At 45.6% G+C, this 57671-nt stretch carries 49 protein-coding genes, 1 tRNA gene, 1 other RNA gene, 1 pseudogene and 1 riboswitch (2 of these 53 running past the window's edge); of the genes and pseudogenes, 24 read left to right on the top strand and 28 right to left on the bottom strand.

Annotation, left to right across the window (positions count from 1 at the left end; all coding sequences use genetic code 11):
* The 5 genes from H3S94_RS08910 to ssrA all read right to left on the bottom strand — a co-directional run.
* Positions 1 to 348: the 5' end (the start) of a serine/threonine protein kinase gene (locus tag H3S94_RS08910; RefSeq protein ID WP_198240825.1), read on the bottom strand. 759 nt of this gene lie to the left of the window's left edge; 348 of the gene's 1107 nt are visible here — the first part of the coding sequence; it begins with the start codon at positions 346 to 348; its stop codon lies off the left edge, out of view.
* 287 nt (positions 349 to 635) lie between these two features.
* Entirely contained in the window at positions 636 to 902 is a 267-nt protein-coding gene (locus H3S94_RS08905) for a ribbon-helix-helix domain-containing protein (RefSeq protein ID WP_198240824.1), read from the bottom strand.
* Entirely contained in the window at positions 892 to 1083 is a 192-nt protein-coding gene (locus H3S94_RS08900) for a DUF4169 family protein (protein WP_198240823.1), read from the bottom strand. The genes H3S94_RS08905 and H3S94_RS08900 overlap by 11 nt, the downstream gene beginning before the upstream one ends.
* Before the next feature lie 10 nt (positions 1084 to 1093).
* Positions 1094 to 1675 carry an SspB family protein gene (locus tag H3S94_RS08895; RefSeq protein ID WP_198231297.1) on the bottom strand — a complete coding sequence of 194 codons (582 nt, stop codon included), beginning with the start codon at positions 1673 to 1675 and terminating at the stop codon, positions 1094 to 1096.
* A 245-nt stretch (positions 1676 to 1920) separates the two neighbouring features.
* Positions 1921 to 2291, bottom strand: a transfer-messenger RNA (tmRNA) gene (ssrA, locus tag H3S94_RS08890).
* A 189-nt stretch (positions 2292 to 2480) separates the two neighbouring features.
* Between ssrA and H3S94_RS08885 the strand changes: the two genes are divergently transcribed.
* Positions 2481 to 2786: a DUF2853 family protein gene (locus tag H3S94_RS08885; protein WP_198240822.1), complete on the top strand. Its 306-nt coding sequence runs from the start codon at positions 2481 to 2483 to the stop codon at positions 2784 to 2786.
* Positions 2787 to 3171: 385 nt separating this feature from the next.
* On the opposite strand, the gene H3S94_RS08880 is transcribed toward H3S94_RS08885, so the two are convergent.
* Both H3S94_RS08880 and H3S94_RS08875 read right to left on the bottom strand, forming a co-directional pair.
* On the bottom strand, positions 3172 to 4515 hold the full coding sequence (locus tag H3S94_RS08880) for a dicarboxylate/amino acid:cation symporter (RefSeq protein WP_077992715.1): 1344 nt from the start codon (positions 4513 to 4515) through the stop codon (positions 3172 to 3174).
* Positions 4516 to 5618: 1103 nt separating this feature from the next.
* Positions 5619 to 6017, bottom strand: a complete 399-nt coding sequence (locus H3S94_RS08875; protein ID WP_198240821.1) for an STAS/SEC14 domain-containing protein — start codon at positions 6015 to 6017, stop codon at positions 5619 to 5621.
* Positions 6018 to 6122: 105 nt separating this feature from the next.
* Here H3S94_RS08875 and H3S94_RS08870 point away from each other — a divergent pair, with 105 nt between their 5' ends.
* From H3S94_RS08870 to ilvC, 4 genes are all read left to right on the top strand, one after another.
* Positions 6123 to 6860, top strand: a complete 738-nt coding sequence (locus tag H3S94_RS08870) for a pyridoxine 5'-phosphate synthase (RefSeq protein WP_198240820.1) — start codon at positions 6123 to 6125, stop codon at positions 6858 to 6860.
* Between the two features lie 101 nt (positions 6861 to 6961).
* Positions 6962 to 8887 (top strand): potassium transporter Kup, encoded by a 1926-nt coding sequence (locus H3S94_RS08865; RefSeq protein ID WP_077992710.1) that lies wholly within the window; start codon positions 6962 to 6964, stop codon positions 8885 to 8887.
* A 378-nt stretch (positions 8888 to 9265) separates the two neighbouring features.
* Complete coding sequence (locus H3S94_RS08860; RefSeq protein WP_077994586.1) at positions 9266 to 9937, top strand: TetR/AcrR family transcriptional regulator; 672 nt, start codon at positions 9266 to 9268, stop codon at positions 9935 to 9937.
* A gap of 11 nt (positions 9938 to 9948) precedes the next feature.
* Positions 9949 to 10968: a ketol-acid reductoisomerase gene (gene ilvC, locus H3S94_RS08855; protein WP_077992708.1), complete on the top strand. Its 1020-nt coding sequence runs from the start codon at positions 9949 to 9951 to the stop codon at positions 10966 to 10968.
* Positions 10969 to 11484: 516 nt separating this feature from the next.
* Here the strand turns inward: ilvC and H3S94_RS12110 are convergent.
* The gene (locus tag H3S94_RS12110; protein ID WP_077994585.1) at positions 11485 to 11826 is read right to left on the bottom strand and encodes a BA14K family protein; all 342 of its coding nucleotides are present in this window, start codon (positions 11824 to 11826) and stop codon (positions 11485 to 11487) included.
* Between the two features lie 174 nt (positions 11827 to 12000).
* Between H3S94_RS12110 and H3S94_RS08845 the strand changes: the two genes are divergently transcribed.
* From H3S94_RS08845 to H3S94_RS08835, 3 genes are all read left to right on the top strand, one after another.
* Complete coding sequence (locus tag H3S94_RS08845) at positions 12001 to 12495, top strand: DUF992 domain-containing protein (protein ID WP_077992705.1); 495 nt, start codon at positions 12001 to 12003, stop codon at positions 12493 to 12495.
* Between the two features lie 212 nt (positions 12496 to 12707).
* Positions 12708 to 13622 (top strand): PhzF family phenazine biosynthesis protein, encoded by a 915-nt coding sequence (locus H3S94_RS08840; protein ID WP_198240819.1) that lies wholly within the window; start codon positions 12708 to 12710, stop codon positions 13620 to 13622.
* A 271-nt stretch (positions 13623 to 13893) separates the two neighbouring features.
* Entirely contained in the window at positions 13894 to 14196 is a 303-nt protein-coding gene (locus H3S94_RS08835) for a hypothetical protein (RefSeq protein ID WP_198240818.1), read from the top strand.
* Here H3S94_RS08835 and metE read toward each other — a convergent pair.
* Both metE and H3S94_RS08825 read right to left on the bottom strand, forming a co-directional pair.
* On the bottom strand, positions 14193 to 16532 hold the full coding sequence (gene metE, locus H3S94_RS08830) for a 5-methyltetrahydropteroyltriglutamate--homocysteine S-methyltransferase (protein WP_198240817.1): 2340 nt from the start codon (positions 16530 to 16532) through the stop codon (positions 14193 to 14195). The two genes, H3S94_RS08835 and metE, sit on opposite strands and share 4 nt — an antisense overlap.
* A gap of 89 nt (positions 16533 to 16621) precedes the next feature.
* Positions 16622 to 16825: riboswitch (cobalamin riboswitch) on the bottom strand.
* Between the two features lie 320 nt (positions 16826 to 17145).
* Entirely contained in the window at positions 17146 to 17586 is a 441-nt protein-coding gene (locus tag H3S94_RS08825) for a MarR family winged helix-turn-helix transcriptional regulator (RefSeq protein WP_246786469.1), read from the bottom strand.
* 105 nt (positions 17587 to 17691) lie between these two features.
* Here H3S94_RS08825 and H3S94_RS08820 point away from each other — a divergent pair, with 105 nt between their 5' ends.
* The 6 genes from H3S94_RS08820 (at position 17692) to H3S94_RS08795 (ending at position 27447) form a co-directional block, all read left to right on the top strand.
* Entirely contained in the window at positions 17692 to 18504 is an 813-nt protein-coding gene (locus tag H3S94_RS08820; RefSeq protein ID WP_077992684.1) for a p-hydroxycinnamoyl CoA hydratase/lyase, read from the top strand.
* 104 nt (positions 18505 to 18608) lie between these two features.
* A complete protein-coding gene (locus H3S94_RS08815) occupies positions 18609 to 20744 on the top strand; it encodes an acetate--CoA ligase family protein (RefSeq protein ID WP_198240815.1) in 2136 nt (711 codons plus the stop codon).
* Between the two features lies 1 nt (position 20745).
* Entirely contained in the window at positions 20746 to 22470 is a 1725-nt protein-coding gene (locus H3S94_RS08810; protein ID WP_198240814.1) for an acyl-CoA dehydrogenase family protein, read from the top strand.
* Between the two features lie 245 nt (positions 22471 to 22715).
* Entirely contained in the window at positions 22716 to 24413 is a 1698-nt protein-coding gene (gene mdlC / locus H3S94_RS08805) for a benzoylformate decarboxylase (protein ID WP_198240813.1), read from the top strand.
* 64 nt (positions 24414 to 24477) lie between these two features.
* Complete coding sequence (locus H3S94_RS08800; RefSeq protein ID WP_198240812.1) at positions 24478 to 25929, top strand: aldehyde dehydrogenase; 1452 nt, start codon at positions 24478 to 24480, stop codon at positions 25927 to 25929.
* 171 nt (positions 25930 to 26100) lie between these two features.
* Complete coding sequence (locus tag H3S94_RS08795) at positions 26101 to 27447, top strand: MFS transporter (protein ID WP_198240811.1); 1347 nt, start codon at positions 26101 to 26103, stop codon at positions 27445 to 27447.
* 726 nt (positions 27448 to 28173) lie between these two features.
* Here H3S94_RS08795 and H3S94_RS08790 read toward each other — a convergent pair.
* The 10 genes from H3S94_RS08790 to H3S94_RS08745 form a co-directional block, all read right to left on the bottom strand.
* Positions 28174 to 28764 (bottom strand): TetR/AcrR family transcriptional regulator, encoded by a 591-nt coding sequence (locus H3S94_RS08790; RefSeq protein ID WP_246786451.1) that lies wholly within the window; start codon positions 28762 to 28764, stop codon positions 28174 to 28176.
* Between the two features lie 132 nt (positions 28765 to 28896).
* Entirely contained in the window at positions 28897 to 29661 is a 765-nt protein-coding gene (locus tag H3S94_RS08785) for a Phenylacetic acid catabolic protein (RefSeq protein WP_198240809.1), read from the bottom strand.
* 12 nt (positions 29662 to 29673) lie between these two features.
* Positions 29674 to 30753, bottom strand: coding sequence for a 2Fe-2S iron-sulfur cluster-binding protein (locus H3S94_RS08780; RefSeq protein WP_198231284.1), 1080 nt, complete (start codon positions 30751 to 30753; stop codon positions 29674 to 29676).
* A gap of 24 nt (positions 30754 to 30777) precedes the next feature.
* Entirely contained in the window at positions 30778 to 31299 is a 522-nt protein-coding gene (gene paaD / locus H3S94_RS08775) for a 1,2-phenylacetyl-CoA epoxidase subunit PaaD (RefSeq protein ID WP_077992669.1), read from the bottom strand.
* Positions 31300 to 31311: 12 nt separating this feature from the next.
* Positions 31312 to 32082 (bottom strand): 1,2-phenylacetyl-CoA epoxidase subunit PaaC, encoded by a 771-nt coding sequence (gene paaC / locus H3S94_RS08770; RefSeq protein WP_198240808.1) that lies wholly within the window; start codon positions 32080 to 32082, stop codon positions 31312 to 31314.
* Complete coding sequence (gene paaB / locus H3S94_RS08765; protein ID WP_198222753.1) at positions 32082 to 32366, bottom strand: 1,2-phenylacetyl-CoA epoxidase subunit PaaB; 285 nt, start codon at positions 32364 to 32366, stop codon at positions 32082 to 32084. The genes paaC and paaB overlap by 1 nt, the downstream gene beginning before the upstream one ends.
* A 34-nt stretch (positions 32367 to 32400) precedes the next feature.
* The gene (gene paaA / locus H3S94_RS08760) at positions 32401 to 33405 is read right to left on the bottom strand and encodes a 1,2-phenylacetyl-CoA epoxidase subunit PaaA (protein WP_077992662.1); all 1005 of its coding nucleotides are present in this window, start codon (positions 33403 to 33405) and stop codon (positions 32401 to 32403) included.
* A 223-nt stretch (positions 33406 to 33628) separates the two neighbouring features.
* Positions 33629 to 34477 carry a PaaX family transcriptional regulator C-terminal domain-containing protein gene (locus H3S94_RS08755; RefSeq protein ID WP_198240807.1) on the bottom strand — a complete coding sequence of 283 codons (849 nt, stop codon included), beginning with the start codon at positions 34475 to 34477 and terminating at the stop codon, positions 33629 to 33631.
* 369 nt (positions 34478 to 34846) lie between these two features.
* A complete protein-coding gene (paaZ, locus tag H3S94_RS08750) occupies positions 34847 to 36871 on the bottom strand; it encodes a phenylacetic acid degradation bifunctional protein PaaZ (RefSeq protein ID WP_198240806.1) in 2025 nt (674 codons plus the stop codon).
* 161 nt (positions 36872 to 37032) lie between these two features.
* A complete protein-coding gene (locus H3S94_RS08745; RefSeq protein ID WP_198240805.1) occupies positions 37033 to 37308 on the bottom strand; it encodes a hypothetical protein in 276 nt (91 codons plus the stop codon).
* A 116-nt stretch (positions 37309 to 37424) separates the two neighbouring features.
* On the opposite strand from H3S94_RS08745, the gene paaG reads away from it, so the two are divergent.
* Genes paaG through paaK form a run of 3 tightly spaced genes read left to right on the top strand, consistent with a single transcriptional unit; the run spans position 37425 to position 40008 of the window.
* Positions 37425 to 38219, top strand: a complete 795-nt coding sequence (gene paaG, locus H3S94_RS08740) for a 2-(1,2-epoxy-1,2-dihydrophenyl)acetyl-CoA isomerase PaaG (RefSeq protein ID WP_198240804.1) — start codon at positions 37425 to 37427, stop codon at positions 38217 to 38219.
* Positions 38216 to 38656, top strand: coding sequence for a hydroxyphenylacetyl-CoA thioesterase PaaI (gene paaI, locus H3S94_RS08735; RefSeq protein ID WP_077992652.1), 441 nt, complete (start codon positions 38216 to 38218; stop codon positions 38654 to 38656). Before paaG ends, paaI begins: the two co-directional genes overlap by 4 nt.
* A gap of 41 nt (positions 38657 to 38697) precedes the next feature.
* Entirely contained in the window at positions 38698 to 40008 is a 1311-nt protein-coding gene (gene paaK / locus H3S94_RS08730; RefSeq protein WP_077992650.1) for a phenylacetate--CoA ligase PaaK, read from the top strand.
* A 653-nt stretch (positions 40009 to 40661) separates the two neighbouring features.
* Here the strand turns inward: paaK and H3S94_RS08725 are convergent.
* The 4 genes and pseudogenes from H3S94_RS08725 to H3S94_RS11900 all read right to left on the bottom strand — a co-directional run.
* Positions 40662 to 40826: a hypothetical protein gene (locus H3S94_RS08725; RefSeq protein ID WP_198240803.1), complete on the bottom strand. Its 165-nt coding sequence runs from the start codon at positions 40824 to 40826 to the stop codon at positions 40662 to 40664.
* Positions 40820 to 41011, bottom strand: a complete 192-nt coding sequence (locus tag H3S94_RS08720) for a hypothetical protein (protein WP_198240802.1) — start codon at positions 41009 to 41011, stop codon at positions 40820 to 40822. Before H3S94_RS08720 ends, H3S94_RS08725 begins: the two co-directional genes overlap by 7 nt.
* A gap of 161 nt (positions 41012 to 41172) precedes the next feature.
* Positions 41173 to 41814 (bottom strand): hypothetical protein, encoded by a 642-nt coding sequence (locus H3S94_RS08715; protein WP_198240801.1) that lies wholly within the window; start codon positions 41812 to 41814, stop codon positions 41173 to 41175.
* A 150-nt stretch (positions 41815 to 41964) separates the two neighbouring features.
* Positions 41965 to 42979, bottom strand: a pseudogene (locus H3S94_RS11900) (IS3 family transposase); the annotation flags it as partial.
* Between the two features lie 579 nt (positions 42980 to 43558).
* Between H3S94_RS11900 and H3S94_RS08690 the strand changes: the two are divergent.
* From H3S94_RS08690 to H3S94_RS08680, 3 genes are all read left to right on the top strand, one after another.
* Positions 43559 to 44368 (top strand): ABC transporter substrate-binding protein, encoded by an 810-nt coding sequence (locus tag H3S94_RS08690; protein ID WP_198240796.1) that lies wholly within the window; start codon positions 43559 to 43561, stop codon positions 44366 to 44368.
* A gap of 103 nt (positions 44369 to 44471) precedes the next feature.
* Positions 44472 to 45197: an amino acid ABC transporter permease gene (locus H3S94_RS08685; protein WP_198240795.1), complete on the top strand. Its 726-nt coding sequence runs from the start codon at positions 44472 to 44474 to the stop codon at positions 45195 to 45197.
* A gap of 35 nt (positions 45198 to 45232) precedes the next feature.
* Positions 45233 to 45889: an amino acid ABC transporter permease gene (locus tag H3S94_RS08680; protein WP_246786450.1), complete on the top strand. Its 657-nt coding sequence runs from the start codon at positions 45233 to 45235 to the stop codon at positions 45887 to 45889.
* A 215-nt stretch (positions 45890 to 46104) separates the two neighbouring features.
* Here the strand turns inward: H3S94_RS08680 and H3S94_RS08675 are convergent.
* Positions 46105 to 46180, bottom strand: a tRNA-Lys gene (locus H3S94_RS08675).
* A gap of 487 nt (positions 46181 to 46667) precedes the next feature.
* On the opposite strand from H3S94_RS08675, the gene H3S94_RS08670 reads away from it, so the two are divergent.
* The 3 genes from H3S94_RS08670 to H3S94_RS08660 all read left to right on the top strand — a co-directional run bounded on the left by H3S94_RS08670 (position 46668) and on the right by H3S94_RS08660 (position 49948).
* Complete coding sequence (locus H3S94_RS08670) at positions 46668 to 48230, top strand: TerC family protein (protein WP_198240793.1); 1563 nt, start codon at positions 46668 to 46670, stop codon at positions 48228 to 48230.
* A gap of 99 nt (positions 48231 to 48329) precedes the next feature.
* Positions 48330 to 48902, top strand: a complete 573-nt coding sequence (locus H3S94_RS08665; protein WP_077992630.1) for an NADPH-dependent FMN reductase — start codon at positions 48330 to 48332, stop codon at positions 48900 to 48902.
* Between the two features lie 26 nt (positions 48903 to 48928).
* Complete coding sequence (locus H3S94_RS08660; RefSeq protein WP_198240792.1) at positions 48929 to 49948, top strand: dihydroneopterin aldolase; 1020 nt, start codon at positions 48929 to 48931, stop codon at positions 49946 to 49948.
* A 43-nt stretch (positions 49949 to 49991) separates the two neighbouring features.
* Here H3S94_RS08660 and H3S94_RS08655 read toward each other — a convergent pair whose 3' ends face one another.
* From H3S94_RS08655 to secD, 3 genes are all read right to left on the bottom strand, one after another.
* A complete protein-coding gene (locus tag H3S94_RS08655; protein WP_198240791.1) occupies positions 49992 to 50957 on the bottom strand; it encodes a YbhN family protein in 966 nt (321 codons plus the stop codon).
* On the bottom strand, positions 50954 to 52726 hold the full coding sequence (gene ybaL, locus H3S94_RS08650) for a YbaL family putative K(+) efflux transporter (protein WP_198240790.1): 1773 nt from the start codon (positions 52724 to 52726) through the stop codon (positions 50954 to 50956). The genes H3S94_RS08655 and ybaL overlap by 4 nt, the downstream gene beginning before the upstream one ends.
* A gap of 204 nt (positions 52727 to 52930) precedes the next feature.
* Entirely contained in the window at positions 52931 to 55480 is a 2550-nt protein-coding gene (gene secD / locus H3S94_RS08645; RefSeq protein ID WP_198231269.1) for a protein translocase subunit SecD, read from the bottom strand.
* A gap of 701 nt (positions 55481 to 56181) precedes the next feature.
* Between secD and H3S94_RS08640 the strand changes: the two genes are divergently transcribed.
* A protein-coding gene (locus tag H3S94_RS08640) for a mechanosensitive ion channel family protein (RefSeq protein WP_246786449.1) crosses the window boundary here: on the top strand, positions 56182 to 57671 show its 5' portion. Its footprint extends 880 nt past the window's final position; the window shows 1490 of its 2370 coding nt (coding positions 1–1490); it begins with the start codon at positions 56182 to 56184; its stop codon lies off the right edge, out of view.

Raw genomic sequence — 57671 nt, 5'->3', positions numbered from 1 at the left:
TTCGGGTTTGTTCGGCCGCGCGAGATGCAATGGCGTTCCCTCGCTCCAGGAACGATAAAGCCCGTCTTTATCAACGGCAATGAGTTGCGGCACACCTTCAAGCCCGCGGACTTTTTTTAATGCCCTTATTTCTCTTCGTGCCAATATCCAGGCAAGCGGGCGTGACCATTTTGGCGCAGCGGTAACAATGCGACGGATAACGCGTTTATGCGGTTCGTCAGCAAAATAGCCGACCCGCGTTTCAGAGAAAACATCGCGTTTCAATACCATCAAGGCCACAAATTCAGTTAAAAATTGCGGGTCTTTCAAAGGCGGTAAAGCACTGTCTGAATCGGCAAAATGTTCCATAGCGTTGAGTTAGACGGTTGGCACTCTTCTATCAAGTCGGTTTGTTCAAATCGGTTAAAATATAAACGATAAAAAGCGGTAAGTAATGGTTATTGTCAAATTTTGGTAAAAAATAATACATTTTTACTTTGAAACTGAAAAACTGCACCATTTTAACGCAAACCGGCTTGAATGGTTTGAAACGCAGGTTTCAGCAAAATTCATCCGCCAGCCGGTGTTCCGATGCAGATAATAGCAAAGCTGATTGGGAACTTTTTTATAAAAAATTGCGGTCGTAAAACGGGTTCTCAAATGTCGGAATTTTGCACCAGTTTCAAAGCAAAGAGACGCAACGCCGCTGAAAGATTGATTTCCGCCGGCCTTGCTTCATCTATCAGCGTGACAATTCCGGCAAAGGAAAGTTCCCTTTTTTCCGCTTCTTGCAATAAAATATCAATATAGGCTTGTTCGAGCGATATGCTTGTTGCATGTCCATCTATGCGCACGGACAATTTTCTAGGCCGCGCCTTAAGCCAATCAATGCTGGTGATAGAGGCGGGAGCTTCATTCTTCATCTTTGTTGCGGGTAATTCTTCTTAAATCAAGAAATCCGTCTGTTTTCTGTTTTTTCCGGTCATCGAATTGGCGTTCGATTTTTGTGCGCCCGAATAGAATACGATTTTCGGTTGCCTGCTTTTCTTCCGACTGACGTTTTTTCTGTTTACGAAATTGCCGTAAATTGACCAATTCAGCCATTTAAAAAGCCTTATTTTTTCCGGAACGCGTCAAGCGAAACAACATTGGCAGACGACGGTTCCTTTTCTTTCTTAGGCGATTTATCCGTTTCGTCTGCGGCCTTTGTATGCTGCTTCAATTTGACCGGCGATTTTTTCTTATCTTTTTTGTCACCGATATGTGCAAGCTCGCCGCCTTTGGTTTCGTTTGTGACAGTCTTGACTTCGGGGCTGTCATTGTCGCTTTTCGGCTGGTCGGATGCGAGATCAAAGGCCGCTTCAAAGGCTGCTGTCGGGTCATAGAATACTTGAACGGCCGAGAAGGGGATGACCAGTCTTTCCGGCACATCGCCAAATGAGAGGCTCACTTCAAAACCACTTTCGGAAACGTTCAAATCCCAAAATTGGTGTTGCAAAACAATCGTCATTTGTTCGGGATAACGTTCTTTCAGGCGTGACGATATTTTCACACCGGGAGCGTTTGTAAGGAAGGTTATAAAAAAATGATGGTCACCTGGAAGGCCGGCCTTCGCCACTTCGGATAATACTTTGCGAATAACACTGCGCAACGCATCCTGCACGAGAATGTCATAACGGATCTGATCGTGAACCATTGAAAACCTGTTCCTTCTGCGACGTAGTTTATGCAAAATTGGCACTCAACCTTAATGCAGTGTAGCCGTTCTTAATGCAATGAGGCAATCACAATCTTCTCAATTTTTTTTCGTAAATATCAACAAAGATGCGCTTGAGACCGGATTACCGACACAATAGAGAATGGCATTTTTGAGTGAATGCGCCTTGAAGATAAATTCTTGTAAGAAAATCGCGGCAAACTTTCAAAAATGTCGAGTAAAAAAGTGAAGGCTTCTGTTGCCAGGTGCCTCCGAACCCCGCTTGGACCGGCGAAGGCCCAAGACTTGATTTGAAGCGTTCGCGCCGCAATTAAGCAGCGAGACGAGCTTCCGCATAGTTGTCATTTGCAACTACTTAATTAGCCCGATAACGGTGGTACAATGCCGGGTAAAAGAGCAATCTTTACGCCCTTGTCGATCCTGTTTCGCCCCCTTCATAATGAAAACGCTTGGAAAATTTCTTCGCCTTTTCATTGTGGTGGAGGCGCCGGGTACCGCCCCCGGGTCCAATGGGTTTATTACACTGTCCATTTATTACCATAGCTGGCAAGCCAGCAAAGCCAATATAGGTAAATCAATTGGCGGTGGGAAGGGGGGTTGTCTAACTTTTTCGCGCTCTATCTCATTAACAGTGATGTTTGGCTCTATCTCATAAACAGTGATGTTTGAATGAATGGAAAAACGGTCAAACATCCAAATTCAATTCATAGCCCATAAAACAAGTGGAAAATTACCCGCCGTTTTACTGTTAAGCGGACATTTAATCGACAGGAGCCTGAAACCGATGACAAAACACCTCGACCAGATCAAAAAATATGACAGAAATCCGGATGAAGCAGCAATTAAACGATTGGAAAACCGTTTATCGCTTGCGTTACAAAACCGCGACGCTTCAGAAGTTGCAGCAACCGACGAGGCAGAGCTTCAACGCGTGGCAAAATGGGCAGCGGAAAAACTTGGTGCAGATGCCGAAAAGAGCAAACAGGCAGTCACAAAGGTTGCCGATTTGCTGAAAGGTGAACATATGAAAAATCGTGTCACTTTTTATTACTTTGTTGCAAAAGAACTGGGTCTTTTGAGCAAGGTCTGACGAGCCACGGCAAAAGCTTGTGCGAGATAGTCCAAAAAAGCGGAATCTATATTCTGCCGGCTCAAGCGGTTAACCATAACATTTATTAAAATAGCCAAATCCACCCGACATAGGTTTTACGGTCAATTGGGCATGAATTGATCGGGGCAGGGGGTGATTGCGGCGTGGATTGATCGTGGCAGGGATTGATCGGTGATTGCCAAAAATACAAGCGCCGAAAAAATACAACTGCCGAAAAAATAAAAGCGCTGAAAAAATACAAGCGCCGAAAAAATAAAAGCGCCAAAAAATAAAAGCCGCGAAAAAATAAACGTACCAAAAAATAAAAGCCCCGAAAAAGGGGCTTTTAATCGACATATCGTCTCATGCGATGAACCGGACATTGTCAGTTCGCTTCTTCGCTTTTCGGTGCCTCGACATGGTGGTGACCATGTTGATGTTCGTGGCCACCCAGAACTTTATGGAGCTGAACAGTATCAAGCTCGTTTTCCCAACGTGCAACAACGATACAGGCAACCGCATTGCCGACGAGATTGGTTAATGCGCGGCACTCCGACATGAAACGGTCAATACCGAGAATGATAGCCATACCGGCAACCGGAATAGCCGGAACGGCTCCAAGAGTTGCCGCAAGAGTAATGAAGCCCGCACCGGTAACACCGGCTGCACCCTTCGATGAAATCATAGCCACGACCAGAATAAGGATCTGATGTTCGAGTGTCAGATTAATATCCAAAGCCTGGGCGATAAACAATGTGGCCAAAGTCATATAGATATTGGTGCCGTCAAGGTTGAATGAATAACCGGTCGGAATAACCAGCCCGACAACCGACTTCTTCGCACCGGCCTTTTCCATCTTTTCCATTAAGGTTGGCAACGCAGCTTCGGACGAGGATGTACCGAGAACCAGCAACAATTCATCTTTGATGTAGCGGATCACTCTGAAGATGGAAATACCGTTGTAACGGCACACCGCGCCCAGAATAACTACAACAAACAGAATCGACGTGATGTAGAAGGTTGCCACCAGAAAGAACAGATTAATGACCGAGCCGATACCGTATTTTCCGATAGTGAAAGCCATCGCACCGAAAGCGCCAATCGGAGCAGCCTTCATCAGAATGGCAACCAGTTTGAAAATCGGCGTCGACAATGCATGGATGAAATCCAGAATGGGTTTACCGCGTTCGCCGACTGATCCAAGCGCAATGCCGAACAGAATCGAGAAGAACAATACCTGAAGAATGTCACCTTCCGCAAAAGCCGACACGACGGTTGACGGAATGATATTCATCAAAAATTTGACGATCGACGAATCGTGAGCTTTTTCAGCGTAAACTTTAACTGCTGCGGTATCGAGCGACGCCGGATCAATATGCATGCCCGCGCCCGGTTGCAGAACATTTCCGATAACAAGGCCGACGATCAATGCCAATGTCGAGAAGGTCAAGAAGTAAAGCATACATTTTCCCGCAACACGCCCGACCTTTTTCAGGTCGCTCATGCCGGCAATGCCGCTCACAATGGTCAAGAAGATAACCGGAGCAATAATCATCTTGACCAATTTGATAAAGGCGTCACCCAACGGCTTCAAAGATGCGCCAACATCCGGATAAAAATATCCAAGCAAAATACCGCAAACAATTGCGAATAATACTTGAATATAAAGGACTTTGTAAAACGCGCGATGAGGACGTGGTTGTTTCAATTGTTCGATTTTGTAAGCCATGAAGCCTCCCTCTGATCGACCGCGCAAAATTTTGCAGTGGATTTAGCCGCCCCTCGGCCACCTCCCGGTCGACTTCTACAATAACGTCTAGCAATTCATATGCCAAGAGACTATTGTTTCGCAAGTTCATTTGCTGAAATTAGTGCCTTAACAGTTGATAATTTTAACAAAAATCAAAAAATTTTTTTCGTAAGAAGATGAAAGCTATAGCAATATCTTCAACTGATAATTTAAAAAATATCGGGAACATTTTGAATTATAAGGGCTATTATTCTATTATAGATTGAATTGGCAAATTTGAAAGCCAATCCGGTTTTTTGAGGGGGGGGATAAAAAAGCAGGTTATTTGAAAAGCTCGCCAATGAGGCCAGCCGAATCCGCACAGGATTATTCTGGATTTGTGGATGCCTCTCATTATTTCTTCGTTGTCTGAACCGGATAGTGCAATTATTGCATCTTTATTCCGGTAAAAGTTGCAATAGAAACGGATAAGTCGGGAGATGGTTCGAGAAGGTGATTTGAGCGAAATTGGTGATTTGAGTGGAGTTATCGGCGATATGCTTATGTTGAAAACCTGTTGGCAATTCATCGCTTTCGAGTAAAACCTGTCATTGGAAAATTCCGATGGAGGCAAGAAAGTGCGGCCGATTGCGATTGCTGGCTCCTTGGCAGTGAAACCGTTTGTCTCACCCTTATTCTTTTAAAAAATTAAAATGTCGCCAATAGGGGAAATGAATTTTTGTGTGCTCTCCGGAAGCGGGAATATGATTTTTGAAAATAGAGTTTAAAACGCTCGAATGGCAGAATTGCTTTTGAAAACCGATTTTAAAAAATATGAACCACGGTAGCTTTGCCAAAGGGTTATGAAAACGCTTCCAAAGGAACGTGATAAATTCCAAAGGAACGTGATAAATTTGTCGATTGCACACAATCGATCACGGATAAAACGGCAATTATCGCTCGATATACACGAACAATGAATGGAATATTGTGTCGATTTATACCGAGGAACCGGTGGCAAGTTAAACTGAAAAACTTCCAGCAAGCCGGTTTTAATTGTCGTTTTAAAGCTCTATGGAATCAGTCAATCGAAAGTGCTTATCTCATTCGATCGGCTTTGCATCTATATAATTCCAGCCATCGTTAATGTGTTCAGAAGCAAACCATTTTGTTTCGACGCGTCCGAAAGGCCGGAAAAACTCGACCGCCAGTTTGAGCCAAGAAGGGCCGCCGACAATGGCATAACGCCTTAGTTTTGTGAAAGCTTCTGCTCTGAGCTTGGCTGTATCCTCGTTAAACAGGCTTTCCCAATCAATTCCGTCATATTCTTTAAAAATGACAATCATATCAATAGAGTCAAAGCCTTCCGCCTCCGCTTCAAAAAGTCCATAGAGGTTTTCCACATCTGAAGAAAAAAGCACGCCGTTAATGGAAAAACCGATTGCACCGGCGCGGTTGGTCTTGATCTTGGAGATCACCGGTATTGTATCTTCAGGTAACATGCTTTTGCCCTTTCTTGTGGCTCAATTAAGTTATATGTAGAATTTTATGTAACGTCTGAAGTTTTCAATACTACAGATTTTAAGTGGACTTGATAGGTGCTGTCGATGACAATAAAACTTTCGGTTAATCTTAACGCCATCGCGGTGTTGCGCAATCGCCGGAATTTGCCTTGGCCGAATGTGGTCGGTATGGGGCGCATAGCGCTGGATGCGAGTGCTGACGGACTTACTGTCCATCCCCGTCCTGACCAGCGTCATATCAGGTTTACCGATCTTCCCGATATACGTCGTTTGATTGACGATGAATTTCCAAATCGGGAATTCAATATAGAAGGCTATCCGGATCAGACGTTTCTGGATATGGCAGAACTTTATGCCGATCAGATAACCTTGGTTCCCGATTCCCCGCAACAATCAACTTCCGACCATGGGTGGGATTTTGGTCGTGATAGCGCATTTTTGAAACCCGTTATCAGCCGGCTGAAAGAAAGGTCGATTCGTGTCATTGTGTTCGTCAATCCTGTTGCCGACGGGCTTGAAGCCGCCAAAGACATCGGTGCCGACGGTATTGAAATTTATACCGGTCCTTATGGCGACGCTTATGACAGCGACGAAAAACAGGCAAAAGCCCTTGAAGCGGTAACAATCGTTGCGCAGCGCGCCAAGGAATTGAAGCTTCTCGTCAATGCCGGACATGATTTGACGGTGTCCAATTTGCCCCCTCTTGTCAAAAGTGTGCCATGGCTTTATGAAACCTCCATCGGACACGGACTTATTGCGGATGCTCTGGAACATGGAATGAGAGAAACTGTTCTGAGATTTAAAAGAGCATTGGCAATTTAACCGGCCAAACGGGCATCAGGTGAATATGTAAGATCAAGGTCGTTTTTACCCGTCTTCTACCTCAACAACTGGATAACAATTTCGGCTGAAAGGATTGCGCTATGGCGGACTCTCAAGATATTGACGCTGTGACCGATGATCCAACAACAGCCGATGAAAATAATGACCATTCCAAAGAGAGTTTTTTACTGCTTTTGATTGGCGCAATCGGTGTTGTCTATGGTGATATTGGAACCAGCCCGATTTATGCATTTCGCGAGGCGTTGCGCGCTGGTGCGGGTAATCATGATATTTTAAAAAATGATGTTTACGGGGTTATTTCACTTATATTCTGGGCATTACTGCTGATTGTTACAATCAAATATGTCGTGTTTGTTTTGCGCGCCGACAATAATGGCGAGGGCGGCATTCTCTCGCTGATGGCACTTGCCCGTTCCACCTTCCGGAAAAGAGGGGGGTGGGTTTTGGGAATAGGCATTCTCGGCGCCTCGCTATTTTTTGGTGACGCCGTCATTACCCCTGCCGTTTCGGTGCTTTCGGCAGTCGAAGGTATGGAGGTTGTGGCCCCCGACCTTGAACCTTTTGTTGTGCCACTGACACTTGTTATTCTGGTTGCACTTTTTGCTGTCCAAAAGTTTGGAACAGGAAAGGTGGCTATCGTTTTCGGGCCTATCACTTTGGTCTGGTTCCTTGCACTTGGCGGCTTCGGGCTTTTTCACATATTTGATGATCTCACGATTTTGAAATCATTGTTGCCATGGTATGCGATCTCATACATTGTCAGCAATCCCGCGACATCTTTTGCAGCCGTCGGGGCTGTTTTTCTGGCTGTCACCGGTGCCGAAGCCCTTTATGCCGATCTTGGACATTTCGGACGGCGTCCGATTGTAGCCGCCTGGCTATGGATTGTGTTTCCGTGTCTTGTGCTCAATTATCTGGGGCAGGGCGCATTCATTCTTTCCCACGGGCGCAATACTGTAAATCCGTTTTATCAAATGTTGCCGGAATGGTCGCTTATACCGATGATCGTTCTTGCAACAATGGCAACCGTTATCGCTTCACAGGCCGTTATCACAGGTGCGTTTTCTCTGGCACGACAGGCTGTTCAGCTCAATATTTTGCCGCGACTTGAAATTTTGCACACTTCGGAAAAAAATTTGGGGCAAATTTATATGCCGCGGGTCAATCTGCTCCTTGCGGTTATCGTTATTTGTCTTGTGATCGGCTTTGAAAAATCATCCAATCTGGCAGCCGCCTATGGTATTTCGGTCACCGGCAATATGATCGTGACCACATCGCTTCTGTTCATTGTGATGAAGCGGATCTGGAAATGGCGCCTTGCTTTATGCCTTGTGCCGACGATTGCATTTCTGTGTCTCGATTTTCTTTTCTTCAGTGCCAATGTGGTCAAAATCCATGAAGGTGGCTGGTTCTCTGTAGGGCTTGCTTGCAGCGTTATCCTCGTTATGTGGACATGGGTTCGTGGCAGCCGCCATTTGTTCAAAAAAACCCGCAAGGCCGAAGTACCGCTTGATCTTATTGTCAACAAGATGGCGGAAAAACCGCCGATTATTGTGCCGGGAACAGCAGTCTTTTTGACCAGTGATCCGAAAAGCGCTCCAAGTGCTTTGATGCACAGCCTCAAGCACTATAAAGTTTTGCACGAAAACAATGTCATATTGACTGTTAATACCGCCTCCACACCCCGTGTACCGGCCGTGGATCGGGCCAGAGTATCGCAATTTAACGAACGCTTTATGCAGGTGACTTTGACATTCGGTTATATGGAGCAGCCAAATATTCCGAAGGCTTTGGCAATTTGTCGCAAGCTTGGTTGGAAATTCGATATTATGACCACATCATTTTTCCTCTCCCGCCGGTCAATCAAACCCGCGGCCAAGTCGGATATGCCGATGTGGCAGGATAAATTCTACATTTTCCTCGCCCGAACAGCGGCAGATGCAACAGAATATTTCCAGATTCCAACCGGTCGTGTTGTTGAAATCGGTACGCAGATTACTGTTTGATGTCGTGAACAGGATCGCGAACGCCGGCCATACTATCCAAATGTCGATGAAGTTTGACCGGCAGAATGCAATAATCGGGGTAATCATGGCTCAACCCGTTATTGCGGGTCTGGGGCAGGCCTATCCTGTTATACTATAACTTGTTATTCACATCTGCCTTACCGGCGTGGTCGCGCACGCATTATCAACCGTGTTCCGGTGCTGGAAAAAAAGGAAATTGCCCAACGATTGATGGCAAGTTAAAAAACTCATCAATGAAAAAGCCTTCTACCAATTAAAAAACAATATCTGTTAAAATAACGCTTGCTATTAAGAGATGATCGTAGCATGGTAAAGAACCGTACGGTACGGTACTGAGAAAAGATGAAAACAGCGGAAATGCAACAATCGTCAAACGCCACGGTCAACAACTTGGTCAATAATTTGACAGATCGTCAGAAAGACGTTCTCGATGCGGCGTTGCATTTGCTCGTCAAAAATCATTTGGCATTGACGATGTCGAAAGTTGCAGAAGCTGCGAGTTGCTCGAAAGAAACGCTTTATAAGTGGTTTGGCGATCGCAATACGTTTTTGGAAGCGATGGTCGAGTGGCAGGCTTCGCGCGTTCGCGCCGTACCAATCAGCCGCGAAGCGGTTGATGAACAAACCCTGTTCAACAGTTTGGAACATTTTGCGCGTGACTGGTTGATGGTTTTGACCTCTCCGACCTCGATAGCGCTCAACCGGCTTGCGGTCAGTCAAGCCGGTGCGGGTAAGTCCAACCTTGGAGATATTGTGCTTTATCGCGGGCCTTTTGCAATGGCGCGGCGTTTGAAGCCGATTCTGGAAATCGGGCGGGACTGCGGTTTTTTACAATTGGATGATCTCGACAATGCATTCCGGACATTTTTCGGTCTCGTCGTTCGTGATGTCCAGATACGCAAATTGCTGGGCGATGATTTTCATATGGATGATGAAGACATTATCCGTGAAGCTCGCACAGCGACAAGGCAATTTTTTGCTCTTTTCGGGCAAAAAAAGACGAACAAAACTGATGAAACGCAAATTTAAGGGAGTTTTCTATGCGTGTTTATTATGATCGTGATGCAGATGTAAACCTGATAAAATCCAAAAAAGTCGGTATTATCGGCTATGGCTCTCAAGGCCGCGCCCATGCATTGAACTTGAAAGATTCCGGCGTGAAGGAAATTAAAGTTGCTCTTCGTCCGGGTTCTGCAACAGCTAAAAAAGCCGAAGCCGACGGGCTTGAGGTCGTTTCGGTTGCCGAAGCAGCCAAATGGGCCGATCTCATTATGATGGTTACACCTGACGAATTGCAGGCAGATATCTTCAAAGACCACATTGCCAACAATTTGCGCGACGGCGCGGCAATTGCATTTGCCCACGGTCTCAACATCCACTTCGGTTTGATTGAACCGAAAAAGACAGTGGATGTCATTATGATTGCTCCCAAAGGCCCTGGACATACAGTGCGCAGCGAATATCAGCGCGGCGGCGGTGTTCCAAGTCTTATCGCTGTTGGTCACGACGCAACAGGCAACGCACATGATCTCGCTCTCTCCTATGCTTGCGGAATTGGTGCAGGCCGTTCAGGTGTTATCGAAACAACATTCAAGGAAGAAACTGAAACCGATCTCTTCGGTGAACAGGCCGTTCTGTGCGGTGGTTTGGTCAACCTTATCCGTGCCGGTTTTGAAACATTGGTCGAGGCCGGTTATGCGCCCGAGATGGCTTACTTTGAATGCTGCCACGAGATGAAGCTTATTGTTGACCTCATTTACGAGGGTGGTGTTGCCAATATGAACTACTCGATTTCCAACACTGCCGAGTGGGGTGAATATGTCAGTGGTCCGCGCATCATTACCGATGAAGTCAAGGCCAATATGAAGCGTGTTTTGAACGATATTCAAGACGGTACATTCTGCTCCAACTGGATGCAGGAATATAAATCCGGCGCTGTTCGTTTCAAAGCTATCCGCCGCATTAACGACGGCCATCAGCTTGAACAAATCGGTGAAAAATTGCGCGGAATGATGCCGTGGATCAAGTCGAACGCATTGGTTGACAAAACACGTAACTAATCGCACGTTTTTGTAATCCGAATTTTTGAAAAAGGGCTGGCAATGTCAGCCCTTTTTCTTTTTGTATCATATAGGAAATCAACAATTGCGATAATCGTCTTTTAACTTGCGATCAACGCACGGGCTGAAACACTGTGACATTATGTTTGTTTTTGAACCGTTCTGTCAGTTGTTTCATTATCGGCTTCTGGAAACTCTGGTATCAATTTGTAATGTCGGCCAAAGATTATCCGGTTTGACTGCGAATTTTACCGGACATAATCGACAAGCCAACGGTTAAAGTAAAACCGGAGAAGTCCGGCTTATTGCGACGAAAGATTTTCCCTGATAGCTCTTTAAAAGAAGGGTAGTGCGACCGACGTGGCGCGCTTCTTTTGCAATTGCCGTTTGATCGAGTTTGGCAGACGAGCAAAAATATCATTTATTTTTATGACGATGATCTTGCGTGGCTGATAGGTTAACGACCAACCGCCGGATAGATCGACTATGAAAGCGCGTCCGGTTTATAAAAATGTTTTATTTAGGGAAAGGCGATTTGCAAGTTTGTCGCACACCACCGCGATCGATATAAGTATCGTCTGACGAACGATAACTTCTATAACGGTCGCTACACCATTGTTGATGGTTAATATCAGGGCCGGTATCCAATTTATATGTTGGCCCACCGGGATTTGTCTGTTCCGGTTTATAATTGCGGTTCGGTCTTGGTACTCCATAATGGGCGTGAGGCAGCGGTGCATTCTGAGGGCGGGCAATAGGTGCGAGAGGGTTGTTGAGTTCGACAGCCTGAACCGGCACTGGAAAGATTATTGTTGCAAGGATTGGTAGAACAAACGATTTTTGCAAGCGGCAAAACATGGGCTTTCTCATTTAAATTTATAAACTCTTCAGCAAGACTGGTAATTCCGATCACTTTTCATATCGAAAGTAATAAGAATTCAATTCTACTTTGCAAAACTTTGCAGAGGCTGACTTGTATTTTCTATAATATACGCCAAATTGAGAAAAGTTAGTAGAGAAGGAACAATCATAATGTCACATTTTTTAAGAAATATTGTTATTGCCGGGGTTGCTGCCGGAAGTGCTATTTTGAGCATCAATAGCGCATCTGCCGATGATAAGGTTACAGTCGGTATGCTTGTATGTACCGGACAAGGCGCTGAGGGACATATTTTCAAAGCGACTGAAAAATTGACTTGCGTTTTCCAACCGAATGATAAAGGCGCCCAAACCGACAAATATGTCGGCAAGATCGAACAACTCGGCATTGATATTGGTAAAGCCGGCGCCGGCCAATTGTCGTGGATGGTTTTGGCAGCAAGCAAAGATGCATATAAGGCTGGAATTCTTGTCGGCAAATATGAAGGCGTAGGTGTTGATGTGGCAGCCGGAGTTGGCGGCGGAGCCAATTTACTCGTTGGCGATAACAAGGCTTTCTCGTTGCAGCCGGTGAGTGTTGAAGCTCATGAGGGAGCCAATATTGCCGTCGGCGTTTCCAAGCTGGTTTTGAACGCTGACAGCAAGTAATTTTTTTAAATTTCAAAGCGGCTGAACGAAATTCTGTCGGCTGACGGATTTTGTCGCAAAATGCTGATAATAGAAGATCGGGATGCAGTCGGGTGGCTGCATCCTTTCTTTTTTGATATAAAGAAACTTTACAGGTCGATCTGTTTCGTCCTAATCATAAACAGGATAAGGTTTCGATATCGTGTTTCTGCATTGAAAAAGGATTTGTCAGGGTGGAGGATAAAGGCCGTTTTTTTGAAATTTACGACGTGTTCAGTGACACGGTTCTATCGGGAAATCCGGTGGCAATCGTTCACGAAGCGGCCGGTTTGACAGATGAGCAGATGCAGTCTATCGCGCGTGAATTCAATTTGTCGGAAACTGTTTTCGTCAATCCGCCGAAGAATGAAAAACATGTCGCCAATTTGCGAATTTTCAAACCTGATGGAGAAATGTCATTTGCCGGCCATCCGACTGTCGGAGCCGCCGTGTCTCTTGCACGGAAAAATATAAACAACAATGGCCGCAATGATTCACTTATTATTCTTGAGGAAAAAGTCGGAATTATCCGTGCGGTGGTTGATTTGAGTGAAAAAGCAGCTTTTGCCGAATTCGACCTGCCCAAACTCCCCGAACAGCTCCCGCTTGACATTCCCAAAGAAATTTTTGCAGCCGCCTTCGGTCTCGAAAGCAAGGAAATAGGTTTTGAAAACCACATTCCCTCTCTTTGGACAGCCGGCGTACCATTTTTCTTTGTTCCTCTTCGCAATCTCAAAACGGTTGCCAGTGCACTACCTGATCCTGTTTATATTGCGCAAAATTTTGACAGGCTGAATGTAAAAACTCCGTCATTCTACCTCTATAGTCGAGAAACAAGGCTTTTCCAGAGCGCTTTTCATGTGCGCATGTTCCGCCCTGACGGCACGGAAGATGCCGCAACCGGCTCGGCTGCGTCGGCCTTTTGCGGTGTCGTCCAGCAATTTGATAACCCGTTGGATGGCAAGAAAAATATTTGGCTCGAACAGGGTATGGAAATGATGCGGGTATCGAAAATCCGGCTCGAATGGTATGTGGAAAATGGAAAACTCGTTTCTGCTCGCATTGGCGGCAAGGCTGTCAAATATGCTGAAGGCCATATATTTCCGTGAACATATGCCTCCTTTCCTGCCATTATAATAGTGGTGTGGAAACCTGTCTCCCGCTTGAAAACTGCTTTCAGCTTTTATGACTTCAGCTCGATTGTTGTAGTGCTTTAGCTCGATTGTTTTAAAATAAACATTTTTCCTATAAACTGAAACCCCGAACCATTCTTGCCGAAGCTATGGCCATCTGTCAGAAACTCTTGTTGCGCAATTGAAAAACTTTTTATTTGCAACATCAATCTGCGCAAGATTGTAGCCGATGCTGAACGTGATGAACTTGGCAAAGACATTTTGCGTCGAAGTGCTTGACGCAGATGTCCGGCATTTCGGACACTGTGCGATTGTTGCAGGCCTGACAGATCAAACAATCAAGGCCGAAGCCATTGGATGGGCAGTCCAAAGGATGGGGCGCTCCAAAGACACGATGCGGAAATGTGTGTTTGTCTCTGTAACGTTCCAAATAAAAGCCGGAACACCGATGCGATTGGATCGGTGCTCCTATATTTTTAAATACATAGACGAACATAGTTTAAGGCTTGGCATTACTCGAAGTGCCAAACCTTTTTGTGCTTCCGATTAAACGCTAACAGTCTTTCTCAACGTTTTGGCAGCGGCAACCATATTTGCGATGGCGGGTTTCACTTCCTCCCATTGGCGCGTCTTTAAGCCGCAATCGGGATTGACCCAAAGCTGTTTAGCCTCCAAACGTTGCAGCGCATATCCGAGAAGCTCAAGAATTTCTTCTGTCGAAGGGACCCGTGGCGAATGGATGTCATAGACACCGGGACCGATTTCATTGGGATATTTGAATTGCTTGAAGACATCGAGAAGCTCCATTTTGGAGCGTGAAGTTTCAATAGAGATAACATCCGCATCCATATCGGCAATTGCGGTAATGATGTCATTGAACTCGCAATAACACATATGGGTATGGATTTCTGTCGTGTCTTTCACCGTACTTTGAGTTAAGCGAAAGCATTCAACAGCCCATTCAAGATAATAAGCTTTATCCTTTTCTTTGAACGGCAATCCTTCCCGTAGCGCTGCCTCATCAATCTGGATTATTTTGGCACCAGCCTTTTCAAGATCTTCAACTTCATTGCGAATTGCCAAGGCAATTTGCCGACATGTATCTTCCCGCGGTTGATCGTCGCGGACGAATGACCAATTCAGAATGGTAACAGGTCCCGTCAACATGCCTTTGACAATCTTCGAGGTAAACGATTGTGCGACTTGCCACCATTTGACGGTCATCGGCCTCGGTCGGGAAACATCCCCGAAAATGATAGGGGGACGGACGCAACGGGAGCCATAACTTTGTACCCAACCGTGTCTGGTAAAAGCAAAGCCTTCCAATTGTTCGCCAAAATATTGAACCATGTCGTTGCGTTCAAATTCACCATGCACGAGAACATCAAGCCCTACCTCTTCCTGCCACTTGATCGCTTCGCCTATCCGCCTGGTAATAAAGCTCTCGTATGTTGTTTTATCAATTATTCCCTTTGTATAATCGGAACGGGCTTTGCGAACATCAGCCGATTGGGGAAAGGATCCGATTGTTGTCGTTGGAAAAAGAGGCAAATTCAGAATGGCTTTTTGTTTTTCATGCCTTGTCGAGTAGGGAGATGCGCGCCGCGCTCTATCTTTTTTGACATTTTCAAGCTGTTTTTGAACAAGGTTATTGCGGATGCGTTTTGATGATTTTCTTCCGTTTAATGCAGCTTTATTGGCGGCGAGCCTTCCGGTGACAGCGGCCGAATTGCCCGATAATGCCTGACAAAGAATATGGAGTTCATCAAGTTTCTGGCTGGCAAAGGAAAGCCATGATTTCAACTCGTCATCGAGATTAACTTCAAGATCAAGATCAATGGGAACATGAAGTAGCGAACAGGATGTGGCAATCTGAATGCGCTCTGTTCCCAGTTTTTCAACAACCGGTTTGAGCCAGTCAATCAAAGCATTAAGATCGCTACGCCAGATGTTACGCCCGTCAATGACACCGAGCGAAAGCGTTTGGTTAGGCCGGATATGCGAGACAAAGGCATCAAGCTGTTTTTTTCCGCGAACGAGATCAATGTGATAGCCCTTAACCGGCAAAGACAAAACAGTTTTAAGGTTATCTCCGACATCTCCAAAATAACTGGTCAGCATTATGCGTGGGAATTTTTCCACGTCGCCAAGAATTTTATAAGCATAGTCAAAGGCAGATTTCTGATTGGCATTGAGTTCAGTCACGAGGGTCGGTTCATCCATTTGCACCCAAGGACAACCGACAGATTTCAACTGCGCCAGAATATCCTGATAAACCGGCAGAAGTCGGGAGAGCAATGATAATGGTTCAATGTCATCTTCACGGCATTTCGCGAGCAATAGAAAAGTTACGGGTCCCAGAAGAACCGGCCTTGTCACAATGCCTTCAGCCTTTGCTTCGAGAAACTCTGTTATAAGTTTCTCCGATTGGAGCTTGAAGCTTTGTTTGGCATTTATTTCAGGTACGATATAATGATAATTCGTATCAAACCACTTTGTCATTTCCAGTGCCTTTATATCACTGTCAATGTGATGGTTTCCGCACCCGCAATCATTGTTGCCTTCGCGGCCACGTGCCATTGCAAAATAGGTTTTCAAAATATCATTATTTTCGCCATTGGCCTTATATTCGGCAGGAATGGCGCCAACCATAATAGCTGTGTCAAGGACATGGTCATACAAAGAAAAATCATTCGACGGTATAACGTCAATTCCTTTGTCTTTTTGCAGTTTCCAATGTCTTTTTCTTAAATCAGCGGCGGTTTTTAACAAGTCATCCTTGGAAATATTGCCTTTCCAGAACTGTTCGAGAGCTGTTTTCAGTTCCCGTTTGGCACCCATGCGGGGAAATCCCAACGATGCCGATTTGATTATTTGTGAAGTCATTTTACTACCCTTGATAAGGGAGCGAAGGGCACGAAGATACCCAAGAGATCGACCGATCTCCATAAGCACCTAACCGGGACACCCCGCCCGTGGACAATATTTGTCGCGGCAGGTCTCCTGGCTTACGGGTCAACACCTTTATCTACCTTCCCGGAAATAATTCCAGTGGTTTTATCAATATCGGCTCGCCGTTCACAGTTGCGGGGGCAGCTTCGGCATTTGAAATTTCTTCACCGAATTCCCTCTTAGCTCCATTTTTTAAAAAATAGAGAACCACGACACTTACCATTTGACACAAGATAAAAGAGCCGTCAACAGGATATAAAGAAATGTTTATATTTCAATATCAATTGAATTGGAGTTATATTCGCCCGATTTTGAACGGGATTGACACGATTTGGATACGATGTGCGGCGAAAAAAATAGGGCACTACTGCGTTTTCAGGCTATCAATATAAGAACTGTATGTTTTGTTTTGTCGGCAGGAAAAACGATAATATCGGGATATGAAGATATTCCCATCGGCTTGATGAATAAAACGCCCCGATTTTCAAAGAAATATATTTTTCATCGCTTCATTGAAAGACAAGCGGGATGAAATATTATTGGCGCATCAATGAATAATTTTGTCGAGTAACTGATCGAAAATTCTTTTTTCTTCATCACTCAGATTTCGCAATATTATTGCGTCGGTTTTCTTCATTTCCAGCAGAATCTGTGTGCAAAGAGAATTTCCGGCATCGGTCACTTCCAAGCCATAGGAACGCCCATTGAGGGGCGTTTTTTTAATCCAGCCCTTTTCTTCAAGATGGGTGGTGAGAGGAGCCATATTTGCGCGCTTTATGCCCAGACAATGACCGACTTCGGATTGCGTTGCACCGTTATTTGCATGAATCATCATTAAGACCGAGGCCGCTACAGTGGATATATCCAATGCTGTCAAACTTCTTCCCAGATATGCCATGTCGTCAGCCGATATGCGCCTCAGCCGGTAGCCGAAAAGACCTCCGATGGGATTTTGGAGCTCATCCGGTTTTTCGTCTTCCTGTTTCATCACGAATTCGTTCCTTGTCAGTTCGGTTTTTAACTGCTATGAAACATAGCAATTATTTATAGCCCGTAAAATGACCGGTTATACATATAAAGAGGAGGAAGCAATATGTCAGATATCGTTAAATTTGAAGTTGTCAATAAGATCGCCTGGGTATCTTTTGACAGACCGGAAAAACGAAACGCTATGAGTCCGGCTTTGAACCGCAAAATGATGAGCGTTCTCGACGAATTGGAGTTTCGCGAGGATGTGGGCGTTCTGGTCCTGACAGGCGAAGGTTCGGCGTGGACAGCGGGCATGGATTTGCAAGAATATTTTCGTGATACGGAAGCGCAGGGATTAAAAGGTATCAGACAGTCGCAACGCGAAAGTTACGGATGGTGGAGAAGGTTGCGGTGGTATCAGAAGCCGACAATTGCAATGGTCAATGGCTGGTGTTTTGGTGGCGGTTATGGCCCGCTTTTTGCCTGTGACCTTGCATTTGCGGCAGATGAAGCAAAATTCGGCCTGTCGGAAATCAATTGGGGTATTTTGCCGGGTGGCGGTGCGACAAAAGTGGCTGTTGAATTGCTGAGTTTCCGTCATGCTATGTATCACGCCATGACCGGAGAGCTGGTTGATGGCAAAAAGGCCGCGGATTGGGGATTGGTCAATGAATCTGTTCCTTTAAACAAATTGAAAGAACGGGTGGAAGAAGTTTGCAAAGTACTGTTGGCGAAAAATCCCACTGCGTTGAAAGCGACGAAAGATGCAATCCGTCGTGTGGGTAATATGGATTATGACGAGGCTGAAGACTATCTCGTTCATATGCAGGAGGCTGCGAATTCGTTTGATAATGAAGGGCGCAAGGAAGGGATGAAGCAGTTTCTCGACGAAAAAACCTATAAGCCGGGGCTTGGTGCATATAACCGGAATAAATAGACCTCGACAAGCATATTGTAGGGAAGAGCAATATGCTTTCATAGGCAGCATTTGAATTGCGATAGGGCTGGTTAAGCCTTAATGAGCGGGATTTGGAGGAGAAAATGGCCGCTATCAATGATCGCAACGAGCATTTCACGCTCGATTGCCTTTTGCACCCGAAATCCATTGTTATTATCGGTGCGTCGCCTAATTCCGGCGCACTCGGATTTTCTGTGCTGGAAAATTTGAAAAAACATCATTTCAAGGGCGAAATCTATCTTGTAAACCCGAAATATGATGAAATTAACGGGCATCATTGCTATCGCAACATTAATGATTTGCCGGAAGCTATTGATGCGGCTGTTTTGGCTATTCCGCGTCAATCGGTTCTTTCAACAATGGAGGCGTTGGCAGCAAGAAAAACCAAAGGCGTGGTTATCTTTTCGGCAGGTTTTGCCGAAGATGGAGAAGAGGGGCTAGCCCAACAACGCCAAATCGCCCAGATAGCACGCGAAAACGGTATGGTCGTCAATGGGCCGAACTGTCTTGGCATCATCAATTTCGATCATCATTCGCCACTGACTTTTATCAAAGCACCGCTGATGAAAGAGAAGTTCGGCAGAAAGGTTGCCATTGTTTCGCAAAGCGGGGCAATGTCGGCAGTTTTAAGCGTATCCTTGACGGCACGTGACATTCCGCTCTCTTACGCAATTTCTTCAGGAAACGAAGCGGTCAATACGGTCGAAGATTTTCTTCATTCGCTTATGAACGAAGACGATGTCGGCATTGTCGCGATGATCGTCGAACAATTTCGCAAGCCTGAATTGTTCTTGTCCATTGCCCGACAGATGCAGGCTTCCGGCAAAACCATTGTTCTTCTTCATCCGGGAAAAAGTGCGGAAGCACGGCAATCTGCCGCGACACATACCGGTGCAATGGCCGGTGATTATGATTTGATGAAAGTTATGGTCAAGCGCGCAGGTGTATTGCAGGTTGATGATCTGGAAGAATTGATTGATGTGTGTGATCTCTTGAGCCGCTATGGTACGTTCAAACAGGGAGGCGCTGTTATTGTCACTGAATCGGGGGCATATAAAGCTTTGGCGCTTGATCTTTGTAAAGAGGTCGGTTTACGGCTTCTGAAACTTGATGAAAAACAGCATGCGGAACTGCGTTCGGTTTTACCTTCTTTTGTGGCTCTTTCAAATCCGGTCGATCTTACCGCTCAAGGTCTGGTCGAACCGGCTATCTATGGGCGTGTGATTAAGGCATTGAACAAAGACGATCATATTAATGCAATTTTTTTACCGCTCATCCAGACAGACCATGAAACTTTTGAAATCAAATATCCGGAAATCATTTCGGCACTCGAAAACATAAAACCGCATTGCCCTATCGTTTTTGCCGGTCTTGATGATGGCGCTCCGGTGCCTCAGCATTTTATCCATGCACTCCGGAAAAATGGCGCTTCCTATTTCAGTTCACCCGACAGAGCAATTCGGGCTTTGGCATTGGTTACCAATCACGCCGACTTTGAACGGTCAGTGGCTGATGAAACGCTAAAACCGATTAGGTTTGACAGGGCGAAGGGTTCAGGGATTATCGCCGAATATCGTTCAAAAGAACATCTCTCGTTGGTGGGCATAAACTTTCCGGACGGTGCGCTGGTTAGTTCATTGGAAGATGCGCTTGTCGTTGCCGAAAAATTGGGTTTTCCGGTTGTCATAAAAGCGCAGTCGGAAGCTCTTCCGCATAAAAGCGATGCAGGCGGTGTTGTTATCAATATCCATAATGCTGACGATTTACGGCAAGCCTGGCAAAAGTTGCACGCCAATGTCGCCCGTCATCGCCCTGATGTGAACATTGAAGGTGTGTTGATTGAAAAAATGGGGGAGAAGGGAATTGAACTCATTGTCGGTGCCAAGCGTGATCCGCAATGGGGGCCGGTTATCCTTGTCGGAGCGGGCGGGGTAACAGCAGAGCTTTATCACGACAGTTGCCTTATTCCGGTAGATGTCGGTCGAAAGGAAATTATAGAGGCATTGAATAGCTTGAAATGCATTCAACTGCTGAACGGGTTTCGCGGTTCGCCAGAAAAGGACAAGGATAGCGTTATCAACCTGATATTACAATTGGCCGGGATCATGCGTGCCACACCGGAAATCACAGAAATAGATCTGAACCCCGTGGTGGTTTACGACAAAGGTCAGGGAGCCATCGCACTTGATGCTCTGATCGAGATAAGAGAGGGCATGTAAAATGGTATCACAGCGTGCCCGCATTCCACGATTGCAACCGGAACTTCTGGATTGCCTTTTACACTGTTCCGATGATTGGCAAAAAGTTCTTGAGCTTTCGCCCCATTTTAGCGAAATGGCGTCGATGCAAAATACGCTTTTAAGCGAGGCCGCACGGTTTGCAGACGGTGTTTTGTCGCCATTAAATCACACTATGGATGTTGTGGGTGCAAAACTCGTAAACGGCCGCGTTGTTACAGTCGATGGGCATAAAGAGGCGTGGAAACAGTTTGTCGAGGCCGGATGGACACTTCTCGGCAAGCCTGAACTCTATGGCGGGCAAGAGGCTCCTTTAGCACTTTGGGCAGCTATTCAAGGTATTTTCGACAGGTCTTCACCGGCATTTGGTATGTTGCCGGTTCCCCAAATATCGGCAGTAAAACTCATTTCTCATTGGGGAGATGAAAAGACCAGAAAAGATTGGCTACCAAATCTCGTTAGCGGCATATGGGGGGCAACAATTTGTATATCGGAACCGGATGCCGGCTCCGATGTAAGGCGTATGCGCACAAAGGCCGAAAAACAGCCCGATGGAAGCTGGCGTATCACCGGCGAGAAATGCTGGATCAGCTATGGTGACCACGATCTCGCAGAAAAGATAGGACATTGCCTCCTCGCCTATTCCTATGATGAAAAAGGTGTTCCGGGTATCAGTCTGTTTCTGGTTCCCGATCGCCTCGAGGTGAACCAGAATGGACAGGCCGCGGGAAATGGCGTCACCATTCAACGTGTCGAAGAAAAAATGGGGCTCCATGGTTCGCCGACATGTGTCATCAGTTTTGAAAAATCGGAAGCAATATTGCTTGGCAAAACGGGGCAAGGCTTATCGCAAATGTTTGTAATGATAGCAAATATGCGTTTGTCGGTGGGTGTGATGGGAACGGCTATAGCCTCGGCAGCTTATGATACCGCACTGAATTATAGTTTTGAACGCAAGCAGGGCGGACCGGCTGACAAGCCACCGGTCGCGATTTATCAGCATGTAGATGTAAAACGTATGCTGATGGAGATGGCAGCAAACACCAATCTCATGCGGGGTTTGATTTTTTCAATCGCCAATCATACAGATCTCTCCCTTTCGAGTCCAGATGAGGCACAACGGGAACAAAGTCACTTGTTTACGCAATTTTTGTTGCCTGTCGTAAAAACCTTGGGTGCCGACATCGGTTTTCAGGTGGCAAGCACCGCAATACAGGTTCTGGGCGGTGCCGGATATACCGGTGAATGGCCGGTTGAACAGGCATTGCGGGATTCACGCGTGCTGTCAATCTTCGAGGGAACAAGCGGAATTCAGGCGCTGGATTTGTTGAAACGTCGTCTCAAAGGCCGCGATCAGGGCAAAGGACTTAAAGTGTTTCTCGATAAAGCCTACGAGTTGACCGGTGCATTGCCTTCAAACCTTGCAAACAATTATCAAAGCGGTCTCGATCTTCTCAGGATTACGGCGCAAAAACTGGCGTCGCTGGACGATGAGGATGGCGAGGCAGGGGCAGATGCATTCCTCCGTCTGACCGGCAGAGCCGCGCTCGGATGGATAGCTGCAAGGCTGATTGCTAGAGGCGATATACCGGCACAGTTACGTTCGCAATCCGAATTTTATTTGCATGAAATGGCCATAAAATGCCGTGCTTTATCCGACCTTGCCTTATTGGGAAGAGCAAGATTGGGACAAACAGAAGCACAATGATTGCTCTGATACGGCATTCCGGCTGCCTTTAATGAAGACAAGCATATCAACATCAATAACAACAAGGATACCGATCGTTTTAACTCAAGTTACATTGCAGCGCGTTCTTAAAACTTATTGCCTTGGTGATCTCACGTCGTTGCCGCGATTTTCCAAGCTATCAGCGGCCCAAGTTAACAATGACCCAAGTTTTTAATGACCCAAGTTTTTAATGACGTAAAGTCTTTTTATTCGGGAGGGAAAAAGTGATAAAGCAATGCCACAGTTCCGGAAGGGACAAGAGTTACACCGTCAGAGATGCCGTGTTCGACTTTTTCGCGACCATTGGTGTTGATACAATTTTTGGCAATCCCGGTTCGACGGAATTGCCGATGTTCAGAAATTTTCCCGATCATTTCCGTTATATTCTGGGGCTTCAGGAAGCCACAGTGGTGGGTATGGCAGATGGATTTGCGCAAGCCACCGGCAAAGCGTCATTGGTTAATCTTCATTCGGCTGCGGGTGTGGGCAATGCAATGGGAAATATTTTTACCGCCTATAAAAACCAGACACCGATGATTATTACTGCCGGACAACAAGCCCGTTCTATATTGCCGTTTGAACCCTTTCTTGCTTCTGTCCGGTCGACCCAATTGGCCGAACCTTATGTCAAATGGGCGATAGAACCGGCTCGTGCGGAAGATGTGCCTTTAGCAATCCAGCGCGCTTTCAACATCGCTATGACGGAGCCGCGAGGCCCCGTTCTCGTATCGGTTCCGGTTGACGATTGGGATAGACAGACAAAGCCGCTCGCCGAACACAGGATGTTCTACTCGCAAAGACCCTCAGTAAATGCCATTGTAGCACTGTCTCATGCACTCGAAGAAAGCAAATGCCCGGCATTTGTTGTCGGCGGTGGCGTTGATCGCGCAAGGGCTTCGGATTTGCTTGTCAAATTGGCTGAACATCATCAAGCGCAGATTTACGTGGCTCCGATGAGCGGCCGCTGCAGCTTTCCCGAAGATCACTATCTGTTCAACGGTTTTCTTCCTGCACGACGTGAAAAAATTGTCGAAATATTGGGGCATCACGATCTTATTGTTGTATTGGGGGCGGGCGCTTTTCTTTATCATGTTGAAGGTTTTGGCCCTTTTATCCCAGAACAATCCGAACTTTTCCAGATTGTCGACAATCCTTTGACAGCATCGTGGACGCCGACAGGGACAAGTATTGTGAGCAATGTCCGTTTGGCGTTGGAGGATCTTTTAGCTGTTTCAAAACCGGTTAAAAAAGAAAAAAACCAAACAAAACAGTTGCCCCGAACAGGGGGTGCGGCAAAACCCCAATTGGCGGCAAAGCCCCAATTATCGTCCAATCCCCGATTATCATCAAACAGCCTATCGTCATCTACCCCTTTAACGACCGCTTACGTGCTCCAGACATTGCACGGTTTGGAAAACGAGGATTGGTTCATTGTTGAAGAAGCACCAAGTGCGCGCAGTCTCATACAGAAATTTTTGCCAATATCAAAGCCGGGACAATTTTTGACGATGGAGAGCGGCGGACTGGGTTACGGAATGCCGGCGGCTGTCGGGACAGCCTTGGCATTACCGGACAAAAAGATCATTGCCATTATCGGTGACGGCTCGGCACTTTATTCCGTTCAGAGTTTGTGGACTGCGGCCATTCAGAAATTATCCATTACATGGATTGTTTTGCGGAACGGAAGCTATGCGGCATTGGAAGAATTTGCACCCGAATTCGGGTTTAAAAAGCACGAAAAAGTGGTCGGCACGACCCTTTCGGGAATTGACTTTGTGGCATTGGCCAAAGGCTTCGGTATCAATGCAAAACGCATCGCCGATTGCGCGGAATTGGAACGGGAATTGCAAGATGCAACGGCCTCATCTTCATCGACATTATTCGAGGTTGTCGTATCCGATATAAAAAATGAGCCGGTATGAACAATAGATCATAACGGTTCGCATATGAAGTTTAACGAAGCTTAACAAAGACAGGCGGTTATTCATGGAAAATGTTCATCTTTTTATTGATGGAAAACATCGCAAAGCCAAAGGTGATAAAACCTTTACACGAAAGAATCCGATTGATGGAGAAGTCGTATCCGTTGCGGCGGCTGCCCGGATCGAGGACATTGTAGAGGTGGTCGATGCGGCATCGAGAGCATTTGAAGACTGGTCGCAATCAACACCGCAGGAACGGCAAAGACTTTTACAACGCGCTGCCGAAATTATGCTTGCCAAAAAGGACGATTTCATTACTGCAATGGCAGCAGAAACCGGTGCATCGGAAGTTTGGGCCGGTTTTAACGTTGCATTGGGAGCCGCTGTTTTTCAGGAAGCGGCGTCCATTGTTACAGCCGCAACGGGAGAGGTACTGTCTTCCAATACAGCCGGTCAACTTTCTCTGGCAGTGCGTCAGCCGGCGGGAGTCGTTGTTGGCATTGCACCATGGAATGCGCCGATCATTCTTGGATCAAGAGCGATCGCCGTGCCACTTGCCTGCGGCAATAGTGTGATTTTGAAAGGCTCGGAAGCCTGTCCGCGCACCCATGCATTGATTGTTGACTGTCTTGCCGAAGCGGGTTTTGCCAAAGGTGTCGTCAATTATGTGACCAATGCTCCCGATGAAGCGGCGGTATTCGTAGAAAAGCTTGTTTGTGCACCTGATGTGCGCAGGGTAAATTTCACCGGTTCGACAAAAGTCGGACGCATTATCGCTTCCCATTGTGCACGAAGCCTTAAACCGTGTGTTCTCGAACTGGGTGGAAAAGCTCCGATCCTGATACTGGAAGATGCCGATATTGACGCTGCTGTCGATGCTACCGTTTTTGGTGCATTCATGAATTCCGGACAAATTTGTATGTCGACAGAGCGCATCATAGTTGTCGAGAGCGTAGCCGCCACATTTCTTGGCAAATTGGTCGACAGAGTGAAAAAACTGACCATTGGCGATCCGCGTAAAGAAAATGTCAATCTTGGTCCGGTTTATGATATGGCGACAGTCGTTCATTGTAATCGTTTGATTGATGATGCACTTTCCAAAGGTGCCAAACTGTTGTGCGGGGGGAAATCGGAAACAACGTTAATGCCGGCGACCTTGCTGGATAATGTGGTTCCCTCGATGGGTATTTATCACGAAGAAACATTCGGACCGGTTAAAGCGATTATCAGAGCAAGAGATGACGAGCACGCGGTTTCTCTCGCCAATGACAGCGAATACGGGCTATCATCAGCAATTTTCACTAGCGACACGGCAAAAGGCTATCGACTGGCAAAACGCATCAAGTCGGGAATATGCCATATCAATGGTGCCACTGTCGATGACGAACCACAGGCACCTTTTGGCGGCGTGAAAGCAAGCGGCTTCGGCCGGTTTGGCGGACAAGCAGGGGTTAATGAATTTACCGATTTGCGCTGGTTGACCATGGAGACAGAACGTCGCCGTTACCCGCTTTGATTTAGGCGTTGAACGGCGGTTTTATGCCTAATTTCAATGAGTGCTGCGACCGGTTTGTGGGAGCCTATCCGGTCGCGAATGCGCAAATAGAAGAAAAACGGGAGAAGACGGCAGATCAATATATAAAAACAAAAATCCGGTTTGCCGTTACATGTCATTCGGGAGGAAAAAATGGCAGAAGGTAACAATCCGAAACCGGCATTGGATATTAGTACAACATTGGACCATATGCCTTTTACATTATATCAAAGGCTGATTGTAGTTTTCGCAGCTCTGGCGGTCATTCTGGACGGGTTTGATTCCCAGTTGATAGGTTATGCAGCACCGGCTTTGATGCGTGAGTGGGGATTGACCAAAAACGAATTCATGCCGAGCGTGGTTGCCGGTGTTTTCGGATCGAGTGTCGGCGCAATAACGGGTATATTTGCCGACTATTTCGGCCGTAAACGTGCACTTATCGGCTATATGCTGACATTCGGTCTGTTTACATCTCTGGTTGCTACGCAAAATAGCATTCTTGGAATTGCTATCTTTCGTTTCATAGCGGGGATAGGCATCGGTGGCGCTCTACCGATTGCGACGACAATTGCAGCCGAATTTACGCCCCAACGGTACCGGACAATGGTGGTCACTGCCACGATTGTTTGCGTTCCTTTAGGCGGTGTTGTTGCAGGTTTTTTTGCCGAAGTCATCATGCCCGATTTCGGTTGGAGAATGATGTTTCTGATCGGTGGTGCAATGCCGATTGCACTGTTGATTTTTTGTATCTTTGCTACTCCCGAAACGCCCAAATATCTTGTCGGACATCCCGAAAGGTGGCCGGAATTGCGGCGCATATTGAAAAAAATGGGGCAGATGGTGGATGACGATACGACGTTCACCGATAAGGGTGAACAGGAGCCTACAAAACGTGCCGGTTATGGAGCGATTTTTCGTGATAATATGGCACGCGATACATCCGCGCTCTGGTGTGCATTTTTCTTTTGTCTGGCATCCGTTTATGCTGCTTTCAGCTGGTTGCCGACAATGCTGGCCTCGGTTGATATATCGCAGGATGTAGCGCGGTCGGGCTTGACAGTCTATAATTTCGGCGGCGTTATCGGGGCACTTGTTTGTTCATGGTTTATCACCAAATTCGGATCGTATAGCCCGTTAATTCTGTGTAGTGCAGGCGGCGCGTTAAGTGCTTTGGCAGTCGAATTTTTTGATATGTCAAGCCACCTGCTATTGTTGATTATACTGTTGGGATTGCACGGATTTTTCGTCAATGCTGTTCAATCGACCATGTATGCTCTTTGTGCCTATATCTATCCAACAAAAATACGCGCGACAGGAACGTCAGGGGCTTTGATGTTCGGCCGCGTAGGGGCAATAGCAGCAGCCTTCGGCGGTGCTCCCATTATCACCTATAGCGGCTCGCTCGGTTATTTCGGTTTGTTAGCTTTCTCGATGTTTATTGTTACAATCGCCTTATTGGTGTTGCAACGGCATATTCCGCCAGCAAAAACGGCAAGCTGATGGAAATGGCTTCGGGAAACAACGAATGAACAAGTCACGAGTTTTCAGGATAAAGCCGGATTGAAACTTGATGGGGAAAAATCACATCTTTGGCGGGCAGAGACCGCCAAAGTTTGCAAAAAGATAAAATCAATAATTGTTATAACGTAATATAAAATCTGCTGAAAATGATAGCCTATCTATCTTGAACTGCTAACAGTAAAGGAATTATTCGGACTACCCGTTTACAAGTTTTGAGATGTATAAGTGTTAATATGTAAAAGTATTAATATGTATAAGTGTTAAACTATTAAATATCATTGATGGGTTATCATTGGCCAATTCTGATAGGTTGTTATTCAGTAATTCTAATATTGTTTTCGCTTTTACGATGAGCCTTGAGGGGCGCGGCCTGAAAAATTTTGTTTTTTCACATTGAAAAACTTGTGACCGGAAAACTCATGCCTTTCCTTTTTGCCTGAGGGGAAGTCTTCGGGCTCAAAAAATATCACAATAATGATAATAGAGAATATCGGGACGATAATGATGGCGTTATGGTTGAGGATAGCGCTAAACTTGTCGAATTTTCGAGAGATTTAACCGGATAAATAAAAATCGGGCAGAGCCGAAACTATAAAATTGGCAAAAAAGCAGCCGGATAAAACCGGTGAAAAAGAAAAGTTGCAGAAAAACGGCAATTCCGGCTCCGGTTTTATTGCGGTGGCTGCTGTTTTGACGCTAAAAATACTACAAGCTTTTGCCGCCATTCAAAACCAGTTTGGTGACCATATCGGCATATTCGTCGCGTGTTAAGCCCTTGCCTTCGCGGAACCATAAATAATGCCAGTTCAGCATACCGAAGACCGACATTGTAAGCGGTTTCAACAATTGCTTTGACTTCAAATCCGGCAGACATTCCGATAAAGCATCGGATAATTTTGTCACGAGTTGGCGCTCCATCTCAACGATGACCGACTGTTGGTCTGCTGTTAGCAGTTTCAAACTGGATATTTGAACCTGATGTTCGCAATCTGCGTCCTTATAGGTATCAAGCAAAGCATGAGCGATTGCCCAAACGCGCGCTTGCGGTGTTTTGGCTGTTTTTGTTGCTGTTTCAACTGCCGCCACAAGCTCGGAAAGATGCTGCTTCAACATTGCAAAAAGGATAGAATCCTTATCCGGATAATAATGATAGAGAAGCGCTTTTGACATGCCACAAGCGTCGGCGATCATATTGATAGATGAACCGGTAAAACCGTAGCGCGCAAAAAGCTTGGCCGCTTCAGATAGAATAAGGGATTGTTTTTCTTCGTAATCTTGGGCACGCGGCCGAGCCATGAACTCTGTCCTTTGCATGAGCTAAACCAGTTCACTCATGTATTGGTATAACTTGCTTGAAAGTGCAAGTCTATAACCGGATTTTCAGCTTAAAACATCTGCGCCTTGGGGCGAATATTTGTTTTTCATGTATTAATTATTGGCAATAGCAAGTCGAGCTAAAAAATCACCGGTATTTTTTTTGAACTGATCTAACATATCGCGGTTGGTTCTATGCCTCAATCCATAAGATTGCAGACGCTCGAAACGGTCTGATTCGATTTGTCCGAAGGTCGCTTCAATGCGCGGCAACCAATATTTTATTGATTTTTGCAAGCTATCGCTTCCGCTTTTATCCTTCATGATATGATGAAGTTCGGCAATTCCGAGTTCTGTGTGGGCATTCTCTTCCGGAATGATTTCCCGAAAGGTTTCGGCCAAAGGCGCATAAGATATTTTTGAAAGCTCTTCCAATTGAATGGAGGAGGCAATGCCCATGAGCACATTCATTAAAACGGCATCATTCCACCCCTCGAACGGATAATAAAATACCGATAGACGCATATCCCGTCCGTCTGCACGTGATCTTCCAATGTCATCCTCGCGATGTATTCGCGCGTTCCACGGGTGGCTTCCGGCATAACGTTCAGTATCGGCACCGAATTCTCCCATCAGTTCAAGAACAGCTCCCGCATGGCGGGCTTTTTCAAGAACAATTTTTGCTGCATTGATGCGCTGGCGGATACCGGGTGAATGATTGATAGCTTCGGCAAATCCGGCCGACGCCGCAAGCTCGCTGTCGATAAACGAAGCCATCAGCCGCAACAGTTCCGCCCGATAACGTGGTGGCAAGTTAGCCGGCGAAGAAACAACCCCGCCTTGTTTCAGATAATCGTCGATTGTCATATCGTTAGTCATGCTTCTTTCCCCCTATTGATCGTAACTGAGCACAATTTTGTCACTTACGGGGAAGCATTGACATGTAAGAACATAGCCTTCTTCAACTTCGTAATCTTCGAGTGCGTGATTGGTGACCATTTCAACCTCGCCATCAAGCACTTTTGCGCGGCATGTCGAACAAACTCCCGCTTTACATGCAAAAGGCGCATCCATCTGGTTTTTCAAACTGGCATCAAGGATCGTTTCACCTTGTTTTGCCATATCGAAATGATGCGTCGAGCCATCCAGCGTAACGGTGATAGAGGCTGTACTGTTCGATATATTGCCGGCAGCCTTATTCTCGACATTATGGCGTTTCTTTGTGCGGGGAGCAGAGGCAAAAAGCTCGAATTTTATCTGGCTGTCATTCATACCATGGTTTCGCAAAAAATCTGCAACGACCAGCATCATTTGTTCGGGACCGCAAATATAGGCAATGTCGGTTGCCGCCAGATCGACCCAGTTTTGGCATAATTGCTCAAGCTTTTCATGATTAATTCGACCTGCAAAAAGATCAATATCCTGTGCTTCGCTTTTAAGAATATGAATGATCGAAAAACGGTCGAGATAAATATTTTTCAAATCCTCAAGTTCCTCGCGAAACATGATGGAATTTGCCTGTTTGTTTGCATAAATCAGGGTAAATTGCGCCAGCGGTTCGTGACGGAGAACCGTTTTTATAATAGAGAGTACCGGCGTAATTCCCGAACCTGCGACAAATGCGATATATTGCTTTTGCACATCCGGCTCAATCGGGGTGTTGAACTTGCCCATCGGCGGCATAGAATAAAGCTGGTCACCAATTTTCAGATTGTCATTGATCCAGTTGGAAAAAAGGCCGCCTTCAACCCTTTTGATACCGACGCGTAAAAAGCCTTCATCCTTGCCTGCGCATATAGAATATGACCGCCGGATTTCTTCACCGTCAAAATCCTTGCGGAACGTCAGATATTGCCCCTGAAGAAAATCGAAAGATTGTTTGTCTTCGTTTCTGGGCTCAAGAGTGACAGCCACAGCATCGCGTGTTTCGCGAACAATATCGGTTACAGTCAGTGGAAAAAAACGTGCCATGATATGCTTGGCCTCCCCATATCATCAAATGCATTTGAAATAGTCGAACGGTTCAAGACAATCTTTACAGCGATAGGATGCTTTACATGCTGTCGAACCCGACTGGCTGATTTTTTCGGTATTTGTGGAATTGCAGTGCGGGCAGGCCACAGAAAAGTTCGAGCCACCCGAATGTGCATTGCATTTCAGTAAATTACCGTCGGCGGCTGTCCCGCTGACAGGAGGAGCAATCCCGAACTGTCTCAATTTATCGCGCGCTTCCGGTTTGATCCAGTCGCTCGTCCATGCAGGCGACAATTGCCGCTCAATACGCAAATTATCGATTCCGTGATTTCGCAAGGCGACTTCAATGTCGAAATTGATAATCGACGTTGCCGGACACCCCGAATAGGTCGGCGTCACTTTGATGACAAGCGTGTCATCCGACCATGAAACATCGCGCACAATTCCAAGGTCTGTAACAGATATGACCGGAATTTCCGGATCCGGTACTTTATCAAGCCAGGTCCATATTTGTTGGTTTGTGGGTCTCTCTTTCAGGATCATGGCGTTTCACCGTTACCATGTAGAGCCGGGATAAGCGCGTTGCAAAAATTGCATTTCGGCAAGCATATGTCCGAGAAATTCGGTATGCCGACCTTTCTTGCCGCCTTTATGGACATAACTTGTTTGCGGCAAAGCGAGTGTGGCATCGCGCAATACGGAATTGATTGTTTGATCCCATTTATGTTTCAAACTCGAAGGTAGTGGTGCAATGCCGACACTATTGACGGTTTCATCATAATCGTCATCGACAAATAATTCGCCGGTATAGCTCCAGAGGTTATCAAGTGCATGTTGCATGCGTTGATGACTAAGTTCGGTTCCGTCGCCCAGACGAATAACAATATCTGCCGATTTTTCCAGATGATAGGCGACCTCTTTGACCGCTTTGGCAGCAATTTCGGCAATCTGGCTGTTTGAAGATTTCAACAATGCTTTCAACATTTCGATATGCCACGCATCGAACAGGAATTGTCGCATCATCGTATTTCCGAAGTCGCCATTGTCTTTTTCGACCAATAGCACATTACGGAAATCCCATGCGTCACGCAAGAATGCCAGTTGATCGGCGCTGCGCCCTTTGTTTTCCAAAGCACCGGCCAATCCCAACCAAAGTTGTGTTTGACCGATAAGATCAAGAGCCTGATTTGCGAGCGCGATGTCTTCTTCGAGAACCGGAGAGTGTCCGCACCATTCCGAAATGCGATGGCCGAGCACCAAGGTGTTGTCGCCCATGCGCAACAGAAATTCGACGACCGCTTTATCAACTTCGGGTGATTTTTCCATTACATTTTCCCCACTTCATCCGGAATTTGAAAAAATGTCGGGTGCCGGTAGATTTTTGAATTTGACGGGTCGAAAAGAGGCCCTTTGTCAGATGGCGTTGATGCGGCTATGTCGCTTGATTTGACCGCCCAAATACTCACCCCTTCATTGCGGCGGGTATATACATCGCGGGCATTTTTTATCGCCAGTTCGGCATCCGGTGCATGAAGACTGCCCACATGACGGTGATTAAGCCCGTGTTGCCCGCGAATAAAAATTTCCCATAACGGCCATTGATGTGACATTGTTCTTCTCCCGTTGATTACAAAATTGCGAGGTCTATTCGGCGGCTACTGAAGCTGCTGCATATTTATTGGCTTGTTTGTCGGCATGGGCCTGCAAACCGTCGCGGTACCATGCGCCATCTTCCCACGCTTTGACCCGTGCATCGAGGCGTTCTCTATTGCAGGGACCATTCCCCGAAATGACATCAAAAAATTCGCTCCAATCGGGATCGGTAAAATCATAGCCCTGTTTATCTTCGTTCCATACGAGATTTTCATCCGGAATTTTCAAGCCGAGAAATTCGGCTTGCGGGACTGTCTGATCGACAAAGCGCTGGCGCAAATCGTCATTGGTATTGATCTTGATTTTCCATGCCATTGATTGTGCAGAATGGACGGAATCCTTGTCCGAAGGGCCGAACATCATCAAAGCAGGATACCAGAAACGATTGATCGCATCCTGAGCCATGGATTTTTGTGCGGCTGTTCCCGCACACATTTTCATCATAATGTCATAGCCTTGACGTTGATGAAAACTCTCTTCTTTACAAATGCGTATCATGGCGCGCGAATAGGGGCCATAGGATGTTTTTTGCAACTGCACCTGATTCATAATGGCCGCGCCGTCAACCAACCAACCGACTGCGCCAATATCTGCCCATGTCAAAGTCGGATAATTGAAAATTGATGAATATTTCATTTTGCCCGAATGAAGAAGTTCGATAAGCTCGTCCCGCGAGACCCCCAGTGTTTCGGCGGCACTATAGAGGTAAAGTCCGTGTCCGGCCTCATCTTGAACTTTGGCAAGCAGAATTGCCTTGCGTTCCAAAGTCGGCGCGCGGGTAATCCAGTTCCCTTCCGGCAATTGTCCAACCACTTCGGAATGCGCATGTTGCCCGATCTGCCTAATCAATGTTTTGCGGTAATTATCAGGCATCCATTCTTTCGGCTCGATCTTTTCACCGCGGTCAATACGTTCCTGAAACGCGCGTTCCTGAGCATCCATCTCGTCAAGCGACTTGACTTTGTTACTGTCTGTTTTCACCATTTGTGCATACATAAGAAATCCTCCGCCATTCTTGTGACAAACACGAGAACGCATTCTTAAAACAGGCAATTTATGGCAGTAAAAATCGCGCTCGAAAGCTTCGCTTGAAGTCAGGCAACGATCTCCTCCAATTCATTGACCGATCGGTTATATTATACAATAAGAAACATCACAAAAAAAGCGATTTTTTATTGAATATGTGATGTTTTAAGAGCGTTTTCTTTAACTATTTGTTTTAACTTGCTAATATTTTTTGAAGAGAGGCAGAGCGGAGATCGGTCAATTCGGTATTTCGTGCCAATTGGCCATTATTTGTCTTGAAATTTTCATGAATGAAGTTTTCCGCTTCGGCCGATAATCGAAGATATAAACGGGCAAAGAGTTTTTTTGCCTCATCGGCTGGCCAATCCTCCGGCAACGAATTTCGCGGTAAATCGGGATCGTTCGCCAAACTCAAGCGGTAATCATGCACCGCTGCAAGACGCGCGAGCAATGATTCGAGAGGTGAGAGATTGCCGAGAGCCATATGTTCAAAAGCGCGATATTTTTGAATAAAGCAATGATAACAGGATGCGATTTTATCAATATCCCAGAATGTACTGACGAACTTTTTTAGCCGCTGTTCTCCGTGAATTGCTTTTGCTTCAAACACAAGTGCATCGGGATAATCATCAGACGTGTTCGGACCGAATAACAGATTACGGTTCATCACCGCGAAATTTCGAGTCTTGAGACAGTCATCCATTTCTACGTCGGACCGTGCTATAATCATCCAGTCCTTCGGCGGATTTCTGAAATGATAAACGCGCATTGCCATTTGCCGGTATTCGGCCTGTGCTTTAGGTGTCAGGCGGTAAAAACTTTGGCGACCGCTGCGTTCGCCAACAAGTTGGCCTGCATTGACCAAACGCGAAACCGATGTTCTGACAAGCGATTCATTCAAACCGACTGCTGAACAGAGATCAATGAGATTACCTATCCAAAGCACGCCACCACGCGGTTCGACGATGTCTCCGTAAATCGTAACGATAAAGGCGGCCGAACGTGGACCGGGAACAAAAAAAGATGAAACGTTTTTATTCAAAGATTACCCGAATTGATTGTTTTGATTACCCGAATTGATTGTTTAGAGTGGACAACACGTCCGAAACCTCTAACGCAGTTTGGTAATAAAAAACAGTTAGATAAAATTGACAATCAATAATTTGTGTTATTCATGGAAAAATTATATTCAAAATATATTTTTGGTATTTTATACGATTTTTGTATTTATATCAGTTCTAAAATTTTTAAAACGATATAAGAAATAATATTAAAATAATTATTATAAGAATATATATATTTTATATTATTTTATTGAATTTAAAAGGTGGTTTTATATCACTGCAAAAAAATAGAGATCGGGTATAATTTTAATTGCATTTTTAAATTAAAACCACCTTTTAACGATTATTTATAATGCCGGTTGGCGTGATGACATGGTGAGCAGGTTATAACGCGCCACGGTCTCTTCATTCTGGTTGAAAATTTCCGCATCCCAACGGACTTCACCATATTCCGGATTTCTCGCGGCACGTTTTTCTTTTACGGTCAGTCTCACATGGATAGCATCCCCCGGAGATACCGGTTTCAGAAAGCGCAGATTATCAATTCCGTAGTTTGCCAGAAGCGGGCCGGGTAGCGGGTCTACAAATAGACCGGCAGCGAAAGACAGAAGGAGATAACCATGGGCAACCCGTCCGGGAAAGAAGGGATTTGCAGCCGCGGCTTCTTCATCCATATGGGCATAGAATGTGTCGCCGGTGAAATTGGCAAAATGTTCTATGTCGTCAAGTGTAATTGTGCGTTCTTTCGTGCGTATTGTATCGCCTATTTCAAGCCCGTCGAAATCGCGGCGGAATGGATGTTCTTCAGTAACGGTCTGGTCGCCGCCATAAGACCATTCGCCAAGCAATTTTGTGAGCCGTTTTGGAGAAGCTTGAAGCGCGGTACGTTGCATATAGTGAAAAATTCCGCGAATACCCGCCATTTCTTCACCGCCACCGGCACGACCGGGGCCGCCATGAACCAGGGCAGGTAGAGGCGAACCGTGGCCGGTTGCTTCGTCTTTGCTGTCACGGTCAATGAAGTAAAGTCGACCATGGTAGGGGGCAATACCGAAAGTGAGAGCATTCGCAAAACGATCATCATAGGTATAGATTGATGCAACCAGACTTCCTTCGCCCTTTTTCACAAGTTCGATTGCTTCTTCTGTTGTCTTGTATGGCATCAATGTTGCTACCGGTCCGAAAGCTTCGACATGGTGAATGACAGTGGCTTTCAACGGTTCGCTACAGCTCAAAAGCACGGGAGATAATGCAGCGCTCTTATCATCTATGTTTTCCAGCGAGCCATATACAATTTCGGCCTCGCTTTGCAATTGTCGAATCGCTTGGATAACGTCGTTACGTTGTTTTTTGGATACCAGCAATCCCATCGAACTCTCTTTCGAGGCGGGATTTCCCGGAATATATTTCGACAGACTTTGCTTTAACGCTGAAGTCACGTCACCAAGATAGGCTTGCGGCACAATTATTCTGCGGATAGCTGTACATTTTTGTCCCGCTTTCGCCGTCATTTCGCGGGTCACTTCTTTTATGAAGTTCGCAAATTCCGGACTGTCTTTATTGGCATCAGAACCGAGGATTGCTGCATTAAGCGAGTCACGCTCGGCAATGAAGCGTATTGCATTGCGCGCAATGGAAGGGTTTTGCTGTAACAATTCGGCCGTATGGGCAGAACCCGTAAATGACACAATATCCTGTCCGTCGAGCCGGTCCAGCAAATCACCTGTGTCGCCGCAGATAAATTGCAAAGCACCATCAGGCAAAGCACCGGATTCGACAATGAGTTTCATCAAAGCTTCTGCAACATAGGCTGTGGCCGTTGCCGGTTTTGTAATGACCGGTATGCCGGCAAGAAAAGCAGGCGCCAGTTTTTCCAATAGCCCCCAACAAGGAAAGTTGAATGCATTGATATGGACAGCCACACCCTCGCGCGATGTCAATATATGTTGACCGCTGAATGTCTGATTTTTTGAAAGACGTTCCGAAGGTCCTTCAACAACAAATGTCTTGTCCGGCAATTCTTTACGTGCACGGGAAGAGTAGGCAAAAAGTGTAATAATCCCGCCATCAATATCCGGCCAACTGTCACGCTTGGTGGCGCCGGTCTGGAAAGCCAATGTATAAAGTTTTTCTTTATTGGCGTCGAGGTGAAGCGCGATTTTTTTCAAGACATCCGCTCTTTGGTGAAATGTCATTTTACGTAGATTGGCACCACCGACTTTTTTTGCGTAGTCAATTACCTCGCCGAAATGAATTCCTGCGCTCGATATTTTTGCAACCACAGTGCTGTCAATTGCACTTAATATATCTTTGAAACCTGTTTCGGCTTGGAACCAGCGACCTTTGATGTAACTATTTAATATATTTGTCATTAACTCCTCCTCATTAGTGCGATATTAGAATTTTATAATAAAATATTTCTACAATTAATATAATAAATAATTTATTATTTTATTTTTTTGAAACATTATATTTATATGAAAAAATATAACTATGAAAATTTATATAAAATTGAAGATGTATTATTTAAAATTTATAAATTGTATTTATAATATTTTTTGTTTTTGAAGTGATAATTGGGGAAACAGCATTTGCCCGAACTAAAAGCCCCTGAACTGAAAGCTCCTGAACTGAAAGCCCCCGAACTAAAGGATAGAATTATATATTTTTTCTTGTCTTGGACATTTGATAGATATGCTTTATTCTGGGTAACTGCCTGAACAACTGCCTGAATAACTGCCTGAATAACAGCTTGAACAACTGCTTGAACAACTGTCTGAATAACTGTCTGAACAACTGAATGTGACATGATTTCCTCGTTAACATCAACTTCGCGGTTGACAGATCGTCAATTTGGATAAATTATTAACCGAACATTCGGTTAATTCAAGCAAAAATTTGGGAGGCTTGAAAAAGGAGGAACGAATGGATGGTCATGAACAGCCGATCCTTGTGAATAATCATCAAAGCTGGCACGAAATCATTTTGAACCGGCCGGAAAAATTGAATGCGTTTACCGACGATATGCACAGAGCGTTGGTTAAAGCGCTGGATGCGGCCGCTGGCGAAGATTGTCGTGCCGTTCTGCTTAGTGCTTCCGGACGGGGGTTTTGTGCCGGACAAGATCTCAATATGCGCGTGAGCGAAGGTGGCCCGCATGATCTCGGCGCAACGATTGAAGAATTTTATAATCCTTTAATCCGCCGTTTGCGGAGACTTCAAAAACCGGTCATCTGCGCGGTCAATGGAGTGGCGGCGGGAGCCGGTGCCAATATAGCTTTGAGTTGCGACATTGTTTTGGCTGCAAAAAGTGCGCGCTTCATTCAGGCATTTGCCAGAATTGGCCTTATTCCCGATTCAGGTGGCACGTTCTTTTTGCCACGTCTCATCGGAGACGCTCGCGCTCGTGCCTTGATAATGACTGGCGAAGCTGTTTCGGCACAACAGGCTCATGACTGGGGCATGATCTGGAAAGTCTTTGACGATAAAGACCTGCATGATGAAGCGGTAAAACTGGCAAAATGGTTCGCCGAACAGCCAACACAAGGGTTGGCTTTGGCTAAAGAGGCGCTGAACTATTCCTCGTCTCATAGTCTTGATGAACAATTGGATTTTGAAAGAGACCAGCAAAGGAAAGCCGGTTTTACACCGGATTATCGTGAAGGTGTAACGGCTTTTATGGAAAAACGGCTGCCCTCATTCACAGGGAGGAAAGCATGAATGGACAGCAAATAGCAGATCTTTCTTCAAAAAAAATGTGGGAAGGCGATAAGGCGGCACAAAGTTTGGGCATGAAGCTGGTATCCAGTTCACCCGGACAGGCAGTGATGACGATGGAGATCACTGAAAATATGTCGAATGGCCACGATATTGCGCATGGCGGTTTTATATTTGCTTTGGCTGATACAGCATTTGCTTATGCAAGTAACAGCTATGGCGACGCTCATGTCGGGCAGATATGTGACATTGTCTATATCCGGCCATCGCATAAGGGCGACATTCTGACAGCACAAGCAAAGGAAGTCAGTAAAACCGGACGCACCGGAATCTACGATGTCAATGTTTCTACACAAGGCAAAACAATCGCCGAATTTCGCGGTGTTTCTCGCGAAGTGTCGAAGAATTTTATTGGCATAACTGTTGATAATCAATCCTAGCAATACACAATTCAGGCTTCATAGCTTTTTGGGAGGAAACTATGACAACACAATTCAATCAAGAAAAATTCGTAGCACTGGAAAATGCCTCGCGTGACGAGATTATGGCATTGCAAACGAAGCGGCTTGCCTGGACATTGAAGCACGCTTATGAAAATGTGCCTTTTTATAAAAGAAAGTTTGACGAAGCGGGAGTTCATCCCTCGGATTTCAAACAGCTATCCGACATAGAAAAATTTCCGTTCACAGAAAAGAAGGATTTGCGCGACAACTATCCTTTTGGCCTATTTGCAGTTCCGCGTGAAAAAGTTAGTCGTATTCATGGTTCGTCCGGTACAACCGGCAAGCCGATTGTCGTCGGATACACGCAAAATGACCTAGATATATGGGCGAATCTTGTTGCCCGTTCTATGCGTGCAGCGGGCGCCAAATCGGGCATGATTGTCCATGTAGCCTATGGATATGGGTTGTTCACAGGCGGCCTAGGTGCACATTACGGGGCTGAACGGTTGGGGTGCACGGTGGTTCCGATGTCGGGCGGAATGACCGAAAGGCAAGTCCAGCTCATCCATGATTTCAAGCCGGAAGTCATCATGGTAACGCCGAGTTATATGCTTGCGCTTCTTGACGGCTTTGTCAAAGCCGGTCTTGATCCGAGAAAATCATCGCTCAAATATGGCATTTTCGGAGCCGAGCCATGGAGCAATGCCATGCGTGAGGAAATAGAAGATGTATTCGATATGGACGCAACCGATATTTACGGGCTTTCGGAAGTTTTAGGGCCGGGTGTCGCACAGGAATGTGTTGAAACGAAAGACGGTCTCCACATCTGGGAGGATTGTTTTTATCCCGAAATCATCAATTCCGATACATTGAACCCCGTAGAAGATGGCGTTAAAGGTGAAGTTGTCTTCACGACTTTGACCAAAGAAGCAATGCCCATCATACGCTATCGTACCCGTGATCTGTCGCGGCTTCAACCCGGCACAGTCCATCAGGGAATGCGCAGAATGGAAAAAATATCGGGACGTTCCGATGATATGATTATCTTACGTGGCGTGAATGTTTTTCCAAGCCAGATAGAAGAAGCATTGCTTGCAACAGACTGGTGTGCAGGTCACTTCCAGATTGTGTTGTCGAGAACAGGCCGAATGGATAACATGACTGTCGTTGCCGAAGCTCGTCCCGAACATAGTTCAGAAGAAAAATGGAGCCAATATTCACGCAATTTTGTTCGTCATATCAAAGGCACGGTCGGGGTTTCGGTCAATTTGCAAATACAAAAGCCGATGACAATTGAACGCTCGATGGGAAAACGTAAAGTTATCATTGATAACCGGCCTAAAGATTAGAAATGATGGTAGCCCGTTTACCGGATTGACTGGAGAAAGCGGTCAATCAAATAGATAAAAGCTTATGAAAATATAATATTCTTTGGCTTATAACATTTGTGTGGTGAATGAAAACATGGAACTTCTTTCACCACACTTTATCAAACGGCAGTCACGAAACAGTGGCGCAAGCGCATAAGGCGGTGTGAGGCTGTCGCTTAATCGCCCGTCATCCAATCGTCATTAACCGAATTGTTGTTTGATTGGAGTTCCGGTATTCTTCTTTATTGGAAGTGAAAAACTCTCGAATATAGGGCAGGGGCGATCTTTTGCCGGATATTGTTTTATTCTATCGGCTTTTCTATGGGGATGGTTCTTCAAAAAACGCGTCTCTTTGGTCTGCGACAATAGCTTCAATGACAATTGGAGCGGCAACGGCAATTGGAACTTCAACGACAATTGGAACTTCAACGACAATTGGCCATTTTTATCGCCGGAACCCCCGATATTCCAATCGCAGGCTTCAACAGTACAACATGGTTTTTCGGCGGCTCCGCCTCACGGAATAATAAGCAGGTGACTTCTGAAACCGGCTTTGTTGAAATACCGTTCCCGGTTGAAACAAGCTTTGTCATAACATCGTTTCTATAGTTGGCAGAAAGATTTCCGGCTTTTTACAACGGCTCTTTACCGGTTTTGCCAGTTGTTGCAATGAGGCTGATAAGATAGGTAAAAAGTTCATCATCGTCCAAAGGATGGTTACTATCCAGTGAAACTGCGTGGTCCAATTCCAAACGATTATGAAGACAAAACAACATCACACCGCCGAAAGTCAGCATGCCAAGCCGGCCGGAATATCATCGCGCACCACCCCCGCTTTCTGCGCCTTCCTGATTTTCGGGACGAAATATTCGTTCAAAAATGAAGAGCGCGACTGGCGTTCCTCAATCGCGGCTTCGAGCATACGCCAAAGCTGCAAGTGAATATGAACCAGAGCACGACCCGCCATTGCGATTAATGCCATCAGTAATGCTAACGCTTTCGCCAGTTCCATTATAATGATAAATAGTTAGCTGCGCAGCATGAGAAGCACCGGAAAAAGCACAAACAGCAGTTAATGCACCAAAAGCGATAGGTAGTTTTTCGTATTTCGCTCTGATAATATGTTAGGTCAGAATAGATTATTTAAAAAATAATCCCGAAGCGCATTGGTCCAATTCCAGATTCAATGACGCGTTTACCAGAAGCATGAAAAGCATTGATTGCCTCATTATCAGCCTCTGATCTCCAAGCTTTATCACTGATAAAGCCATATCCATCCCCGACAACTTTAAAACGACCTTGTTTAAATATCGGGTTACCAGTCATGTCGCCTTCAAGGACAATTTCAAATTTACCGGATTGGATAGCTTCGACTAACCCGGAATCACTAATTTTACCTTGAGCAATATGGCTTTTCATAACTTGAGTGAATAATTCCTTCAATTCATCATCGCTCATGTCGGGATTTGCTGTAATTGTTCCATCCGCAGAAACAGACGATCCATTCCTTAAAGATTCAGCAATGCTTGTCATGGTATCATGATAAACAGAACCAGTCTGAACCGCATTAACGTCGATTTTGCCTGCGATAAGTTCTTGAATTCTGGATATTGCATCAGATGAAGACGCAGAAAGAGGAGTGTTGCCAGAAGCGGCAACGGTCGGTGATATACCTCTAGAACCCTTAGTGTCGCTATTGAATTGACTGGTCTCGTTGGACTTCAGCAAATGTAAAGCCGTTTCTGAACCTGACATACGGCCATTATTAAATACAGAATTAATCATAACTGTACTCCATAAATTGAAGGCAACTTAAGCCGTCATGTCTTAATACACCTAAAATACAATATTCCTCATGAATAGAAGATTATTATATAATATAATTGGTTATAGATCAAATGATGTACTGCTCCCTCGTTTGAGCGGACACATGATCTATTGATTTGGTGTCCTTTTGAACATCCTTGGAGAGTTCATATCGAGCGCGGAATGTGGATGGATTTCATTATAATCCGCGATCCATCCATTGAACTGCCGAAGAGCTGGTTTGGCATCCGGCAAATTGGTTATTTTGATATAATCGCGTTTAAGCGTTTTGACAAAAGCTTCCGAAATACCGTTTGATTGCAGGCTTTTGACCGGCGTAAAGCAGGGCTTGAGATTAAGCGCTACTGAAACTGCCTCGTTTCTAATGCAGTGTAGCATGAGCCATTGTCTGATAATTGCTCAATGAGGTGTGGCGCTTGCGGGTGCAAAGCGCTTTTCAATCGCTTCCAGCATGATATCACGTATATCAGAACCGCTGATACCGGTATTGGTTACGCCAACCCATGCAATGATCTCGCGATCATAGGCATCAATGATAAGGGCAAGACTAATAACCTCGCCATTCCGGCAAGTAAATTCCAATGCATCCGAACACCACATGAGGTTGGAACGCATGACCATGACCTTGCCATCATGTGTACGCCCATCACGCTATGGCATATGTCTGGATAACAGCAACTGATGATTGCTCATGATCCGATGAACTCGCTTGAGATTGACGACAGGCAGACCTTCTACCAACCTTTGCCGGTTGACTAACGCCGCAATACGCCGATAGCCATAAGTCGGGCGCTCATGCAGGTTGGAACGTGAACCATCTAATGTCTTGGCAACTACACTCATCGGGAAACGCCGTTCAGCAACCGGTTCTGCCGCAAGATCTGTTTTTTTTTGACCGGGAATGCTCAACAGCCTCTTTGAGAATCTCATTCTCAAGCGTTTTGCGACCAAGCAAGCGTTCCAGTTCTCGAACCTGTTCTTTAAGTCTACGCACCTCTTGCGAACCGACGACATCACTGTCACAGCCAACCCCAACTTTTCTACCGTCTTGCAACAAACGCCACCAGCGATAAAGAAGATTTTCCGCTATGCCGTGACGGCGGGCAACAGACGAAACGCTCTCGCCCTCTGCATCGAAACCGGAGAGGATCAATGGCCCGAATAAAACACCCGAAAGCTTCAATGCCACCAATGCCGACCAAGATTTGTGGCGCCTATCAATAGACTTCCCATAAATGCGGAAGAATGAAAAAATTGCCTTCGCGATAGCTAGCAAGGGCGCTTGAGCAAACAGTATTTTTTTTTGAGCACTCACATATGGGCTAGTTTATCTCCACGTCTATAAGAATATTGCCGAGTCAATAAGAACTTCGCCGATGCCAGTGCGCGCATCGATCATCCCCACACATCCATTGCGTAACGGGCTGATAGTCGATTAATTGCACAGCAAAGCGCTGACACCAGTGACGATGAGAGATTAAACAAAATGCTTCAAATTTTTCCGGCAAACAGAGTCACCTCGAACAGCATAATTTTGCAAAAATAACAGTAGCAATCCGGTTAGGTTTGCATAACCCAAAAACATTCATTTTCTAAAAACTTTTTCTAATTGTAACAATTAGGTTAGCAATATATTCCTTATCTTACCGCTGAAAATGGAGAAAATGAAAACCTCATTCCAGATACCATGAAGAGGATCATCATGAAGCGTTATTTTTCTACATTATTGGCTGCAGTTCTTGTGCTTTTTACTAGCGCCGCATATGCTGATCGTCTTGACGATATAAAAAAAGCTGGCGTTCTAAAAGTTGCATCTTTTGATAGCAATCCACCGTTTGGTTTTGTTGATGAAAAAACAAAACAGATCACCGGACTTGATGTTGATTTTGCTCAAGCTATTGCTGACAAAATTGGCGTCAAATTGGAAATTCATCCAACCAATCCAGCAAATCGCATACCTCTTTTGACTTCCGGTCAGGTGGATTTGGTTGTGGCGAATTTTACGGTCACTCCAGAGCGCGCCCAGCAGGTTGATTTTTCCATTCCCTATTTTGCTTCAGGTCAACAATTTATTGCCAAAAAAGGATTTTTAAAATCAGCTGACCAACTGGCAAATTTGCGCATAGGAGCAGATAAAGGCACAACCAATGAAATCAATCTGAAAAATTTGTATCCGACAGCAACAATCATTACTTACGATGACACGCCATTCGCTTTTGCTGCGTTGCGAAACGGCAATGTGCAAGCCATCACACAAGATGGTCCGAAGCTTGTCGGTTTATTGGCAAATGTCCCGGACAAAGATCAATATGAAGTGCCGGCGTTCACCATTTCCAATGATTACATGGCAGCAGCAGCACCCAAGGGCGAAACTGCACTTGTTACGGTTGTCAATGAAACTCTGCTGGATTTGGAAAAGACAGGAAAAGCGGAAACAATTTACAATAAATGGTTCGGCCCCGATAGCAAAACTCCGCTCCCCAGATTGTTCAAGATTGGCGATAAACAATAATTCGCTTTATCAGACATAAAACTTTTTCGAAGGAGCCGGCACAATCGGCTCTTTTGTCTGTTTCAGGAACAAAATTTATACGCAAGACTTTTGAGTAGAGCACATGCTGTCACACGAGTATTTAGGTTGGATATGGCACGGTTATCAGGTAACCATTGCCCTTACTCTTCTTTCATGTATCGCCGCCTCATTACTTGGTGCCGTCTTATGCAGCATGCGCATAAGCCCGTTTTGGCCTTTCAATACTTTTTCCAAAGCTTATATAGCGATTTTCCGAAATACACCATTGCTGGTTCAACTTTTCTTTTGGTACTTCGGTGTCAGCCGTTTTGTACCGGATAGCATCAGATTTTGGTTACTGGATGCACATCAATGGGTTTTCGGACCACTGACTTTAAATTGGCCGTCATATGAGTTTATATACGGATTTATCGGTTTGGCACTCTATACAGCCGCCTATATCGCAGAAGAATTGCGGGCTGGTATAAAGACTGTACCGATAAATCAGGAATCTGCTGCCTATGCCCTTGGTTTTACGCGAAGCCAGGCATTCCGTTTTATAATTTTACCGCAAGCAATACGCAACGCGCTTTCACCACTGCTCGGCCAATATATGATGGCTTTAAAAAACTCTTCTCTAACAGCCTCGATAGGCGTTGCCGAACTTTTCTATGTTGCAAGCCAAATTGAAACGCGTTCACTTTTGGCTTTTCCTGTCTATCTTATTTTGACAGTGTTATATTTAATAACCATTGCGCTTATCGAGATCATCGGACGCATTATTGAAACACGTCGGCTTAAAAGCACTGGTCGGAGGGTTCAGGCATGAACTTTTCGTTCATTTTCGATAATTTTGAATATTTGATGATTGGTGCTTGGCCAAACGGGCCGGTAGGCGGCTTGGCTTTAACATTGCTATTGTGCGTTTTTTCAGCTGTCTTATCGGCTTTGTTCGGTCTTTTATCTGGTATCCTGCTTGTTATGTCGGGTCAGAAATGGCAGTTGGTTTTGGTTGCTATTCTTGGTTTTTTCCGGGCCATCCCGATTTTGATGTTAATTTTCTGGATCTATTTTTTGCTTCCCATGACGCTTGGCATAACTGCGCCAAAAGTACAGACTATTGTTTTGGCCTTATCCTTGATTGGCGGGGCTTATCTTGGTCATTCTGTTGCAGCAGGTCTGCGCAGTGTTGGCGACGATCAATGGGCAGCCGGACTAGCACTAGGATTTAACAGGTGGAAAGTTCTGTGGTTTTTGATTTTGCCACAAGCACTGCCACGCATGGCACCATCATTTATCAACCAATGTATCTCGCTTACGAAAGATACGTCATTGGCATACATCATTGGTACACAAGAATTTCTGACCTTGGCGCGGCAAATTGACGGTCGCTTGACAGGCGCTTATTCAACAGAAATCTATCTATTCGTCGGGATTGTTTACTTCGTGCTCTGTATGACGTTGAATTTTTTTGCAGAAAGCATCAACAAACACTATTCAAAAGAAAGAAAGTTTGTCTGAAAGGCATTGCAGATTAAATTTGTGTTTTGGTTCTGCTGCAATAATTTTAGAAAAACAAGTCAGATCCGTTTAACTATTTTCAAACATTGTCGGAAAATACAGGCATGGCAATGCGTTGGCTTTGCCGATCAATAGCGTGTTGTATTGACATATTTCCTAAATATAAAGTTCCGCAACCATGAATTGAAAAAAGCATCAAAATCAATGAGATGAAATGGTGGGTGATACAGGGATCGAACCTGTGACCCGCTGATTAAGAGTCAGCTGCTCTACCAACTGAGCTAATCACCCACACGGTATCGTTATTGAACGATAGCGGTTCTATAGCGTTCCTCAGGAATGATGTCCATAGAAAATTTTTATTTTTTCTGTCTTTTCATTCTTTGTTGATCGGCTCATTCCGACGATTGAGAAAACATCTTGATCTTCATATAAAAAGGCCTCATTATATAACAATCAGTCAATGCGTGTGACATAGTCTGTTACCGGTAGAGAGAGGACGATCGAGCGTAATGCCCGACCAAAATTCAGAAGACCCTTCCTGTAGTATCGAGCGGTGTAGGCCGTTTCGGGGTATTTTTTTACATTTCAAGCAGAGTGTTTTGGCTTTGAAGCTGAAAATTTCAGTCTTCAACGACGAGATGCTTTTTGTTTTATCCAGCAGGATGTTTCGTGTTTGTCGTTTTTCAAAAAAACGTTTTCGGGGATTGATATGAACTATATCGTTTTTCCTCGATTGTTTTTCGGCTTTTGGCGCTTTTCTCGGATTTAATGAATCATGGAATGGATAGCAAATCCCCATGCGTGGATGGGTCTTGTAACACTTATTTTTCTGGAAATTGTTCTGGGCATCGACAATCTTGTGTTCATCGCAATTTTGGCGACGAAACTTCCCCCTAAAGTAAGAAATCGCGCCCGTTTGACAGGGTTGAGCTGTGCGTTGGTCATGCGGCTTATTCTTCTGACTGCAATGGGCTGGGTTATGACACTCGATCAACCCCTGTTTTCGGTCGGAAACTTTTCGTTCAGTTGGCACAGCCTGATTTTGATTATTGGCGGGGCTTTCCTTCTTGCCAAGGGAACGCTTGAACTGCACGAAAGGCTCGAAGGCGAGGTGCATGAAGACTCTTCTACTGTTGTTCATGCTGTATTCTGGCAGGTCATTGTGCAGATTGTCGTGCTTGATGCTGTGTTCTCGCTTGATAGTATCATTACCGCGACAGGTATGATCCCGAAAGACCAGATGATGGTTATGTATCTCGCCGTCATTATCGCTATGGGCGTTATGATGTGGGGTTCGGGACCTTTGATGGTGTTTGTCAACCGCCATCCGACGGTTGTCATTCTTTGTCTCGGTTTTTTGATGATGATCGGTTTCAGCCTTATTGTTGAAGGATTCGGCTTTCATATCCCGAAAGGTTACCTCTATGCGGCGATCGGTTTTTCCGTGCTTATCGAAGCATTCAACCAGATTGGCCGTCACAACCGCGAGAAACTGATTTCCACAAACGACCTGCGTGAGCGCACAGCCGGTGCTGTGCTCAGGCTGTTGGGCGGTGGAAAGAAAGAAGGTAATTTAGGCGAAACAGCAGATTTGATTGCCGAGCAGGCGGCGGCCTCCGAAATCTTCCGCCCGGAAGAAAAACAGATGATTCGGGGTGTTCTTGATCTTGCCGACCGGCCTGTCCGTTCGATTATGTCTCCCCGCAACGAGATAGAATGGCTGGATCTTGATGCCAACGAAGATGAAATGCGCACCGAGCTTGAACAATTCAAGCATAGCCGTCTTGTGCTTGCGCGTGAAAAGGTGGACGAATTTGTCGGGGTTGCGCTGACAAAAGACCTGCTTCTCGATCTTGCCGAGGGAAAAAATATCGATTGGCAAAAGGCAATGCGCCAGCCACTGGTTGTTCATGAAAACACCAGTGTGTTGCGTTTAATGGAAAAATTGCGGCGTTCGCCGATACAACTTGCTATTGTTGTCGATGAGCATGGCTCGTTTGAAGGGGTTGCCACGCCAACCGATATATTGGAAGCTATTGCCGGTGATTTTCCTGATGAAGATGACGAACCGGTTATTGCAGAACATCTGAAAGATGGTAGCTTTATGGTTGAGGGATATGCGGATATTCGCCGTTTAAGCGGATTTCTTGATAAAGATCTGGTGGACGAGAATGATCGTTATACCACTCTTGCCGGTTTTATGTTATGGCATTTCGGGCATTTGCCAACAACTGGAGAGAGTTTTAATGCCGAGGGGTTTAATTTCAAGGTTGTTGAAATGGAGAGGCGTAATATTGCGAAAGTACTTATCTCGCCAGTTAAAACGCAAGAACAGTAATTTTACTGCATGAAGATAATAGAGTGTTTGTTTTAAACGCTCGCGTAAGTGAGAAAAAATTTTGGATACAAAATATTTCTCGGTTGAAGGGAAAGAAAGATGAAACCACGTTTACAGATCATTGTCACACCTACGCGCGCTGGTAGGGTAGGTAGGAAATTGGGGGACTGGCTCTGTTCATACGCTGATAGTCATTCAAATTTCGATGTTGAATTGATTGATCTGGCAACAATCAACTTGCCACTGTTTGATGAACCGAAACATCCGCGGCTCCATCAATACGAACATGCGCATACGAAAGAATGGAGCAAACTCATTTCAAAAGGCGATTGCTATATTTTCGTTATGCCCGAATATGACCATTTGCCTCCGTCATCTTTTGTCAATGCGGTAACCTATCTCTCCAATGAATGGAGCTATAAGGCCGTGTCATTCATGAGCTATGGCGGTATTTCGGGCGGATTAAGAGCTGTTGAAACAGCCCGTTTGATGGTCAACGCGGTAAGAATGGTACCGATTCTGGAAACTTTGCCAATTCCTCAATATACCCAATATATAGACGAAAACGGCAATTTCAGACCGAATTCCACTATTGAAGGTGGAGCACAAGCCGTTTTTGACGAATTGTTCAAGGTGAATAACGGTTTGAAAAATATTCGCCCCAAGTTTTAATTCGGGTTTGATGATCGGAAAATGTGATGACTAAATTATTAGTCGCACTTGAAGATCAGGATGATGCGCGGATTGCTTATAGCGTCCGCGCAGATGTCGTTTTGTTATCCGGCTCGTTGCAAAAAATGCAAAAGCTATGTTCGGCAATCACGAACATGAACGGATATTCGCCGCAAATCTGGTTGCGTGCTTCTGATCCCAACATATTGACTTCCAAATTGATGGAAAAATGCGGAGCCAAGCGGATTGTGGTTGCGACCCCCCCGGAAGAACTTCCGGCTTTTGTAAAAGCGCTTGCAAGCCGGTGCGATGGATACCCGCTTGTTGCATTGATCGAGGCTGAAAATTCACCAGATAATTCGCTTGTTCCCATTATTGCTGCATTGGGGTTTTGTGGAATTTTGCTGCAACCGAAAAAGGTTGAACAAACGATTTTAAGTCAGATAAAAGTGGAGAATATCGGGAATTTCATGGCGAAAGCCCGTGCCTCCAATCTGCAAGCGGGCGTTCTCGGTATGATCGAAGCACCCGATATTCCGCGTTTATTGCCTTATTCGCCCGATTGGTTGGGATTTATTGTCAAACATCCGGTCAAATCCGGACAGTTCGGCGATAGTGCCACCAATTCATTGGTGCGTGCGCTTTTGCCAGTCGATAGCGAGCAAGACCATATTGTTGAAAAGAGCGGACTTGGAACGGATCGTATTATCGTTGAGGATTTTATTCTACCGATAGAAATCGGAGCCTATAAACGCGAATACGGGCATAAGCAAAAGGTTCGTTTCAATGTCAAGGCAGATGTAGAGCGCTTGTCTTCCAATCCGGAAGATATGCGACATATCTTTTCTTATGACCTTATCCTTGATGGTATCAAGAATCTTGTTTCACTTGGTCATGTCGAACTGGTTGAAACATTGGCAGAACGTATTGCAGCCCTTATCCTTGCTTATCCCAGAGTTCAAAGGGTCATTGTGCGTGTCGACAAACTCGAACTCGGCCCGACTGCGGTTGGTGTGGAAATCGAACGACATAAAACAAAAATCTGAATTTGTTTTTTGTCTTTTTGCTTTATCGCGGCGAGTTTGGCGTTCAGCTTTTTGGAGAAATGTTGTTTCCGTTCGTATTGCGTTGGCGATATTGGCTGATTTCAAATGCGGCAACAAAAAACAGCGAAATAACAAGCGGTATGATGAGATAGAGCAGGCGGAACACAATCAAAGCGGAAATAACGTCGGCGGGATTCATATTCGGCATTCCGGCCATAAATAAAGCTTCAAGCACACCGACGCCGCCAGCAGGAGCATTTGACAAAAGTGTGACTGTAAAAGATGCCAGAAACACGCCCAAGACAGCTATAAAACCGGGGTTTCCAACGTCGGGCAGAGTTGCATAGATGACACCTGCCGCACCGATCAATTCCAACGGGCCAATGATTAACTGTTGTATGACAATGCTGAAATGTGGATAGGAAATCTGGAATGATTTGCCGATTTTTAACGGCCGCAATTGCAAAAGGCTTCCCAATATATAAAGGGCAACAAATGTCAGCATTCCTGCGCCGATAGTCACTGCAAGCCATGACGGGATACCTTCATGTACGAGGGTGATAAGATCGGGACGGATAACCAGCACCAGTCCGGAAAGAAGAATGGTTCCCAGAGCAAATGTGAACGAACAAAACGCAACCAGCACGGCAATTTCCACCCCGCTTAGCCCCTTCTTGCTGTAAGCACGATAACGGACCACAGCACCGGAAAAGACCGATGCTCCGATATTGTGGGAAAGCGCATAGGTGGTAAACGAACAAATGGCTATATAATGGAGGGGTATTTTTTTGCCCAAATGTTGCAATGCAATGCGGTCGTAACCGGCAAGAGCAGCATAGGCAAGCAATGCAAAAAATGCCGCGAGTACCCAGTGATGCGGACTTAATGCCCCCAGTCTGCTGGTAATATCATTAAAGGAGATCGCAGATAACTTGTGGTAAAGAATATAGATGGAAACCACCATTGCTATGATGCCGATAACGGGCCAAATATATTTCTTCAGTTTCATGCGTTTCCACTCGTATTTTCCGGCTTCTCCACGGTCGTTTTCGGTGAAGTCCGGTCACCCTCAGGTACATTTGTGTTATCTTCTCGATAACTCAAATGTTTTAACATACCTTTAGCGATTTCTTCGTCATCCGTCACTATGGTATTCGCACCCATCTCTTTTAGATAGGCTGTTTCCATCTCCGTTACAGCATGGGCAATAATGGTTATTCCGGCGTTCAGTTTACGCGTTTCTGCGACAATTTGTGCCGCATCAATTGCACTTTTTGTCGATATAACCAATTGAAACGCTCCGGCTATATTGGCTGCTTCAAGGATGTCGGCATTGGTGGCATTGCCCAAAATCGCCTCGTTATTTTGATCTTTGGCGCTTTTTAAGGTCTGCACATTATTATCTATAACGACAAAAGGCACTTCGTGGCGGTCAAGTGCGGCGGCGATTTTTTCGCCAATGTCACCGAAGCCCACAAGAATTGTGTGGCCGGATTTTGACGTTTTTACCAGACCGTTTTCATCCGTCCCGCCAATATTGATAACCGTGGTTTCGCCATTTTTTGTCTCAAGACGGGAACGAATTTTATCGGCTGCAAAACAGACAAGCGGGTTGAAAAGAATGGAAAGGATTGCCCCTCCCACAATAAGATCGCGCGCCTCGTCATTGATGATTCCCAATGCTGTTCCAAGGCCTGCAAGAATAAAAGAAAACTCGCCTATCTGGGCAAGGCCGGCACCGATTGTCAGCGCAGTTGCATAAGGACGATGAAAAAGACGAACAATTCCGTATGCCGCAAGGGATTTGCCACCGATAATGATGATGAGGGTAACAAGAAGAGGAAAAAACGCTGTCAGTAATTTTGACGGGTCGAAAAGCATACCGACGGACACGAAAAACAGGACAGCAAAAGCGTCACGTAGAGGCAATGTATCTTCGGTTGCTCTCTGGCTAAGCTCGGAGCCGCTCATAATCATGCCAGCAAAGAACGCTCCAAGAGCGATGGAAACACCGAAAAGATGTGCCGAAAAAAATGCGACACCCAAAGCAATTGCAAGAACACTCAAACGAAACAGCTCTCTTGAGCCGGATTGGGCAGAAATTTTCAACAACCAGGGAATAACACGCTTGCCGATGATGATCGTGAAAATGACGAATAGGACAACCTTTGCAATTGTCAAAAGAATTGTTCCGAAAAGTCCCAATTGGAACCATTGGGCAAGCGGGTCGACTTCGGCCACCGCTGTTCCGCCCAGAGATGGCGAAAGTGCGGGAATAAGCACCAGCGCAAGAACCATGGCCAGATCTTCAACAATAAGCCAGCCTACAGCAATTCGCCCGCGCTCTGTTTCAACGAGATTGCGTTCCTGTAAAGAGCGCAGCAGAACGACCGTGCTTGCAGTGGAAAGTGCAAGACCGAAGACAATGCCGCCACCTACGCCCCAACCCATGACAAGCCCGAAACAAAGTCCCAATAATGTGGCAACAGCCATTTGGAAAATGGCACCGGGAATTGCTATTGCTTTAACAGAAAGAAGATCCTTGACGGAAAAGTGCAGCCCGACACCGAACATCAGCAGAATGATGCCGATTTCGGCGAGCTGGTTAATGAGATGCGAATCAACGCGAAATCCGGCCGTATGCGGGCCGACAATGACACCTGCCAGAAGGTAGCCGACAAGCGGCGAGACTCGTAAACGATTGGCGAGAAGACCAAACAGGAATGCAAGACAGAGTCCCACGACGATTGTTGTCACCAATGGTGTATCCTGTATCATCTCCGGCTGGAATTCCCTCCCTGATCTTCAATACGTGTTTCTTTAACAAGATTCCCGCTTAAAGACCATTTATGGTAAGCTTGTGACATATAATTGCGATTATTCGAGCTTACCCGCATTTATTGAAATGCCGGTGTGGGCAGACTGTAGCACACCGGCTTCATGTTTTTTTCGTGTCTTTTTATTTTACTCTGCCTTCTTTTTTTAATTTGCCTTGACTTGTGACCTTTGCGGCTTGTCTTCAATAAGATCACGCCCCTCATGGTGATGATGCCACCAATTGCCAAGGAATAGCAGAATTGGCGCAGCGATGAAAATTGAAGACGATGTGGCAATAACAACACCGACCACCATTGGAATAGCAAAATTATGCACAGCACTGCCACCCCAGATAGCCATTGGCAACATGGCAAGAACGGTTGTAGTCGAGGTAAAGATACAACGGATGAGCACCTGATTGATAGACATGTCCACCAATTGTCTTAGCGCCATCTTTTTATAAAGCCGCATGTTTTCGCGCATACGGTCATAAACCACCACTTTATCGTTGACAGAATAGCCGACAATCGTGAGAAGTGCGGCAATTGCAGTCAAATTGAAATCAAGCTGGAATAGCGCAAAGAAGCCGACCATTTTTGTGGTGTCGAGAACAATGGTGACAATGGCACCGATAGCGAAGAACCATTCAAAACGCCACCAGATATAAAACATCATGGCAATTGCAGCAAGGACAACTGCGGTAAAACCGGCCGTTGCAAGTTCGCCCGACACTTTCGGCCCGACAACTTCGATCTGGTCAAAAGTGACATCCGGATAAATTGTTTTGACGGCTGTTTTCAATTTTTCAATGGCGGCTGTTTGCTGAGCCTCACCGCCATCCTGCTGCTGCACTCTGATGAGCACTGTGTTCTGGTTGGAAACATTCTGCAAGGCAATTTCACCAAGCCCCAATTGACCCAAAGTTGAACGTAAAGTAGCAAGATCAGCCGGTGCTTGTGTGGTAATTGCCATCTGGCTGCCACCCATAAAATCAATACCGAAATTCAAGCCCGGCTTGAAGAACAGCACAACCGATGCAATGGACAGGAAAATGGAAACACCAATGCCGATGAAACGGGCATTCATGAAATGGAAATTGGTGTGCTGGGGAATGAACTTGAAAAATGAATGGATGTGCAAATTGGTAATTTTCCATTCACGCACAACCCACGACATGATGATGCGAACGATGGTGACGTCGGTAAACAAAGAAATAACAATGCCGAGAAGCATTGTAACCGCAAAACCGCGTATCTGACCGGTGCCGAACCACAACAGCAAAATTGTGGCGATAGCAGCCGTCACATTCGCGTCGATAATGGTTGAAAACGCATGTTTGAAGCCACGGTCAAGAGCGGCCATAGCCCCCATGCCTTTTTCGCTTTCTTCACGAATACGTTCATTGATAAGAATATTCGCGTCGACGGCAATGCCTATGCCCAGAATAATACCGGCAATTCCCGGAAGCGTAAGCGTTGCACCAATCAGGCTTAATGCCGCAAATGTCAGCACGGTATGGAGGGCGAGTGCAATATCGGCGATAATGCCCCAAAGTCCATAAAGCAGGAAGATGAAGAGTGCCACGAGGAAGAAACCGGCAATACCTGTATAAAGCCCCATTTTGATCGCATCGGCACCGAGATCAGGACCGACAGTGCGTTCTTCGATCACTGTCAAAGGAGCAGGCAATGCACCCGCACGCAATAACGCGGCGAGGGTGGATGCTTCTTTAGGCGTAAAATTGCCGGTAATTTGCCCGCTACCACCGGGAATGACACCTTGAATGGTCGGTGCAGTCAGAACTTTATTGTCGAGTACAATGGCAAAGGGCTTCCCGATATTCTGGCGGGTTATTTCGGCGAAAGCCTTTGCACCGATTGTGTTGAGCTTGAAAGAAATAAGCGATTTGCCGGGGATTTGAGGATCAAAACCGGCCGAAGCATCGGTTAACACACTACCATCAAGCGAGACTTGATCGTAAATCGGAAAACGCTGATTTTCGTCGGTATAACCGTGCAATATCGAAACGCCGACAGGCGGATTGTTCATATCGACATTGGTGGGAACAAGGTGGAATGTCATTTTTGCTGTGGTTCCAAGAAGATCACGCAATTGCTTCGGATCTTGTAAACCGGGCAGTTGAACCTCTATACGGTCGAGTCCGACTTTTTGGATACTCGGTTCGGCGACACCGACCTGATCGACACGTCGACGAATGATTTCAAGACTTTGGTCGACAGCATTGTTGACGCGGTATTTGATACCGGCTTCCGTTAGCGTGACGCGGATTGCGTCATTCTGCTCGCTTACATCAATGTCTGACGAAGATGCGCGGAAGGCTCCTGACGAAATCGGCGTTGCCAACTCTTTCAAGGTAGTCAGTGCGGTTTGGCGCTGTCCGGCATCCGGAATAACCGCTACGATCGAATCACCGATCATGCGCACACTTGTTGACTGGATCTGCTTTTCGCGAAGTTTGCCGCGGACATTATCAAGAGCGGTTCTTAACTGGTCACGTTTGAGCGACTTTGCATCGACTTCCAGAACAAGCGAAGAGCCACCTCGTAAATCAAGTCCCAGAACAACTTTTGTCTGGCGCATAAAAGATGGTAAATATTCCAATTGCTTTTCAGTAAGCAGATTGGGTAACGCAACCAGAACCCCCAGTAGAAGAATGACAAAATACAAAGTTGTTAGCCAGCGTGATGTTCGCATAAAATCCATCCAATAATTGGCACCTGAAAAACATGTTCTATATTACGAATTGGTGCAGATAAGAACCATCTTTTTGAGTCTTTTAACAATTAGGCTGATAACACGTATTATTTCTCATGAAAATTTTTATCTTTCACTTATTTGCCATCGTTGGTGAGTGCAATGTGCCATTTAGACTACAAGTCTATCAAATAGACTACAGAGATAACGAATTTTGACAAGAATGCGAGTTATCAAAACGGCCGAATTTTTATCCGGAAAAGGGTTTCATCAACAAGAGACCGGTTATTGCCAAAAATAATTGGCAAAGTTTCTTGTGGCGAGAACAAGTAATTTCAAACAGAGGCCGGAAATGTTGCGGATAATTGCCGAACCGGACGCGGACAACAACGCTAAACCCCTCCCGTCACGCGAAAGCGGTGCTGATAAAACATACCGCTTGTCTTTCATAAAACGTCCGGACAACGAATATTGCTTGTCGCGAAAATTGAAAATTTTGCATAGTGTTTGCATAGTGATTGAAATTCCCGCACGGTTTTAATGTTGCAAACGAAACGGCTTTCATTTGTCATAGTTTTGTATAAATCGTATAGGAAATAATAAACAATGGTTGAGTAGCTCGACACATATCTGCAAATTGCCTTTTTTGTGTCGAAACCTATATGCGCGATTCGTCAGTTTTCTAAAGAATGGGCAGTTCATTGAATTTTAAAGTTCTCATACGCAAGTTCTATTTTGTTTGTGCCGTGGCATTCTGGTTGCCTGTGCTGACGCTACCGGGCTTATCGGTTATTGGCGATGCTGCTGATGCGCAAACACCGGCAACGACAGATAATGTCGTTTTAAGTCCTGCAGACCTTGTCAAGCAACAACAAGCCGTGGTGAACGGTTATAAGGACCAGTTAAAGGAACTGTTGAAGAACTATGATGCAGGGCAGGATGACGATTCCGCATTGGCCGACATACGCAATAAGGCGCAGGATCTTACTGGAAAAATTGTCAACACTGCACTGCTTTTCCGTTCTCCGTTAAACGATATCAATTTGCGTCTGGATCAGTTGGGTGAACCTCAGGACGGGGTGACAGAAGCAAAAACCGTTACGGATGAAAGAAACAACCTCCGCCAACTGAAAGTCAAAATCAATACATTGGTCGGACAGCTTGAGGATTGTTCGATTGATTCCAACCGTCTGACCGAACGGGCTATCGCCCAGTCGAGAGAGCTTTTTGCCAGAACATTGACCCATAGAGTGGAGTTTTCTTCACCGCTTGGAACGCAAATTGCGCAATCGGCCAAAGATGCGGGTGTCGACTTTTTCTCGCTCATCTTTTCATGGTGGCAATTTGTTTATCAATTCAAACTGTTAGCACTATGTGTTAGCATTTTGATTCCGCTTTTTATTGCCTTTGTTCTCGCAATTTCCACACATAAATTGATCGGTCGCGTGAAACATCAAGCGACGAAAGAGGAAGAGGACACATCCTATTTAAAACGTTTGTCTTTTGCATTTGTCGCGATACTCGTCCCGACAATGATTTGCGCAATTTTTGTCATCCTCATTCTGATCTTTTTCCATTATCTTGGCATAAGTTGGCCCGATCTTGATCCGGTTTTCTATTCTGCAGCCGAAGTCGTCATGTTGGTGTTTTTCATCGCACGCATGTCGTTTGTCATTCTTTCCCCGAAGTTGCCCGAATTACGCCTGATGAATATCGCCCCCAAACCGGCGCGTTTGTTAATTATATTGTTGACATTATTGGCACTGGTTATGGCGCTCGATTATTTCATGAATGCTGTTTATCGGGCTGTTTCCGCGCCGCTTTCACTAGCTATTGCCAAGAGCTTTATTTCAGTTATCCTCGTTGGCATTATCATTCTGGCCATATCGTTTGTGCGGGCACGAACCAATCCCGATGATGACCTGAAAGTAACACACTGGCCGCTTTACATTCGCATTCCGCTTATCATTGTAGGGCTGATACCTATTTTGACTGCACTTGCCGGTTATGTGGGTATGGCGCGGTTTATTTCCCAACAAATTGTCGTTAGCGGTGCTTTCCTCGTTCTCATGTATCTGGGCATCCAGACCGCGCGTGCAACGGCGGAAGAAGGTGCGTTTGCAAAAACATTTATTGGACGCCGTCTCGTTCAACGTTTTAACATTGATGACAGCACAATGGATCAACTCGG

The sequence above is a fragment of the Bartonella sp. B10834G3 genome, from assembly GCF_016102505.1.
GTDB lineage: Bacteria > Pseudomonadota > Alphaproteobacteria > Rhizobiales > Rhizobiaceae > Bartonella > Bartonella choladocola.
This window is presented reverse-complemented; position numbering and strand designations above follow the sequence as displayed.

What these genes read in the sequence shown, in the direction of transcription:
- H3S94_RS08690 (WP_198240796.1), top strand. Translation starts at nt 43,559, where the DNA reads ATGAAGCGTTATTTTTCTACATTATTGGCTGCAGTTCTTGTGCTTTTT.
- paaG (WP_198240804.1), top strand. Translation starts at nt 37,425, where the DNA reads ATGGATGGTCATGAACAGCCGATCCTTGTGAATAATCATCAAAGCTGG.
- H3S94_RS08725 (WP_198240803.1), bottom strand. Translation starts at nt 40,826, where the DNA reads ATGCTGACTTTCGGCGGTGTGATGTTGTTTTGTCTTCATAATCGTTTG.
- H3S94_RS08845 (WP_077992705.1), top strand. Translation starts at nt 12,001, where the DNA reads ATGTCACATTTTTTAAGAAATATTGTTATTGCCGGGGTTGCTGCCGGA.
- H3S94_RS08885 (WP_198240822.1), top strand. Translation starts at nt 2,481, where the DNA reads ATGACAAAACACCTCGACCAGATCAAAAAATATGACAGAAATCCGGAT.
- H3S94_RS08790 (WP_246786451.1), bottom strand. Translation starts at nt 28,764, where the DNA reads ATGGCTCGGCCGCGTGCCCAAGATTACGAAGAAAAACAATCCCTTATT.
- H3S94_RS12110 (WP_077994585.1), bottom strand. Translation starts at nt 11,826, where the DNA reads ATGTTTTGCCGCTTGCAAAAATCGTTTGTTCTACCAATCCTTGCAACA.
- H3S94_RS08745 (WP_198240805.1), bottom strand. Translation starts at nt 37,308, where the DNA reads ATGTCACATTCAGTTGTTCAGACAGTTATTCAGACAGTTGTTCAAGCA.
- H3S94_RS08820 (WP_077992684.1), top strand. Translation starts at nt 17,692, where the DNA reads ATGTCAGATATCGTTAAATTTGAAGTTGTCAATAAGATCGCCTGGGTA.
- H3S94_RS08665 (WP_077992630.1), top strand. Translation starts at nt 48,330, where the DNA reads ATGAAACCACGTTTACAGATCATTGTCACACCTACGCGCGCTGGTAGG.
- H3S94_RS08655 (WP_198240791.1), bottom strand. Translation starts at nt 50,957, where the DNA reads ATGAAACTGAAGAAATATATTTGGCCCGTTATCGGCATCATAGCAATG.
- paaD (WP_077992669.1), bottom strand. Translation starts at nt 31,299, where the DNA reads ATGATCCTGAAAGAGAGACCCACAAACCAACAAATATGGACCTGGCTT.
- paaC (WP_198240808.1), bottom strand. Translation starts at nt 32,082, where the DNA reads ATGGAAAAATCACCCGAAGTTGATAAAGCGGTCGTCGAATTTCTGTTG.
- paaI (WP_077992652.1), top strand. Translation starts at nt 38,216, where the DNA reads ATGAATGGACAGCAAATAGCAGATCTTTCTTCAAAAAAAATGTGGGAA.
- H3S94_RS08780 (WP_198231284.1), bottom strand. Translation starts at nt 30,753, where the DNA reads ATGGCACGTTTTTTTCCACTGACTGTAACCGATATTGTTCGCGAAACA.
- H3S94_RS08810 (WP_198240814.1), top strand. Translation starts at nt 20,746, where the DNA reads ATGGTATCACAGCGTGCCCGCATTCCACGATTGCAACCGGAACTTCTG.
- paaZ (WP_198240806.1), bottom strand. Translation starts at nt 36,871, where the DNA reads ATGACAAATATATTAAATAGTTACATCAAAGGTCGCTGGTTCCAAGCC.
- H3S94_RS08680 (WP_246786450.1), top strand. Translation starts at nt 45,233, where the DNA reads ATGATTGGTGCTTGGCCAAACGGGCCGGTAGGCGGCTTGGCTTTAACA.
- H3S94_RS08825 (WP_246786469.1), bottom strand. Translation starts at nt 17,586, where the DNA reads ATGAAACAGGAAGACGAAAAACCGGATGAGCTCCAAAATCCCATCGGA.
- paaK (WP_077992650.1), top strand. Translation starts at nt 38,698, where the DNA reads ATGACAACACAATTCAATCAAGAAAAATTCGTAGCACTGGAAAATGCC.
- H3S94_RS08800 (WP_198240812.1), top strand. Translation starts at nt 24,478, where the DNA reads ATGGAAAATGTTCATCTTTTTATTGATGGAAAACATCGCAAAGCCAAA.
- H3S94_RS08905 (WP_198240824.1), bottom strand. Translation starts at nt 902, where the DNA reads ATGAAGAATGAAGCTCCCGCCTCTATCACCAGCATTGATTGGCTTAAG.
- paaB (WP_198222753.1), bottom strand. Translation starts at nt 32,366, where the DNA reads ATGTCACATCAATGGCCGTTATGGGAAATTTTTATTCGCGGGCAACAC.
- H3S94_RS08895 (WP_198231297.1), bottom strand. Translation starts at nt 1,675, where the DNA reads ATGGTTCACGATCAGATCCGTTATGACATTCTCGTGCAGGATGCGTTG.
- H3S94_RS08785 (WP_198240809.1), bottom strand. Translation starts at nt 29,661, where the DNA reads ATGACTAACGATATGACAATCGACGATTATCTGAAACAAGGCGGGGTT.
- paaA (WP_077992662.1), bottom strand. Translation starts at nt 33,405, where the DNA reads ATGTATGCACAAATGGTGAAAACAGACAGTAACAAAGTCAAGTCGCTT.
- H3S94_RS08795 (WP_198240811.1), top strand. Translation starts at nt 26,101, where the DNA reads ATGGCAGAAGGTAACAATCCGAAACCGGCATTGGATATTAGTACAACA.
- H3S94_RS08870 (WP_198240820.1), top strand. Translation starts at nt 6,123, where the DNA reads ATGACAATAAAACTTTCGGTTAATCTTAACGCCATCGCGGTGTTGCGC.
- H3S94_RS08865 (WP_077992710.1), top strand. Translation starts at nt 6,962, where the DNA reads ATGGCGGACTCTCAAGATATTGACGCTGTGACCGATGATCCAACAACA.
- H3S94_RS08860 (WP_077994586.1), top strand. Translation starts at nt 9,266, where the DNA reads ATGCAACAATCGTCAAACGCCACGGTCAACAACTTGGTCAATAATTTG.
- H3S94_RS08715 (WP_198240801.1), bottom strand. Translation starts at nt 41,814, where the DNA reads ATGATTAATTCTGTATTTAATAATGGCCGTATGTCAGGTTCAGAAACG.
- secD (WP_198231269.1), bottom strand. Translation starts at nt 55,480, where the DNA reads ATGCGAACATCACGCTGGCTAACAACTTTGTATTTTGTCATTCTTCTA.
- ilvC (WP_077992708.1), top strand. Translation starts at nt 9,949, where the DNA reads ATGCGTGTTTATTATGATCGTGATGCAGATGTAAACCTGATAAAATCC.
- H3S94_RS08670 (WP_198240793.1), top strand. Translation starts at nt 46,668, where the DNA reads ATGGAATGGATAGCAAATCCCCATGCGTGGATGGGTCTTGTAACACTT.
- H3S94_RS08660 (WP_198240792.1), top strand. Translation starts at nt 48,929, where the DNA reads ATGACTAAATTATTAGTCGCACTTGAAGATCAGGATGATGCGCGGATT.
- H3S94_RS08815 (WP_198240815.1), top strand. Translation starts at nt 18,609, where the DNA reads ATGGCCGCTATCAATGATCGCAACGAGCATTTCACGCTCGATTGCCTT.
- H3S94_RS08900 (WP_198240823.1), bottom strand. Translation starts at nt 1,083, where the DNA reads ATGGCTGAATTGGTCAATTTACGGCAATTTCGTAAACAGAAAAAACGT.
- metE (WP_198240817.1), bottom strand. Translation starts at nt 16,532, where the DNA reads ATGACTTCACAAATAATCAAATCGGCATCGTTGGGATTTCCCCGCATG.
- H3S94_RS08880 (WP_077992715.1), bottom strand. Translation starts at nt 4,515, where the DNA reads ATGGCTTACAAAATCGAACAATTGAAACAACCACGTCCTCATCGCGCG.
- ybaL (WP_198240790.1), bottom strand. Translation starts at nt 52,726, where the DNA reads ATGATACAGGATACACCATTGGTGACAACAATCGTCGTGGGACTCTGT.
- H3S94_RS08685 (WP_198240795.1), top strand. Translation starts at nt 44,472, where the DNA reads ATGCTGTCACACGAGTATTTAGGTTGGATATGGCACGGTTATCAGGTA.
- H3S94_RS08875 (WP_198240821.1), bottom strand. Translation starts at nt 6,017, where the DNA reads ATGTTACCTGAAGATACAATACCGGTGATCTCCAAGATCAAGACCAAC.
- H3S94_RS08720 (WP_198240802.1), bottom strand. Translation starts at nt 41,011, where the DNA reads ATGGCATTAATCGCAATGGCGGGTCGTGCTCTGGTTCATATTCACTTG.